The organism is Massilia sp. TSP1-1-2 (genome assembly GCF_049896185.1).
Lineage (GTDB): Bacteria > Pseudomonadota > Gammaproteobacteria > Burkholderiales > Burkholderiaceae_D > Telluria_A.
Map to the genome: position 1 here is coordinate 57,672 of NZ_JAFCTU010000009.1, position 57,671 is coordinate 115,342.

Sequence of the window (57,671 nt, forward strand, 5' to 3'; positions counted from 1 at the left end):
GTGATCTTGTTCGAGTCGACGCAGCAGAACATACAAAAGTAGGTCGCTGTTTTAGCATGGGTCTCGTTAGCCCCCTGTGTCAGACTACTTGTCGGGTGTGTTTTTTGAACAAATTATGTCCTGATCTTGGTTGTTGTGGTGGAATTTAGGGTTCGTTCTTGTGCTTTATTTCTAACATCATAATGCCATCAGATTATGAAATACTTTGCACCGACTGCCTTTGGACACTTTGCCTGCAATGGTTGCCAGCGATCTACTACATTGAAGGAAACTTGTCGTCGTCAGACGCGCCAACAGTTCTTGAAGTGTCGCGGATAAAGAAAAAGCCTGTTCTCCTCTCGGAAAACAGGCTTCAATCAACAAAAAACACACATTCCCGATTTAAAACGGAATGTCGTCATCCATATCCGAGAAATTCGGCGCCGGTTTCGGCGCCGGACGCGCCGCTGGCGCTGGCGGCGCCTGGCGTTGCGGTGCCTGACGCTGCGGCGGGGCATCGTAGCCGCCTTCATCCATATCGCCGTCGCCGCCCATGCCCTGGCGTCCGCCCAGCATTTGCATGGTTTCAGCGATGATGTCGGTTGCGTACTTCTCGACGCCGTCCTTGTCGGTATACTTGCGCGTCTGCAGGCGGCCTTCGACGTAGACCGAGGAACCTTTTTTCAGGTACTGGCCGACGATTTCAGCCAGGCGGCCAAAGAACGAGATACGGTGCCATTCGGTCAGCTCTTTTTGCTCGCCGGTGTTCTTGTCTTTCGACTTGTACGAGGTGGCCACAGCGATGTTGGCGATAGCGTCACCGCTTGGCATGTAGCGAATCTCAGGATCGCGCCCCAGGTTGCCGACGATGATGACTTTGTTGACTGATGCCATGTATAACTCCTGTAGGACCGCAGTTGTCACCGCGGCACAATAATTTTTTCCCAGACGATGATTATAAGCCAGCCATCCCCAATTGAGGGCGGGTAATGAACACTCCCGACGCCGTCGCCGGACAACTTTCCCCGTCCAGAGCGACACGAATGATAACATTGCAACAATAATAGGCATGGCCGTCCGTACTGGCGGCGCTGCTGCCACCAAGCAATTTTTTTACGAAGGCACCATGAATTCTGCTCAACCGGCGCGCTACGCTCCCCCCGTCTTTCTCGTCTTTCTCGGACTCAACATTGTCCTGTTCGCCATCCAGCTGTTGCAAGGCATCGACCCGATGTCGCCCGACACGGTCGGAATGATCCGCTGGGGCGCCAACCTTGCGCCGCTGACACTGACGGGCGAACCATGGCGCCTGCTCTCAAGCATGTTCCTGCACTTTGGCTTGATTCACCTGGCGCTGAACTGCTACATGCTGCTGATGCTTGGCGGTATCGTCGAGCGCGAATTCGGTTCCGCCCGCTTTGCGCTGATCTATCTGCTGTCCGGCTTGTTCGGCAGCCTGGCCAGCGCGCTGTGGTACACCAGCTTCAAGGTCTCGGCCGGTGCGTCCGGCGCGCTGATGGGTATTGCCGGCGCCTGCCTTGCTCACGCACTGATCGCCTGGCTGCGCAAGGAACAAAGCGAGGCGGTTCGCCTCACCGGCCCGCTCACCCAGACCATCGGCATCAACCTGGTGCTGGGCGCGCTCAACCCGGCCGTGGACAACGCTTGCCACGTTGGCGGCCTGCTCGCCGGCGCGCTGATCGGCGCTGTGTTCACCGTCACCCGTTTCGAGCACAGCGCAGCCAAGCGCGCCGCCGCGGCCGCCATTGTGTCCGTTGCCGCCCTTGCACTGCTGTACGTGACAGTCAGCCGGCCGCCATCGCCAGAGCTGGTGCAGTTGAAGCTGCAACTGCAAGCAGAGCTGGACGGGAAACCGCCTATGGCAGAAGCGCCCTGAGGAGAGCAAACGCGTGCGGCCGTTTGCCTGAAGCACGAATACTGGTATTATATACAGTACTCAACCTCACGTTTTCCTGACCAGGATCAGAACGCCTTTGCCGAACCCGCGAACATATCAATCGTGGCGGCCGGACGTCGCACCCGAATCACGGCTATAGTAGTAGCTGACCCGTTTAAGGCACATCACATGGAACAGATCCGCATCCGCGGCGCACGTACGCACAACCTCAAGAACATCAATCTCGACCTGCCGCGCAACAAGCTGATCGTGATCACCGGCCTGTCCGGCTCGGGCAAGTCATCGCTGGCGTTCGACACCTTGTATGCGGAAGGCCAGCGCCGCTATGTCGAGTCGCTGTCGGCCTATGCGCGCCAGTTCCTGCAGCTGATGGAAAAGCCCGACGTCGACCTGATCGAAGGCCTGTCGCCCGCCATTTCGATCGAGCAGAAAGCCACCTCGCACAACCCGCGCTCCACCGTCGGCACGGTTACGGAAATCCACGACTACCTGCGCCTGTTGTATGCGCGCGTGGGCACGCCCTACTGCATCAACCACCCCGAAAACGCGCTGGCCGCGCAAACCGTCTCGCAGATGGTCGACGCCGTGCTCGACATGCCGCTAGAGGCCAAGCTGATGATCCTCGCGCCCGTGGTGGCCAACCGCAAGGGCGAGCACGCCGACTTGTTCGAGGCGATGCAGGCGCACGGCTTTGTGCGCTTCCGGATCCAGAGCGGCACCAACGCGGCCAAGATCTACGAGATCGACGACCTGCCCAAGCTGAAAAAGACCGAAAAGCACACCATCGACGTGGTCATCGACCGCATCAAGGTCAACCCGGAAATCAAGCAGCGCGTGGCCGAGAGCTTCGAGACGGCGCTGCGCCTGGCCGACGGGCGCGCGGTGGTGCTGGACATGGAAAGCGCCGCCGAACATGTCTACTCGAACAAGTTCGCCTGCACCGCCTGCGGCTACTCGCTGCAGGAGCTTGAGCCGCGCCTGTTCTCGTTCAATAACCCGATGGGCGCCTGCCCCGACTGCGACGGCCTGGGCCACATCGAGTTTTTCGACCCGCGCCGCATCGTCGCCTTTCCCAACCTGTCGCTCGCTTCCGGCGCCGTCAAGGGCTGGGACCGGCGCAACCAGTTTTATTTCCAGATGCTGTCGAACCTGGCCGCATTCTATGAATTCGACATCGATACGCCATTCGACAAGCTCTCCGAAGACGCGCAAAAGGCGGTGCTGTACGGTTCCGGCAAAACCAGCATCCCGTTCACCTACGTCAACGAGCGTGGCCGCACCGTGATCCGCGAGCACACCTTCGAAGGCGTGATCACCAACCTGACGCGCCGCTACCGCGAGACCGACTCGATGGCGGTCAAGGAAGAACTATCGAAGTTCATCAACGAAAAGCAGTGTCCCGCGTGCGATGGCGCGCGCCTGCGCGTCGAGGCGCGCCATGTCAAGGTCGGCACCGGCAAGCAGCAGCGCGCCATTTATGAAGTGGCGCGCAAACCCTTGCGCGACTGCCTGGAGTTTTTTGAAAAGCTCACCCTCAAGGGCGCCAAAAAGGAGATCGCCGACCGCGTGGTCAAGGAGATCATCTCGCGCCTGAAGTTCCTCAACAACGTGGGCCTCGATTACCTCTCGCTTGACCGCAGCGCCGACACCTTGTCGGGCGGCGAAGCGCAGCGCATCCGCCTGGCTTCCCAGATCGGCTCGGGCCTGACGGGCGTGATGTACGTGCTTGACGAGCCGTCGATCGGCCTGCACCAGCGCGACAACGACCGCCTGATCGAAACGCTCAAGCACCTGCGCGACATCGGCAACAGCGTGCTGGTCGTCGAGCACGATGAAGACGCGATCCGCACCGCCGACTACATCGTCGACATGGGCATTGGCGCCGGCGTGCACGGCGGCGAAATCATCGCCGAAGGCACGCTGGCCCAGATTTTAAAGAACAAGAAGTCCTTGACCGCCAAGTACCTGAACGGCTCGCTCAAGATCGCGGTGCCCAAAAAGCGCCACGTGGCCGATCCGAACCGCCAGTTGCTGATCACTGGCGCCACCGGCAACAACCTGAAAAAAGTCACGCTCAAGCTGCCGGTAGGGCTGATGACGTGCGTGACGGGCGTGTCCGGTTCGGGCAAGTCGTCGCTGGTGAACGATACGCTGTACCCGGCCCTGTCGCGCCACCTGTACGGCTCGCAGACCGAACCGGCGCCGCATGATGCCATCAGCGGCCTGGAACACTTCGACAAGGTGATCTCGGTCGACCAGGCCCCGATCGGGCGCACGCCGCGCTCCAACCCGGCCACCTACACGGGCCTGTTCACGCCGATCCGCGATCTGTTTTCCGGCGTGCCATCGGCCAAGGAGCGCGGCTACAGCGCGGGGCGCTTCTCGTTCAACGTCAAGGGCGGGCGCTGCGAAGCGTGCCAGGGCGACGGCGTGATCAAGGTCGAGATGCACTTTTTGCCGGACGTGTACGTGCCGTGCGACGTCTGCCACGGCAAGCGCTACAACCGCGAAACGCTGGAAGTGCAGTACAAGGGCAAGAACATCACCGAAGTGCTGGGCATGACGGTGGAAGAGTCGCATGAATTCTTCAAGCCGGTGCCGGTCATCGCGCGCAAGCTGCAAACGCTGCTCGATGTGGGGCTCGGTTACATCAAGCTGGGGCAGAGCGCCACCACGCTGTCGGGCGGCGAGGCGCAGCGCGTCAAGCTGTCGCTCGAGCTGTCCAAGCGCGATACGGGGCGCACGCTGTACATCCTCGACGAGCCGACCACGGGCCTGCACTTTCACGACATCGATTTGCTGCTCAAGGTGATCCACCGCCTGCGCGACCAGGGCAATACGCTGGTCATCATCGAGCACAACCTCGATGTGATCAAGACGGCGGACTGGATTGTGGACCTGGGACCGGAAGGCGGCGCCGGCGGCGGGCAGATCATCGCCTTCGGCACGCCGGAAGACGTGGCGAACAATCCCGCCAGCGTGACCGGCAAGTATCTCGGCGCCCTGCTTTGAAATAGCATTCCCCTACATCGTCCTCGCGCACGAGGGTGTTGCAAAACACTTTAGGACCAACTGGCCACTAAAAAATCGCAACAATTGAGAACCAGAAACCCCAAACAACATCGTCCCCGCGTTCGCGAGGACGATGTAACTCTGCGGCACTGCTGCCCTTTCTGCTACAGCCTCGCACGCGAGGACGATGTAGTGGGTATTCTCGAGGTTAGCAACATCGAGCGGCCGCGCAATGTTCTGCAACACGCGCGTGTTGCAACACCCTCGCCCTCGGCAACCTTGCACGCACGACGATGCGGGCTTGATCTCCCCCCAACTTCAGCCACCCACGGTCCCCAGCGGCAACACCCGCTTGTCCGTCATCTTCCAGTTTCCCTTGTCGTCGAGCTTGACGGTAAAGCGCACCGGTATCGTCGGGTTGCCGATCTTGTCCTGCGGCCCGTATACATTGCCCTGCAAGGTTAAACTGTCCTCGTTGTAGCTGACCACCCGCTTGACATAGCGCACCGGACTGTCGAACTCGATGACCGGCGACGACAGGCGCGGGTCGACGATATATTTGCCGCTGCTGATGGTCGCAACGGCCAGATGCGTCGCTTCGATCCCGGGCCCGCCGAAGCAGCCCAGGTCGCCGCTCCACAACACGGCGTATTTGGACAAGCGGCGCTCATCATCCTCGCCGGGCACCAGCGCCAGCACATCTTCCGCGCGCACCTTCACACCGGGACACGAAATGGCGTTCGCATAGCGCCGCACGGCGTCAGCGACGCCACGCTTGATTTCTTCGGCAGACTTGTCGGGGGCGGCGTGCGCGCCGGATGACAGCACCAGGGCTACCAGGAGGGAAAGGCGGACTGCCGCGGGTAGTTTCATTGCTTGTTTGATGGTTCAGGTCCCTCATCTTGCCATGAACCGGCTGCCAACAGGTACACGCTTTGTCACCGGCGCACGCGCGCGGCGAAAAAAAACCGCCGGCAAACGCCGGCGGTTTTTATCAAGCCAGGCCGCAGCTTAGAACTTGATGTTGTACTCGGCCGTCAGGCGCACCGAGCGTGGATCGGCATAGCTCGATACACGGCCGTAGCCGGCATTGACCACGTCGGTGGCCGAGTTGTAGGTCTCGTTGTAAGCCTGCACGGTCTGACGGTTGAAGAAGTTAAACACGTCCACCTTCAGCGCCAGTCCCTTGACCGCTTCCGGCATGTACGCAACGTTCACGTCGAGCCGGCGATCGATCGGCAGGCGGCCGAGCGAACCGCGCGGCGCCGGCTTGCCCGCGCAGTAGAAGTAGTTCGACTGGTAGGCGGTATCGGTCGGGTGGTTGCCGATGCAGCTGAGCGGACGGCCGCTGGCCAGCAGGAAGTTGCCGCCAACGGTCAGTTGCGGCGTCAGCTGGTAGAAACCAAAACCCTTAACCTGGTGCGTACGGTCGTTCGGCAGCAAGCCGTTCGAGTACTCGGCCAATTCGGCGCGGTCCCAGGTGGTGGTGGCGCCCGGGTTGTTCTGGCCATTGTCCGAACGGCTCTGGCCTTCGGTGTTGCCCTTGCTGCGCGACCAGGTGTAGTTGATCTTGCCATACCAGCCATTGCGCATCGGGTGCTCGGCAAACAGGTCGACCGCCGTGTAGTTGCGCTCCGCCTTCGGCAGGCCGATCATTTCCTTGGTCAGGTGGACCGGGGTGTAGACCTTGCCGGCCAGCGCAGGGTCGGCATCCTGGAAGTCGATCAGGAAGTCGTTGGCCACGCCGGGATTGAGGAATTTGCAGCCCGGTGCGCGAAATTTCGACGCGTTGACTTCAGGATGGACCGCCAGCCAGCGCGTGAAGATGCGCGGATCGCAGTTGTCGTCCAGCGTCTGGCGCAGCGTGCGGTAAGTAGCCTTGGCGCCGTAGTTGAGCGACGGCGAGTATGCCGCTTCAAAGCCGACCGTCATCTCGTCCTGGTAGTTGGGCTTCAAGCCCACTGCCGCCAGCGAGGTTTTATCCTTGGGCAGGTTGTACTCGTTATTGGCCGAGAACGGTGCTGCCAGCGCCACCAGGCCGGTCGGAGCGCCATTCGCGTCCAGGCCGGTGTAGGTGAAGGCCTGGGTGGTGTTGATCGAGCGGCTAGGCGCGCGCACCGAAATGCTGGTCGGCACTTGCAAGTAGTAGCGCCCGGCGGTGCCGAATACTTTGAGCGACGCGTCGCCGTGCACATCCCACGCAGCGCCCAGGCGCGGCGCGTACTGCTTCTTCATGTCCAGGAAGGTATCGCCTTCGCTGTTGATGTTCTTGTACTGCTCGTCGCGCAGGCCCAGCGAGATCAGCAAGTTCTTGCTGAACTGCCAGCGGTCTTCGATGAACTGCGAGGTCTGCTCGGAAGCGATCTTGGTGCCGCTGTTGAAAATGGTCTGGCTGACCCAGTAGCCGGCCGCAGCAACCGGGCTGGTGCCCACGGTGCGGATATTGATCGGGGTCGGACCCGAGCCCACCAGTGGCGCCGCACCAGCTTTTTCCTGGAACTGGTAGGTATAGGTACTACCGCCTGCACGGAAAAAACCGGCGACCGAATCGAGCTTGTTCTGGTCGCCGCCAACACGGATGGTATGGTCACCCATCTTGTATTCCAGATCCAGGCGCAGCGACTTGACGGTGTCATACGATCCGGCCGGCAGGATATTGCCGGCGATTGGCTGGTTGGTAATATAGGAGGTAAGCAGCGGTATGTAACGGGTTTTGAGGACGGACGACACTTGCGGAATCGCCGACGTCGGATTGTAGACGTCGTAGCCGTCATAGGTGTTGGTGTGCGGCGACGTCAGCTTGCCGCCTACTGCGGTGACAGTCAGCTTTTCGGTGATGTTGCCGACGTACTTGATCAGGTTGGTGCGCGACCCGACGCCCGTATTGTTGGCCGGATCGTTGACGTAGTGTTCGCCCGAATTGACCGCCGAGCCATGCATGCGCGTGGCGTAGTTGTAGCCGTAGTAGTAAGCGTCGCGCTCGGCCTTGTCATAGATGTGGGTAAATTCAAGGCGGTGGCTGTCGCTGATGTTCCAGTCGATCTTGGCCAGGGCGCGCGTGGCCTTGTCCTGCACGTCGCCCCAGCCCCATTTGCTGATGGCGTTCGGGGTTTCCGAACTGAGGCGCGCAACGCGCTCCTGGTCGGTCGTGTTCTGCTCGATCGCCACGAACATGAACAGCTTGTCCTTGATGATCGGGCCGCCCACGTAGGCGCCTTCGCGGTGGTCCTGGCGCGTGTTGTTTTCGCGGCGCTGCAAGATGGTGCCGTCGGTGCCCTTGTTGGAAGCCGTACCGGTATAGCCGTAGTACATGTCTTCGTACTTGTTGCGCAGCGCTTTAGGGGTGATGCTGGCCATTACGCCCGCTTCCCAGGTGTTGGTGCCGCTCTTGGTGGTAATGTTGACCACGCCACCGATGGAGCGGCCGAATTCCGCGCCGAAACCGCCGGTCAGGATCTGCGCCTGGGCGATCGCGCCAAACGGCAGCTCCGACGAACCGAGACCAGTCAGTGCATTGGTGACAGGAAAGCCGTTGATGTAGTACGAGTTTTCCGACGGGCCGCTGCCGCCGAAGCTGGAACCGAGGTAGCGGTAATCCGGGCGCGTGGTGTTCGGCGCCAGCTGGATGATGGCGTCCAGGCTAGGAGCGATCGGCAGGCGGGCCAATTCCTTGGCCGTGAAGTTGGAACCGTTGTTGGTGTTCGAGACGTCGATCCGGGTACGCAGGCCGCTGATCTTGACGGACTGAATCTTGCTGCCGAAGGACGCTTCGGCGCCCTGGCCGGCGATCACATCGACTTCGCTGGTATTGACAACCTTGTCGCCCTGAATGACCTCGACCTTGTAGCGGCCGACGGGCAGCGCCGTCACCTGATAGCGGCCCGAGGCGTCCGCGGTCACGCGGCGCTGCAAGTTGGTGTCGAGGTTGCGCACCAGGACCGAAGCGCCGCCGACGGTAGCGTCGCCGAAGATGGTGCCCGATGCGTTCGACTGCGCCATGGCAGGGTTGAACACACCCGCGGTCAGGGCGGCGCCCATGAAGGCCACGGTCAGCGCGTGCGCCAGGATTGTTTTCTTGAACATGCAAACTCCGGAAAAAAGAAATGGTAGCCCTCGCCAGCGCCGGGTGGGCGCCTCGGCAGGGCCGCGATCATCGCACTGGGATGCATGCCGCCGGTCGCATCGACTTGAGGTGGCATCGCAGTGCCGTTATCTGAGCATTTCTCGCTTGCAACTGTCAATACGGATTTACTATTTCCGCCTGTTGTGACACATTCATGACATCTTTTTGTTCCAATAACAACAGTCTGGACATTTGAACAGTGTGGAAGCACGTAGATGGCGGCGCCGCCAGGCAAAAAAACGGCGCGTCAACGACGCGCCGTGTCAAAGAGCTGCCGGACGCTTATGACGCCAGCCGCTTTTCGAGTTCAGCCTTGGTAGCCACCAGTTCTTGTGGCAGGTGGTAGGCAAGCTTCTCAAACAACTCCGTGTGCAGCTTGAGTTCTTCGGTCCAGGCGTTCTTGTCGATCGAGGTGATCGTGTCAAACTGCTGCTGGGTGAAATCGAGACCGTCCCAGTTCAGGTCGGTAAAGTTGGGGGTGGTGCCGAACACGTTCTCGCTGCCGCCGGCGGTGCCTTCGATCCGCTCGAGCATCCACTTGAGCACGCGCATATTGTCGCCAAAGCCAGGCCAGACGAACTTGCCCGCTTCATCGGTGCGGAACCAGTTGACGCAGTAGATTTTCGGCAGCGCTGCAGGATTTTGCGCGCCGATTTTCTCGCCCATGTTCAGCCAGTGCTGGAAATAGTCGGCCATGTTGTAGCCGATAAAAGGCAGCATCGCGAACGGATCGCGGCGCACAATGCCCATCTGGCCGGCAGCGGCAGCGGTGGTCTCGGAGCCCATGGTCGCGGCCATGTAGACGCCTTCAACCCAGTTGCGCGCTTCGGTTACCAGTGGCACGGTCGTGGAACGGCGTCCGCCAAAGATAAAGGCGGAAATCGGCACGCCGGCCGGGTCGTCCCAGGCCGGATCGATGACCGGGTTCTGGGTGGCGGCCACGGTAAAGCGCGCGTTCGGGTGCGACGCCTTGGTGCCGCCCTGGGCCGTCCAGTCCTTGCCCTGCCAGTCGACCAGGTGCGCTGGCGCTTCCTTGGTCAAGCCTTCCCACCACACGTCGCCGTCGTCGGTCAGCGCGACGTTGGTGAAGATGGTGTTCTCGTTCATCGACGCCATGCAGTTCGAATTGGTCTTGGTGTTGGTGCCGGGGGCCACGCCAAAGTAGCCCGCTTCCGGGTTGATCGCATACAGGCGCCCGTCCGCGCCCGGCTTGATCCAGGCGATGTCGTCGCCGATCGTGGTCACTTTCCAGCCATTGAAACTGGCGGGGGGAATCAGCATGGCGAAATTGGTCTTGCCGCAGGCCGATGGGAAGGCCGCCGCCACGTAGTGCTTTTTGCCTTCCGGCGACTCGACACCGAGGATCAGCATGTGTTCGGCCAGCCAGCCGGTGCCGCCGGCCTGGGCTTCCTGGAAGCCCATGTTGGAGGCGATGCGCAGCGCAAAGCATTTTTTGCCCAGCAGCGCGTTGCCGCCATAGCCGGAACCGTAGGACCAGATCTCACGCGTTTCCGGGTAATGCACGATGTATTTGGTCGGGTTGCACGGCCAGGCCACGTCTTTTTGCCCGGCGGCAAGCGGCGCGCCAACGGTGTGGATGGCGGGAACGAAGTCGCCCTCGGCGCCCAGCACGTCATAGACGGCCTTGCCCATGCGCGTCATGATGCGCATATTGACAGCGACATAAGGCGAATCGGACAGCTCGACGCCGATGTGGGCGATCGGCGAACCGAGCGGGCCCATCGAAAACGGCACCACGTACATGACGCGCCCGGCCATGCAGCCGTCAAACAGCGCATTGAGCGTGTTGCGCATTTCCGCCGGCGCCATCCAGTTGTTGGTGGGACCGGCCTGTTCCTTGGTTTCGGAGCAGATGAACGTACGGTCTTCCACGCGCGCCACGTCGGTCGGGTCCGAGCATGCCAGGTAGGAACCGGGACGCTTGGCGGGATTGAGTTTTTTCATGGTGCCGGCGGCAACCATCTCGGCGCACAGGCGATCGTACTCTTGTTGCGAGCCGTCGCACCAGTAGATGCTGGCCGGCTTGGTCAGGGCGGCTGTTTCGCTGACCCAGTTAAGCAGTTGCTGATGCTTGATGTAAGCTGGTGCGTTCAATGCTGCAACGCCACCCATGACGGGCTGATTCATAATACCTCCAATGCCAATAAGAATTCTTTTCTGGTTCCGGCACGGCAGGATCGTCGTCAGCTTGTGGCTTGCGCTCGGAAATCCATTCCAGGAGGATGGCTCGGCGGTACGGCGGTCATGTCGACATCTTGCCTTTATCGCAAGATTGATGGAACATTGTTGCTGGACTTGACAGGTCAAATCCTGATTTTGGGGCCGATTGTACACCTGCCAACAGCCGATTTGCAGCGAAATGTAGTAATAATAGTCGAGTATTGTAGTAGGCTATTCCGAATCTCCGAGATCCCGTTATTTACCTACGCATTTTTACCTAACTTCTACTAACTTCCATGAAAATAGCCATTATCGACGACTATCAAGACGTTGCGCTGCAACTAGCGTGCAGCCACTTGCTGGCCGGCCACGAGGTCAAGGTATTCACCAGTTCGACCCGCGGCGCGGGCCAGCTGGCGATCCGCCTGGCCCCGTTCGACGCGCTGGTGCTGATCCGCGAACGCACCGCGCTGCCACGCGCGCTGCTGGCCAAATTGCCCCGGCTCAAGCTCATTTCGCAGACCGGCAAAGTGGCTGGCCATATTGATGTTAGCGCCGCAACGGAGCACGGCATTGCGATTGCAGAAGGTGTCGGTTCGCCCGTGGCGCCGGCCGAACTGACATGGGCCTTGATCATGGCGGCCAGCCGCAAGATCGTCCCCTATGCCACCAACCTGAAAGATGGCTTGTGGCAGACGGCATCGATCAATCCGGCATTGAACGGCCTGGGCCGCGTGCTGCGCGGGCGCACGCTGGCCATCTGGGGCTACGGCAAGATCGGCAAGCTGGTTGCGGGCTTCGGCAAGGCGTTCGGCATGCACGTGCTGGTGTGGGGCGGCGACGCAAGCCGCGCTGCCGCCGTGGCCGACGGCTTTGAAGCGGCCGATTCGCGCCAGGCATTCTTCGAGCGGGCCGACGTGCTCACGCTGCACCTGCGCCTGGTCGACGCCACGCGCGGCATCGTCAGCGGCGCCGACCTGACGCGCATGAAGCCGGACGCGCTGTTCGTCAATACCAGCCGGGCCGAACTGGTGGCCGAAGGCGCGCTGGAAGCAGCCTTGCACGCGGGGCGGCCCGGCACTGCCGCCGTCGACGTGTTTCAGCGCGAGCCGCCGGGGGCGGACGCCGCGCTGCTGCGCATTCCGACCGTGCTGGCCACGCCGCATTTGGGGTATGTGGAGCAGGATAGTTATGAACTGTATTTCCGGGCCGCGTTCGAGAACATCGTCAATTTCGCGGCGGGAAAGCCGAGCAATATCCTCAATCCGGCGGCGCTGTCGACGCCGCGCCAGGACTTGTAGTCCCGAGCGAAGCAGCATCCGCCACGCGCACACAGCTGTTGCAAGAAGGGTTGGCGCGCGCGTTCGGAAAGGGCTGTCGCATTCCAGTTCCTGCGCAGCCATCCAAGGTGGGGAACAAGGTAGGGCGGAAAAGCGTTAGGCCTCGGCGCCCTCCCCTTTTCCGCCAACGCATGCGTCACGTTGGCTCGTGCATGGCGCAAAGCGCTGACGCCTTTGCGCGGCCACGATGTAGTGACCTGTCAGCAGCCGCTAATCCGATGTGGCGCGCAGCTTCGGTTCGCCGGTGATGCTGATCGGCGGCGCCGGCAGTACGTGGGTGCGCGTCCACAGGCCCGCCCAGCCCGGCGGCCAGCCAATGTCGGGCCCCGCGTAGGGCGGCAAGCCGGCCCGCACGGCGATCACCGGCACCGGCGGCGTCTCGCGCAGCGGACCGCCGGTAGACTTTTCCATGTCCAGGCTGTACATATACCCGGGCAGCAAGGCATCGCACACCGCTGCGAACCAGGCCGTGTGATCTTCGTCGCGCCCCAGCGCCTGGGCCAGCCCCTGCGGATCGAATTTGGCCAGCGCATGGACCAGCTCGGCCGTGGTGGCGCCCGGCAAATCGCCCCAGCCCATCACCGGATTGACGTTGTAATCGGCGCCCGAGCCATACCAGCCTTCGCGCCAGGGCCGCTGCATCCAGTCGCGCTTGCCGGTAAACAAGTGCCAGCGCCAGTGCAGCCCGGACGGCTTGGGCCAGGAGTACAGGTACAGCTTTTGGTAGCCGGCCTGGTGCAGCGCGCGCACCATCTGCATCAGGCGCGCGTGCGGCATGCGCTCGGGCGGGGCGCGCCGGAAGCGGATCGCTTCGCCGTCGGCATGCTGCACGTCGTCGGTGGAGAGATTCAAATCGAGCGTGCGCGCTTCGCTGCCAAAGCGCGCCGAGATCCAGCCGGTCAGCAAGTTGACGTGCGTGATAACGCCGTAGCCGCGGTGGCGGTGAAAAATAACGGTTCCGGGAGCAAGGGCTTTCATGGGATCGGAGGGCAAAAAGTCAGTGTAGCGATGCGCAAGCCAAGGATTCTAGCGCAGTCGCAAAGGGCGGTGCGCACCTTGTGGTTTTCGACAGGGGCCAGGCGACACGGTATCATGAAGCTCTTTCCTCTTCACCATCGCACACCATGAGCTTGCGCATCATCGCCACCGGCGGCACCTTCGACAAACATTACAACGAACTGAACGGCACACTGGGTTTCGCCCACAGCCACCTGCCCGAGGTGCTGGCGCGCTGCCGCATGACCATTCCCGTCCAGCTGGAAGTGCTGCCGCTGCTCGACTCGCTGGACATGCAGGATGCCGATCGCGAGCGCGTGCTCGCCGCGTGCACCGCAGCGCTTGAGACCGCGATCGTCATCGTGCACGGCACCGACACCATGAAGGAGACCGCCGCCGTGCTCGGCGCGGCGGCGCCCGCAAAGACGATCGTGCTGACCGGCGCCATGATTCCGTATGCCATCGCCAATTCGGATGCCATGTTCAACCTTGGCTTTGCCAGCGCCGCCGCGCAAATCCTGCCGGCGGGCGTGTACATTGCCATGAACGGGCAAGTGTTCGCCTGGGACAACGTCACCAAGAACCGCAGCGCCGGCGTGTTCCAGCCGCTCTGACAAGGCAAAAAAAAAGCCGGCCACTTTTGAGGTGGCCGGCTTTACCTTTCCAGTTTGCAGCTGACGCTACCTTAGCGCGCGATCACGAAGTATTTTGCACTGACTGCGTTTTGCGCTCTGGAGCCGGTCTGCACCACCGCCACGTGGCCACCGCTGGCGCCGTGGAACACCTGCAAGCCGTAGCTTTGCTCGCTGTTAATCAGCGGCAGGGCCAGGTCGCTGTCGGGGAACAGCAAGGCGCCCGTAAAGCGCTTGTAGGATGGCTCGTAGCCGAGCGCGCTGCTGACGACCACCAGCGCCTCCTGCGCAGCAACCGAATGGCTCATCGAGACGATGCCGCCGGTCACGCTCAGCTTGCCGGCGTACAGCAGCGTGTCTGCGCGGAAATAGTTGCCGCCTGACGTGAACAGGATACTGCTGTCGTCGGACAGGAACAGCGGCGTCGACATCGCATACGTGCCGTGGTACGGCGAATCGCCCGCCTTGATCAGCTTGCCGCTCGCGCCATCGACGTCGAAATACGTGACCTTGGCCGACGACAAGCCTTGCGAGAGCAGATAGCCGCGCTGGCGCGTTTCGGAAAACGTTCCGTACTGGGTGCCGTAAAAGGTGCCATTGCCGTACGGCACATCAATATTCAGGTTGGCGCCGGTATAGCCGTTAAAGCCCCACAGTTCCGGATCGACCCACTGGCCGCCGGTCTGCCCGATCAGGTAGACCCGCCCGGCGTTGGTGACAAAGGCATCGGTCTGGGAACCGCTCGTGGCAAAGGTCTGGACAATGGCGGCCGTCTCCAGGTTGACCAGGCTCAGCGCGCCTTCGTACAGCACTGCCGCCAGCTTGCCGTCGGCGCTCACCTGCATCGCCTTGGCCATGGCGGGCAGCACCACGCTGGTTTTTACGCCCGTGTACGGATCAATGATGCGCAGCGACTTGCCGCCTTTTTCCGTCATGACCAGCTTGTCGAGCCCTTTGCTCTGGCGCACGATATCGGGCACGAAGTCCAGCGTGACGGCGCTGGCGATGCCGGCCAGGGCGCGCAACTGCACGTACGCAATGCTCGAACTCTTGCCATCGCTGACCGTGACCGAAGCGACGTACGTGCCCGGCAGGTCGGGCGTAAACGACAGGGCGGCAGCGGCTGGCGCGGCGATGGCGGCGGCCGAACCGGCGGGACGGGCGTCGATCGCCCAGGCGTAGCTCAGGCTGTCGCCGTTTTCATCGTAGCTCAGCGCGGCCGAGGCACGGGCGGGCGCGCCCGTCAAGACCGTCATGCGGCTCTTGTCGATCACGGCCACCGGCGCGTAATTGCCCACTTCCAGCGTGACCGTCTGCTCCGAAAATGCGCCGGACGGATCGGTCACGCGCAACAGGACCACGTAGTTGCCCGACACATCGGGCGTGATCTCGACCGTTGGCGTGCTGCCGGACGACAGGACCGCCGTGCTGGCGGACGGCTGGCTGGCCATGCTCCACGCGTAGCTCAGGGCGTCGCCGTCGGCGTCCACGCTGGCCGTGCCGCGCAGCGTGGTGAGCGTCTTGAGGGGCAGGCGCATGGTCGGCCCGGTCGGCAGTGCCAGCGGGGTGGCGGTGCCGGTGATGGCAGCGCTTGGACGCTGATTTTTTACAGAAATGGTGGTGGTATAGGTGCTGGCGGCCCCGGCCGTATCGGTGGCAATCAGCTTGACGACATACTCGCCCAGCACGTCGGGCGTGACCTGGCTGATGGCGCCGCTCGCTGCGCTGACCGTGGCCAGGCTGCCTGCGGGTTTACTGACCATGCTCCAGGCGTAGCTCAGGCTGGTGCCTTCGGGATCGGCGCTAGTGGCGCCGTCGAGCGAGACGGTGTAGCCGGTGGCGGCCGACAGGGTGCTCGCGCCGGACGCGCCCGGCTCGTTGCTGACCGAAGCCAGTACGACGGTTTGCGGGGCGCGGTTGCTGGCCTGGAATACGTAGATGGTGTCGCTGTAAGCGCCCTTGGGGTCGGCGCCGCGCGCGGCCACCTTGTACTGGCCGGGGGCATCGAGCACGAAGCGGCCCGTCGCGCCGGCCACAGTGAGCGCGGCGCTGCTGGCGGCCGGCTTTTCAAGCATGGTCCAGGTGGTGGTGACCACGTCGCCGTCGGCGTCGGTGCTGCCGCCGGCGTCGAGCACGACGGCCGCGCCAACATTGAGTACCTGGGCCGGCTTGGTGGTGCTCGCGCCGGTATAGCTTGCGGTGACGACGATGTTGGCAACCGGAGGCGCATTCGGCTTGATCTGGATGCGCGCGCTTTTGGTGGCGTAGGCGCCCCTGGCATCGGTCACGCGCAGGTCAAATACATAGCTGCCGGCAACATCGGGCTTGACGTTCCGGGCCCCGGCGCTGCTCGAGGCGAGCACCAGCGTGCTGCCGGCCGGCTTGGCGCTGATCGACCAGCGGAAGCTCAGGGCGTCGCCGTCAGGATCGGTGCTGGTAAGCCCGTTCAGGTTGATATTGCTGCCCGCGATCGCGCTGACATCGGCGCCGATTACCGCGCTCGACTCGAACACGCCCGACAGCAGCACGGTCGGCGCGGGCGCCGCGTTGGCGGCGGGCCGCGCGGCCGGTGCCGGCGCGCTGTCGCCGCCGCATCCCGACAGCACGGCCATGGCAAGAGCGGCGCCGCTCGCCAGTCGCCCGAAGGCGCTCATACGGAAATATTTCATATTTTTTAACGTAGAGAAATGGATAAGGCGTGGATCATACCTTGCCAATTGTTCAACAAAACTGCTTATTTATTGCTTTTGATCAAATAGATGCGCCATGCCTTGAAAGCCGACATTCTTCAGGCCGAAAAAAAGCCGGCCATCGCGAGATGGCCGGCTTTTAGCAATCCAGGACGATTTAGCGCGTCAAGACATAAAACTTCGCGCCAGCGCCAGTCGACAGGCTGGTGACCGTCTGGACCAGCGCTACCTGCTTGCCCGTCGAGCTATGGTAGATCTGGATGCCATAGCTTTGCTGGCCGGCGATCAGCGGCAGCGTCAAGTCGGTGTCCGGCTGGAACAAGGCGCCGACGTAGCGCTTGTAGCTGGACTGGTAGGTCTTGCTGTTGTAATCCGGGTAGCTGCCTGCCACATAGGACATGACCAGCGTTTCCTCATTGTGCGCCGAATGGCTCAGCGACTGCATCATGCCCGTGTACGATAGCCGGCCGGCGGCAACCAGGGTATCGGTACGGTAATAAGCGCCACTCGATGTGAACAGCAAGTCGTCGTTCTCGCTCAGGTAAATAGACGACACATAGTCATAGTTGTAGGCTGACGAGCCGGTGTTGCCAACCTTGCCGGTCAGCGCATCGATATCGGCGTAGTACATATAACCGGACGAGGAAGACGCATACAGGTAGGTGCGATTCTTCAGCCCCGAATACACGCCGCGGTAGTTACCGTACAGCGAAGAACTGGTCGAGCCCAGCGTGCTGGTCAGGTCCACGCCGGTACGGCCGTCGATCACGGCCACGCCCGTCCCGTACGAATTGTAGTTGGAGCGCCCCAACAGCTGGACGATGGCGCCATTGTTGACCAATGCTTCGCTATAGTTTTGGTCGGTGCTGGTCGAATGCAGCAAGGTGCCCGCTTCCAGGTCCACCAGCGACACGATGCCTTCTTGCATCACTACCGCCAGTTTGCCGTTCGGGCTCAGGCTGACTGACTTGCCGGGAAACGGCAGCAGGACGGTTTTGATCAGGCCAGTGAACGAATCGACGATCTTGACCGTATTCGGATTGGTCGCCAGGATGACCAGCTTGTCGAGGCCCTTGCTATAGCGCGACTCCAGCGGCGCGAACGCCAATTCAACATTGGCCGCAAAAGCGCTCAGCGCGCGCACGGTGACATACGCAATATTGCTGTGCACGCCATCACTGACGGTCAGCGACAACACGTAATTGCCGGCCAGATCCGGGGTGAACGACAGCGCCGGCGACGACGGCGCGGCAATGGCGGCGCCCGAGCCGGCCGGGGCCGAATCGACTGCCCAGGCGTAGGTCAGCGCCGTGCTGTCGTCGTCAAAGCTCATCGCGCCCGACACCGTTGCCGTGCCGCCCACCAGGACGGTGGCAAAACTCTTGTCGGTCACCGCGACCGGGGAAAACGTGCCGGCCTGGAAGGTCATCGATTTTTCCGAGAACGCGCCCGACGGGTCCGTCACGCGCAGCAGCACAACATAACTGCCGGCCAGGTCGGTCGTCATCTGGACCGTGGCGCCGGTCGTGGCCGACAAGGCTGCCGCGCTGGCGGCAGGTTTGCCCGTCAGGCTCCAGGCGTAGGTCAGCGTGTCGCCATCGGCGTCGACGCTGCCCGCGCCGCGCAGCGTGACGGCGGTGTTGAGCGGCAGGCGCACTGCCGGGCCGGTCTGGATCGCGGCCGGGGCGGCGTTGGTCGAAATGGTGGCGAACGGGCTGCGGTTATTCACGGTAATCGTGGTCAGGTAAGAGCTCAGCGCACCGGCACTATTGGTGGCGCTCATCTTGACCACATACTCGCCCAGCAGGTCCGGGATGATCTGGCTGGTGTAGCCGGTGGCGCTGCTCAGCACGGCATTGCTGCCGGTCGGCTTGCTCACTACGCTCCAGGCCATGCTCAAGGCACCGCCGTTCATATCGTAGCTGCCGTAGCCGTCGAGCGAGACGATATAACCGGAGTTGACATTGAGCTTGCCATTGCCGGCGGCGCCCGGGGCGACGGCCGACGACACCACCACCGTTTGCGGGGCGGTATTGTCGACATTGAAAACGTAAATGGTGTCGCTGTAGGCGCCGCGCTCGTCCACGCCATGGGCGCGCACCTTGTACAGGCCGGGCAAGTCAGTCACGAAGCGGCTGACAGCGCCATCCACGGTCAAGCCGGCCAGGCTGTTGGACGGCTTTTCCAGCAGCGTCCAGCTGGTCGTGACGACGTCGCCGTCGGCATCTTTGCTGCCGCGCGCGTCGAGCACCACGATCGCGCCGGCGTTGAGCGACTGGGTGGGGCTGGTCGTGGTCACGCCCGTATAGGCGGCGGTGATGACGACATTGGTCACCGGCGCGGCATTGTCGCGCACCAGGATCGTCACTTTTTTCTCTGAATAAGCGCCCTTGCTGTCGGTCACGCGCAAGGTGATGACGTAGATGCCGGCCACATCGGGCACGAGCGTCTGCTTGACCGCGGTGTCCGCGGCCAGCACCAGCGCGCTGGTGGCAGGTTTGCTGGTGATCGACCATTTGTAGGTCAGCGCGTCGCCGTTGGCGTCGGCGCTGCTGCTGCCGCTCAGGATCAGTTCACCGCCCGTATTGGCGCTGACGTCCGCGCCCGAACCACCGGCCTCGACCATCCCGGACAGCAGCATGGTCGTCACCGGCGGCGTATTGACGGCCGCCGGCGCGTCATTGCCGCCGCCGCCGCCGCAACCGGATACCAGGGCGGCCACCAACGCCGCACCCATGGCCCAACGGCCGCTACGGCCCAGGAAAGTCGAAATGAACATGTGTATTTAACTATAAGAAATAAATGGAAGGCGGATCATACCTTAACCATTGTTTAACAAATAACTTTTTTAAACCCAACGGTTAAAAAAAAGCCCGGAAGCTTGCGCGTCCGGGCCGATCATGGTTTTTTCGTTACTTTTATTACATCACGCCTTGGCTTCGCCGCCCAGCGCTTCGACCAGGTCGGTCATCAGCTTGGACAATTCGCCCGTCATCAGCATCATGTCATTGTCAAAACGCTCTTCATCGTTGCGCGTGCTGGCGTCGCTTTCCTTGATCACGTCCAGCGGCTTGATGCCCTTGATCGCCAGCGATTCGGTCAGCACGAACGAGATCTTGTCGTTCCACGTCATGGCAAGGCGCGTGCATTGCTTGCCGGCGGCGATGTGGCGGCGGATATCGTCCACTTCCAGCGCGTGCTTCACATAGCGCACGGCCGCCTTGCTCTCGCCGGTGGCGCGCAATTCGGTATCCTGGTCGACCGTAAAGCCGACCGGCGCCTCGTCCGTTTCCAGCCAGGCCGTCATCACGGCCACCGGCGAGCGCTGCACGCGCAAGCTTTCCAGCGGCATACGGTCGACCGCTTTCAACAGCAGCTTGATGACTTCATCGGCCTTGCCCGGGCTGGCCGCGTCTATCACCAGCCAGCCGTTGACCGGATCGATCCAGGTCCAGACATTGCTGCGGATGCTGAACGCGCGCGGCAGCAATTCGTCGGCCACGCGCTCCTTGAGTTCCTTCATGGCCTTTTTGCCCGGCGCGAAACCCTGGGCTTCTTCCATCTCGGCAGCCTTGGCCTTGGCGACCTGGTTGATCACCGAGCTTGGCAGCAGCTTTTTCTCGGTGCCCAGCAAGATCAGCATTTGTTTGTTGACCACGTGAACCAGGATGCCGTTGCCGCGCGGCGAATCCCAGCCTTGACGCAGCAATTCGTTGCTGTTGGCCGGCACGAAGCTCTGTGGCGCCAGCGCCGCTTCGAGTTGTTCAGGGGTAAATGCCCATGGTGCGGGCAGGCGATAAATCTGAAGATTCTTGAACCACATGTGCGTTTGCCTTGTTTCAGTCGATATTTCCAGCGGAACGACATTTTACACGGTCGGGTAGGCGAACCGGCAGGTGCGCTTGTCCAACTGTGGTGCCGTCGAATAACTTTTTAACGCATTCGTTGTTGACTTCACTCACACCGATGGGAACAGTTCCGCCTGCGCATTGCCGCCGGCATCAAGGCCGGACAAGTCGGTCAGCGTCGACATCCGCACGCCCAGCAGCCGGATCTTTTTTTCAAACGGGACGCGCCTCAGGCAGTCGCGCGCGGCCTTGAGGATGGTCAGCGGGTCAGCGGTGTTGCGCGGCAGCGTGATGTCGCGCGTGACGGTGGTGAAGTCCTCGAACTTGAGCTTGATGCCGACCGTCTTGCCGGCCAGCGCATGTTTTTTCAGGTCGTCGGCCACGCGCTCGCACAGCGCCTCGAATTTGGCCGACAGCACCTGCCGGTCCGTTACCACTTGCAAGTCGCGCTCGAACGTCACCTCGCGGCTGACCGACTTGGTTTCCGAGGTGGTGCGCACTGGGCGCTCGTCCACACCGTGCGCCACGCGCACCAGCCACGCGGTATAGACTTCGCCGAAGTGGGCGCGCAGCAGGTGCACGTCGGCGCCGGCCAGGTCGCCAATGGTGGCGATGCCCAGGTTGTTGAGCTTTTCGCGCGCCTTTGGTCCAATGCCGTTGATCTTGTGGGCTGGCAGCGGCCACACGCGCGTCTGGACGTCTTCGGGCGACAGGATGGTCAGGCCGTTCGGCTTTTCCAGGTCGGAGCAAATCTTGGCCAGCAGCTTGTTGGGCGCCAGGCCAATCGAGCATGACAGGCCCGTGGTGTGCGACACCAGTTCCTTGATTTGTTGGGCGACGGCGGGGGCGCGCGCGCCGAACTCGGTCAGGTCGATGTAGATTTCATCGATGCCGACGTTTTCGATGATGGGCGCCACGTCCGCAACGGCTTGCTTGAACATGCTGGAAAACTTGCGGTAGGCGTCAAAATCGGTTGGCAGCAAGATGCTGTCCGGGGCCAGCTTGGCCGCCTTCATGATGCCCATCGCCGAAAACACGCCGAGCGCGCGCGCCTCGTAGGTGGACGTGGTGACGACGCCGCGCCCGACATAGTCGCGCATCAGGGCGAACTGGCGCCGGCCGTCGGCCTGCACCACTGGATGCTGGTCGCGCCCGCCGCCGATGACAACCGCCTGGCCGCGCAGCTCCGGATACTTGAGCAATTCGACGGACGCGTAGAAGGCATCCATGTCGAGATGGGCGATGTAGCGTTGCGGCTCGCAGGCGGGGACGGGAGTGGGAAGGTTCACGATGGAGGCGAAGTACTGTGATTACATACAGTATCGCTTACCGCGCGCAATGTTGCAAGAGCTTGCCGTTTGCACCATCGTAGGGCGGAAAAGCGGCAGGCCTTATGCCCTACCTCAGGTGGCTGCGCAGGAACAGCAACACGCTGTCGGCAAACTCATCCACGCTGACCTTGGCCGCCTTGTACTTCCAGCGCTTGAGGTACCAGTCCTGGAACAGGGCCAGGATATGGGCGGCGATCAGCGTCGTATTTCCCTCGGGCAGCGGGCGCAGCTCGTCGAGCAACTGCGCGATCAGCGTCTGGATCGACAGCTCCGAGTTTTTCGCCATGTTGCGCTGGTCGAAATGGAGCACGCGCGAATCCATGTAGACGAAATAAAACCACGGCTGCAATATCTCGGACAAATAAATCGTCCCGCGCACGAGCGACTCGAGCCGCTCGCGCGGATCCTCGATGTGGGCAAACATGCGCGGCAGCTCGTAGGTTGTCTGGCGCACCACATCCTCGATCATCTCGGCCAGTTGGTCCTTGCCTTCGATATAGCCGTATAGCCCGCCCATCGACAAACCCGTCTCGCGGCACAGGTCGCGCAGGCTCATGGCGCGAAAACCCACCTCGTTGGCGAGCCGGAACGTCGCGACGAAGATTTTTTCCATGTTTTCAAGCGCCGGCTTGCGCCGCTTGACGCCAATGCGCTCGGCATGGCGGTCGACCAGATAGGCCCAGATCGTCTCACCGTTGAGCGGCGTCATGGTCTGGAATTGATCGAAGTCGAAACGTCTGGACTGGATACTTGCCATATTGCGCTCGCCGTGGCCTTAAGTTGGTTCCCAGAACGATTATATCGCTTTAAAACCACAGATAAGTTCTGGTCAGAAAAGAACGAGCGCACTTATTGCGCTGCGTCATGCTTTTTACGGAATAGGGTGCTAAATTCAAAAAACCGAGCGCTCGCTCTAATTTGAAACATAATTTCCAGGCTTGCATGAGCGGAAAGATCTGGTGAGCTCGGTAACACGAAGGAATGTGCGGCTTGAACCGCACAACTTCAGTTCCAGTAGTCGACTTCAATTCTAAAAAACCATCAGGAGACAAAATGAAGAATCGCTTTTGGAAGTGCGCATCCGTAGTCCTCGCAGCAGCGCTCGCCGTGCCTGCCCCATCCTGGGCACTGGGTTACACCCAGACCAAGTACCCCATCGTCCTCGTTCACGGCCTGTTAGGCTTCGACAACATTGGCCCCGTCGAGTATTTCTACGGCATTCCCTCATCGCTGCGCAGCGGCGGCGCGACGGTCTACACCACCAGCGTGTCGGCCGCCAACAGTACCGAAGTGCGCGGCGAACAGCTGCTGTTCCAGGTCAAGCAAATCATTGCCGCCACCCGCCTGGAAAAGGTCAACCTGATCGGCCACAGCCACGGCGGGCCGACCAGCCGCTATGTCGCCTCGGTGCGTCCCGACCTGATCGCCTCGGTCAGCTCGGTGGCCGGCGTGAACAAGGGCTCCAAAGTGGCCGACATCGCGCTTGGCCTGGTGCCGGGCGTGACCAGCACGCTGGCCAACGCCGTGGCATCCCTGCTCAGCTTTTTGTCGGGCAGCGGCGGCCTGCCGCAAAACGGCCGCGCCGCATTGACCTCGCTGTCCACCGCCGGCACCGCCGCCTTCAATGCGCGTCATCCGGCCGGCCTGCCGACCACGGCCTGCGGCGAAGGCGCGTATGTCGTCAACGGCGTGCATTATTTCTCCTGGAGCGGCGGCAAGAGCTGGACCAACGCACTCGACGCGCTGGACCCGATCTTCCTGCTCACCGGCGCGGCCATCGGCGAAAAGAACGACGGCCTGGTCGCCAGCTGCAAGAGCCACCTCGGCCGCACCATCCGCGACGACTACGGCATGAACCACGCCGATGAAGTCAACCAGCTGATCGGCATCGTCAACCTGTTTGAAACGAGTCCTGTCACGGTGTTCCGCCAGCAGGCCAACCGCTTGCAGGCACTGGGCCTGTAGGGGCTTGCCATGGCCGCCTTGAGCAGATTGACCAAGCTGGGGGCGCTCTTGCTCGCCGCCGGCCTGCTGTATGGCATGTTCGCGCGGCCGGACCTTCCCGCGCCCGCGGACAAGGTGCGGCAGGAAGCCGATCCGTTTGCGTTCGTGCGCTCGATGGAGGGCACGCGGCCCGACGGCGACATCAAGCAAAGCGCCGACGGCGACCTGGTGGTGGACGCCGAACTGGGACACCTGTTCGACTACTACCTGGCCGGGCTGGGCGAGAAAGACCTCGGTGCGATTCGCGCCGAGATCGAACGTGAGCTGGACCGGCGCCTCAAGCCTGGTCCGGCTGCGCAGGCCAAGCGCCTGCTCGCCAGCTATCTCGAGTACAAGCGCGCGCTGGTCGACGTCGAGCAGCAGATGGTCGCCACCAGCGACATGGCCAAGTTGGCGCGCGCGCGCCTGGAGGCGACGCAAAAGCTGCGCGCGCGCTTCTTTACGCCGGCCGAGAGCGCGGGCCTGTTCGGCTTTAGCGACGCCTACGACCTCGATGCGCTGGCCCGCGTCGACATCAGCGTCGACCCGAAGCTGACGGCCGAACAAAGGGCCGAAAAGCTGGCCGCGCTCGACAAGAAGCTCTCGCCTGCGATGCGCGCGGAACGCGAGGCGCCCACCCGGGTCCTGCGGACCGAGGAAAGCGTGCAGAAAATGCGCGAACAGGGCGCCAGCGACGATGAAGTGTATCGGGTGCGGGCGGCCGCGTTCTCGCCCGAAGGGGCCAGCCGCCTGGCGCAGCTAGACCGCGAGGAAGCGGACTGGAAGCTGCGCATTGCGGCCTACAAGACCGACCGCGCCGCGCTGCAACCAGGCGCGGAAGCGATGCTGCAGCAGTTACGCAGCAAATACTTCAGCGAAGAGGAACAGCGGCGCTTGGGGGCATACGAGTAGCCGCGTTGTGGGTAGGCGCGTTGCAGGTAGCCGCATGTAAAGGCGCCAAGCGGCGCCGCGCAGGAAAAAAAGGGACGTGTGGCTAGCCACCCGTCCCTTTTCACATGCTTTTGTTACCATGTCAGCCGCAGCGTGTACTTGCCGCTCGCGGTGCCCGTACCGCCGCTGGCGGCGGGGTGCTGCCACCACTTAGTGCCGCGGTGGCGTCGACAATGCCCGCGCCGCAGCCGCCGCACGCCGCCGGAAAGGCGCGCGCGGTCGACTTGAAGGTGCTCTCGATCTGGTCGGCGTCAGACCCGGGGTTTTCGAGAGCATCAGCGCCGCGACGCCGGCCACATGGGGCGCGGCCATCGAGGTGCCCTGGAAAAAACCATAGCTGTCGGCGCCCGGCGTCGTGGTGCCGGCATTCAGGGTCGACAGGATGCCGCCGCCAGCCGTGCGCGCGTCGCCGCCGGGAGCGGCCACGTCGACCACGGCGCCATAGTTCGAGTAGTACGCCCGTCCCCCGGAGCGGTTGGTGGCGGCCACCGCAACCACGCCGGGGCAGTTTGCCGGGTTGGCGCCGCTGGCGTCGGCGTTCGAGTTACCGGCCGCGACCAACACCACCGTGCCGCGCGAACGGGCGCTGTTGATCGCGTTTTGCGAGGTGTTGGCGCAGGCGCCGCCGCCGCCTAGCGACATGTTGATCACGCGCGCCGGATTGGCGTTGGCGGGCACGCCGCTGACGGCGCCGCCGGAAGCCCAGATGATGGCGTCGGCAATGTCGGACGGGTAGCCGCCGCACTTGCCCAGCACCCGAACTGGGACGATTTTTGCGTTGAAGGCTACGCCCACGCCATTGTTGGTTTTGGCGGCGATCGAACCGGCGACGTGGGTGCCGTGCCAGCTGGAGTTTGATGCGCCCGAACCGGCGCCGCACTGGCCGGCGACGGTGGCGTCGCCCGGGTCGCTCGGGTCGGCGTCGCGCCCGTTGCCGTCGGCGGCCAGGGGCAATGCGGCGATCAGGGCCGCTACGCAGAGCTGCAACAACGATGGGCGATGCGAATGCTGTTCATGAAAAAGCAAAGGCGGCGCGCCATTCCCCACCATCCCCGGAGTGGACGGGGCATCAATGAAATTGAACAATTTTGGGTTTTTTTCGCAAAGCACTTGCGCACTTTGAAAAAAATAGTATATGATTCGGCCTCTTCAGACGAGGTGACAATCGTCAGATGCAGTCTTTGAATAGAAGTGTGCGGGCGCTTAGCTCAGTTGGTAGAGCGGAGCCCTTACAAGGCTTAGGTCGGGAGTTCGAGCCTCTCAGCGCCCACCAGATCAGAGACGGGGCATCATGATCAGCAGTACCGATCAGATTAATACGGAGTGGTAGTTCAGTTGGTTAGAATACCGGCCTGTCACGTCGGGGGTCGCGGGTTCGAGTCCCGTCCGCTCCGCCAGCATCAAGAAAAGGGCCCGATTCGTCGGGCCCTTTTTGCATTTGTCCATCCTCCTGCATGCCCGGCTCTCGCCTCGGCCCTACGCTCCTTGCCCGTGTGACGTTTTTAGCACCACGCGGCGCGAATCTGCTGCGCCGGCCATCCCCGTGGCGCATAATCGGACCTATCTACGTTCTTGCCGGAGCTCCCTTGATTTTTGGATTGTTCAAGCCGCAACCCCTGTCCCCGCGCCAGGCCAGCCTCAAGCTTTGTCCGCTGTTTGATTCGCTCACGCCGCTGGAACTCAAGATTGTCGACGGTCTCATGCACGAGCGCCGCTTCCTGGGCGATGAAATCGTTTTCGACGAAGGCGAGGAAGGCCAGGCGCTGTATCTGATCACGGCCGGACGCGTGGTCATCAGCCAGGCGCACGACAGCGCCTTTCGCATGGTCGCCGAACTCGGTCCCGGCGCCGTATTCGGCGACCTGGCGCTGCTCGACGATACGGCCCGCAACGCCCAGGCGCGCGCCGTCGGCCAGCTCGAAGTGGCAGTCTTCTTCCGCGCCGACTTTCTCGGGCTGATGGAAACGGACGCCAAGATCGGCTACAAGATCGCGCTCGCGCTGGCGCGCCTGATCGGGCAGCGCCTGCGCGAGTCGATGGGCGGCGCGGCGCTGGAGGAGGCGCTGTGATGTACGCGCGGCGCGCCGGGCCGGTGGTATGGGCCGGCATCATCGCGGCCACCATCGTGCTGCTGATGCTGCTCGAGCACATGATGTGGCTGGCGATCCCTTTCCTGTTCGGCACCATCCTGTACTACATCCTGCTCGGCCCGATGCAGCGCTTGATCCGCCTCGGCGTGGGCCAGGACCTGGCCGCGCTGACCGTGGGCGGCGGCTTTTTTGCGCTACTTTCACTGGTCGTGGTGGCCGCGTTTTCATGGAGCGATTCGGCCGCCGACTCGTGGCAGGCACTGATCGGGCACTATCTGGAGGGCGGCGTGGCCTTCGTGCGCAACTCGATGCACCTGCTAGAGGCGAAGTTCCCGGTGCTCGAACAGATCCACCTGACCTCGGTCGTCAACAAGCGCTTCAAGCTATTTACCGACAACTTCGCGCAGCAGCACCTGGCCGGCATCGTCGTCGCCACCGCGGGCTGGCTGCCGTCGCTGCTGCTGGCGCCCTTCCTGACGTATTTTTTCCTGCGCGACGGCGCCAAGTTTGAAAAATTCCTGGCGCGCGCGGTGCCCAATGCGTTCTTCGAGCGTACGCTGTTCCTGCTGCATGAAGTGGACCAGACCGCGCGCCGCTATTTCGTCGGGCTGATCAAGCTGACCATCATCGACACCATCATGCTGGCGCTCGGACTGTGGGCAATCGGCGTGACATCGCCCCTGGCGTTGGGGCTGATGTCGGCGCTGCTGGCCTGGGTGCCGTTTGTCGGCTCGATCCTCGGCTGCGTGATGGTGGTGGTGGTGGCCTCGACCGACGCGCCGGCCGACCCGCTGATCGCCTATAGCGCGATCGGGGTGTTCATCGCGGTGCGCCTGCTTGACGACTTTATCTTCATGCCCATGACGCTGGGGCGCAGCCTGCAGATCCATCCCCTGATGACGGTGGTGATGATTTTTGCGGGGGGCACCGTGGCCGGCGTGGCCGGCCTGATGCTGGTGCTGCCGATCCTGGGCGTGGTGATGGTGATCGGCGAGACGCTCGGGATGCTGATCACCGACCCGCGCCTGCGCGCCCGGCATCGCAACGCAATGGCGCTCAGGCGCAAGCAGGCCAGTGCCGATCTGGTCGATTAGCCCGTATACATCGTCCCCGGTGACTCACAGCGTCACTTTTTGCGCGCGCAGCAAGGCGTCGAACTCCTCGCCCGGCATCGGCCTGGCGAATAAATATCCCTGCCCGTAGTCGCAGCCCGCCGCGAGCAGCAAATCGCACTGCTGCTGCGTTTCCACCCCTTCGGCGATCACGCGCAGGCCCAGCTTGTGGGCCATGACGATGATCGCTTCCGACAAGGCCATGTCGCTGGTGTTGGGCGCCAGGTTGCGGGTGAACGAACGGTCGATCTTCAGGTAGTCGATATCGAATTTCTTCAGGTACGACAGCGACGAATAGCCGGTGCCGAAATCGTCCAACGCTACCTGGATGCCGGCGTCGCGCAGCGCCAGCAGCTTGTCGGTCACGCCGGTGCTGGCGTCAAGCAGCAAGCCCTCGGTGATCTCGACCACGACCGCGTCGCCGTCGAGCCCGAGCGCGTCCAGATGCGCGAACCAGCCTTCGTAACCCTTGCCCTCGCGCTGAAATTCGAGCGGCGACTGGTTGACGCTGACTTGAAAGCGCGCGTTGTGCTCGGCCCGCCAGCGCTGGACCCAGCGTGCCGACTCCTTGAACACCCACTCGCCAATGTCCAGAATCAGCCCGCTCGCCTCGGCCAGCGGGATGAATTCCATCGGGCTGACCAGCCCGCGCTGCGGATGCTGCCAGCGGATCAGCGCCTCGGCCTTGTGGATGCTCCCGGTCTTCAGGTGCACGATGGGCTGGAAGAACACGCGGAACTGGTCGCCCTTGAGGGCGCTCCTCAAGTCATTGGTCAGCCGCATGCGGTTGAGTGCCGCGACCTGCAAGGCCGGCGTGAAGTAGCTGAAGCGGTTGCGCCCGGCACCCTTGGCCGCGTACATGGCCTGGTCGGCGTGCTTGAGCAGGTCGTCGATGTCGCGCGCGTCGTCCGGATACAGCGTGATGCCGATGCTGGCCGAGACGAACGCCTGCTCTTCGCCAAGCTGGAACGGCGCCTGCAGGACGTCGAGGATTTTCTGGGCAATCACGTCCACCGGCGAAACCGCCGACAGGTCCGACAAAATCACCGTGAACTCGTCGCCGCCCAGGCGCGCCACGGTGTCGGTCTCGCGCACGCAGGAGCGGATCCGGCGCGCGGCGTCGATCAGCAGGATGTCGCCCTGGTGGTGGCCGAGCGTGTCGTTGATTTCCTTGAAATGATCGAGGTCGATGAACAAAATCGCAATGCGCTGTCCATCGCGCCGGCTTTTCATGATGTCGTGCTCAAGGCGGTCGTGGAACATGCGCCGGTTGGGCAGTTCGGTCAGCGGATCGAAGTTGGCCTGCTGCCAGATCATCGCTTCCGACTTTTTTTGCTCCGTCACGTCTTCGATCATGCACAGGTGGTGCGGCTGGGCGTCGCTGGCCGTTTCGATTTTCGCGATCGACATGTCGACCCACACCACCGAGCCGTCCGGGCGCAGCAGGCGTTTGCTGGTCTTGAAGCCGACGGCGGCGCCTTCGCTCAGCTGCGCCATCAGCATGACGTCGTCGGCCATGTCGTCCGGGTGCGAGATGTCGGTCCAGTGGCCGCTCTTGATCTGCTCGAAGCTGCGGCCGGTGATCTCGGCGTAGCGCGGATTGACGTCCTTGAATTCGCCGGTGCGCGAGTCGATCAGCGCAATGCCCATCGGCGCCTCTTCGAACATGGTGCGAAAGCGCTGCTCGCCCTTGCGGATGGCGTACTGCGCGCGGCGCCGTTCGCGCGCCAGCAGCCATACGTGCACGCCGGCGCCGGCAAACAGCAGCACGGTGGCGCCGATCAGCACCCGGTACAGCCACGCCATCGTGTTCGCCATCGGCGAACTTTGGTACAGGAAGCCGTCGTACGCGATCCCGCGCGGCAGCATGCCCAGGTCGGCATAGGTATCGGCGATGTGGCGCCAGCGGTCCGGATTCATGTAGCCGATTTCGACCAACACCGGTTGCACCAGCGCGACCATCTGGCGCGCCTCGAACAGCAGGTGCTGGCGGTCATGGCGCGCGGTGTATTTGGCGATGATCAGGTCGGCCATTTCCTCCTGGTGCGCCATGGCATAGGCCCAGCCCTTCATGCTGGCGGCGCGAAACGCTTTCACGCGCGCCGGATGGGCGGCGATTTCGCGCTCGCTGGTAAACAGGTTGTCGCCGTAATAATCGATGCCCGCCGCGCGCGGGCTGTAGACGTCGTAGGCGAAGCCGAGCCGGTCCAGGTAGTCGGGCTCGTTGGTGACGTAGGCCGACATCGCCTCGACCTTGCCGCTCATCAGGTCGCTGATATTGTAAGTATGCTCGACCCGTACCAGGCTCTTGACGGGCACGCCCTCCTTGGTCAGGAAGGCAATCAGTTCATCGGCCTGGGTGAGCTCGTCGACGAGCGAGCCGATCATGACGCGCTTGCCCTTGATGTCGCCGATCCCCGCCTGGTCGCGGTGGCGCACCAGCAGCACGTAGGGCGAATGCTGGAGGATCACGCCCAGCACGACCAGCGGCTTGCCGGCGGCGCGCGCCAGCAGCAGGCTGCTGCTGCCCACGCCATAGTCGGCGCTGCCGTCGATCACGCGCCGCTCCGGTTCGCCGCCATCGCGGCCTTCGGCGATGGTCACGTCGAGCCCGGCGTCGCGGTAAAATCCTTTTTCGACGGCGGCGTAATAGCCGGCGAACTGGAACTGGTGGGTATGCTTGAGCTGGAGCGTGACTTTGTCCTGCGCGTGCGCCGGCAGGCATGCGCACAGGGCGAACGCGGCAGCGATGGACGCGCTCGGCCACAAGGACAGGCAGCGCCGCAACAGGAACAAAGATGTCATCAAACGGTACGCATTCTCGGATGGTGCACTATGGCAACCTAACATCCGATTGTACGATTGTTCGTTACAGAACAGGCGAAAAACCCGATCCGCCGTGCATGACAACAACGGCTTGCCAAAAAATCAAACCGGGGTCAGACCACTTTTGCAGTTTTGCAAAAGTGGTCTGACCCCGGTTTGATGGCAACGCTATTTGCGGCCGGGGCGCGCTTTGGCGGCGGGGGCTGCAGCGACCTTGTGACGCGTTTTGATGGTCGACAGGATCGAGGCGCGCACCTTCGATTCGGGCGCGATGAACGGCGTGGGCGCACTTGCGCGCTCGGTCTTGCGCTTGGGCGCGGCGGCGAACTTGTCGAGCGTGCCGGCGCCGGAGGTCTGGCGCTTGCGCTCGCCCGCAGCCAGGCCGCCGTCTTCGGACGCCTGCCAGCTCGGCACCAGGTGCCGGTCGCCATTGCCGATCAGGTCGCCACGGCCCATCTTGACCAGCGTCTCGCGCAGGATCGGCCAGTTGGCCGGGTCCTGGTAGCGCAAAAAGGCTTTGTGCGCGCGCCGCACCTTGCCGCTTTTGGCGGTCTCGACGACCTCGGAATCGGCCGTCACCTTGTGCAGCGGATTCTTGCGCGAATGGTACATGGTCGTTGCCATGGCCATCGGCGTGGGCATGAAGGTTTGCACCTGGTCGAGCTTGAAGTTGTTTTTCTTTAGCCACAGCGCCAGATTGAGCATGTCTTCATCGGTTGTGCCCGGGTGGGCGGCGATGAAATAGGGAATCAGGTACTGCTTCTTGCCGGCTTCCAGCGAGAAACGGTCGAACATTTCCTTGAACTCGTCATAGGCACCGATGCCCGGCTTCATCATCTTGGACAGCGTGCCTTCCTCGGTGTGCTCGGGCGCAATCTTAAGCAAGCCGCCCACGTGGTGGGTAACCAGTTCCTTGACGTATTCGGGCGAACGCACGGCCAGGTCATAACGTAAGCCCGAGCTGATCAGCACTTTCTTGATGCCCGGAATGGCGCGCGCCTTGCGGTACAGCGAGATCAGTTTGCTGTGGTCGGTACCCAGATTGACGCAAATGGTCGGATACACGCACGACAGGCGGCGGCACGATACCTCGATCGCCTTGTCTTTGCAGGCGAGCCGGTACATGTTGGCGGTTGGCCCGCCCATGTCGGAAATGGTACCCGTAAAACCCTTGGTCTTGTCGCGGATATGCTCGATTTCGCGCAGGATCGACGGCTCCGAGCGGCTCTGGATGATCCGCCCTTCATGCTCCGTGATCGAGCAAAAGGTGCAGCCGCCAAAGCAGCCGCGCATGATGTTGACCGAAAAGCGGATCATGTCCCAGGCCGGAATCTTGGCCTTGCCGTAGCTTGGATGCGGGGCGCGCGCGTAATTCATGTCGTACACGCCGTCCATTTCATCCATCGCCAGCGGCAGCGGCGGCGGGTTGATCCAGACGTCGCGCTCGCCGTGCGCCTGCACGATGGCGCGCGCATTGCCGGGGTTCGATTCCAGGTGGAACACGCGCGAGGCGTGCGCGTACATGACCGGGTCGTCCTTGACCACGTCGTACGACGGCAGGCGCACCACGGTCTTGTTGTGCTGCTCGCGCAGCATGGCCTGGCGCTCTTCGCGCGTCATGATGCGGATCGGCTTGATGACCTCAAGCGGCGGGGTCGAGGCGATGCCTGATGCATTTTCAGTGGCGCAGGCGGCCTTGTCTTCCTGGGCCATGGCGTACGGATCGGGAAGGGGGTCAACCTTGCCGGGCACGTCGACCCGGCTCGAATTGTGCACGCCCCAGTCCGGGCCCGGCAGCCAGCCGCCCGGGGCCATGAAGGCGGTGCCGCGCAGGTCGCGGATATCCTTGATGCTTTCGCCGGCCGCCATGCGGTGGGTCAGGTCGACCAGCGCCCGCTCGGCATTGCCGAACAGTAGCAGGTCAGCCTTGGAATCGGGCAGCACCGAGCGGCGCACCTTGTCGGACCAGTAATCGTAGTGGGCAATGCGGCGCAGCGATGCTTCGATCGAGCCGATGATGACGGGCACGTCGGGAAAGGCTTCGCGCGCGCGCTGGGCGTAGACGGTGACGGTGCGGTCGGGACGCTTGTTCGGCTCGCCGTTGGGCGTGTAGGCGTCGTCGGAACGGATCTTGCGGTCGGCCGTGTAGCGGTTGACCATGGAGTCCATGTTGCCGGCGGTGATGCCGAAATACAGGCGCGGCTTGCCCAGCGCGCGGAACGGTTCGGCCGACAGCCAATCGGGCTGGCTGATGATGCCGACCCGGTAACCCTGCGCCTCGAGCAGGCGGCCGACCAGCGCCATGCCGAAACTCGGATGGTCGATATAGGCGTCGCCGGTGACCAGGATGACGTCGCACTGGTCCCAGCCCAGGTCGGCCATTTCGGCGCGGGACATGGGAAGGAAAGGCGCGGCGGAAGCGCGGCTAGACCGCTTGGGGACGGTCGCAAACAGGTTGATTGGGGAGTTCATTGGCCGGTATTGTACCGGAAAACGCGCGCTGCCGACTCGCCCTGCCGGAAAATTCCAGACGGGGATCATGCAAAAACGTCTTGATTATCAATAACTTGTGACGTTTGCGCCACAAAAACAGGCAGCGCGGTGCAATCTGCTGCGCGATCGACTGTGCAGGCAAGCTGCACAGTTAAGGCGCGATCAGATTCCCATATTGGCGAGCATGCGCCCCAGTTCGCGCAGCGCAGGCTCAAGCCGCGGATGGTCGACCGCGAAGCGGGCGGTAAGTTCCTGGGTGCGCTCGGCCAGGCCGAAGGTCTGCGATTCGGCGTCGTCAACGGCGGCGGCGGGGGCGTCAATCGCCGTGCGCCGTTCGAGCAGGGTGCGGATGTCGCCGTCGAGCTGGCGCAGCAGCGACTGCAATTCTTCATCGATGTCGCCGGTCTGGGCCAGATTGGCGTGCAAGTCCTGCAAATGGGCTTTGAGGTTTGCTGTGTCTTGATTCAACATGTCATCCTCGATTTATGGTGTGAACTGCGTCTGCAGGTACAACTCTTCCACTTTGCTGCGCGCCCAGGGGGTCTTGCGCAAAAAAGTCAGGCTGCTCTTGACGCTCGGGTCGCTGTTGAAGCATTTGATGTCGATCTGCTTGCCCAGCGCTTCCCACCCGTAATGCTCCACCAGGCGCGTCAGGATCGATTCTAATGTAATACCGTGTAATTCCTGAACACTCATTGTTGTTGCAGTCTCCAATGTTAAGTAAAGCCATACCAGTAACTTTACACCGAAACGCCCCCGGCGGCCATGCCGGGCGCGCAGGCTTATTGGGAAACATGCAGGTCGTACCGCGCGCCGTTGGCAAACAGGCACGAGCCGGAACCGAGCGTGGCACTGCTCATCGCATAGTCGCAGCGCGCAAAGCCGCCGCGGTTGCCGCTGGCATTGGCCAGGCCCTTGGACGAGTGGGGCGCGCGCGTCGCTTCCCCCTGGTAAGACTCGCCGCCCACATTGAACGAAAACTGGCCGTGCCCGTCTTCCGGATTGCTGATGATGCCCGACGTGGCCCCCATGCGCGAGGCTGCTTGGTTGCCCGGATACAGGCGGGCCGTGTAAGGCGCGCGGATCGCGGCCATCGGGATGATCGCGGTGCCCGAGGCGCTGTAGCCGCCCCCGCCGGGCATGGTCTGGTTCAGCGGCATCACGTAGCAGGCCGACAGTGCGCCACCGGTGAGGCAGACAGCAAGAACACTTTTCAAATTAAACATCATTTTCACTCCTTCAGGTTATCCATCAAGGTGCAGCTCAATGGAACCAAGTATAAGGAGGCGAAACTATTTTTCCATTTTATTCGACAAGGAATCGCGGCACGATACCTTGCAGATCTTGCCGTGCTACGCGGGACGCGCGACATTCATGGCTGGGGCGCCGGTGCCACGCCCGCACTGCTGCGGGCATACACCAGCGCCCAGCCCAGGCTGCCCAAGGTCGCCATCAGCATGTCCTTGTGCGCGTCCCACATATCGCCCTGCTGGCCGTTGTAGGCTTCGGCGTCCTTGCCGGAAAGCGTCATGGCGACGGCCAGCTCGAACCACTCATACCAGAGGCTGGCGATCATGATGGCCGAAATGGCGATCACAAAGGCGCGCAGTGGCGTGACGACATAGCGCCGGATCACGTACGAGGCAATGCACGGCGTAAAACAGGCACCGAACATGAAATGCACCAGCCGGTCGAAGTGATTGCGCGTCCAGCCCATCGTGGCATTGATGGAAAACCCGAACAGGCTCTGGCCCCATGCATCGTAGGGCACATACGAATACAGCCAGCGCGCCGCGATCGAATGCACGGACAGGAACAAGGCCATGAAGAAAAAATCCCGGTCGCCAACCTGCAGGCGCGCGCTATAGCGCCACATCAAAAACAGGGCAAGCACGGTCAGGGAGCCATGCATTGCCTGTTCCATCGGGTCGGGCGGCTTGATCCAGGTCGCTGCGATGACGAGCAGCATGAGCGCGGTGCTGATGCGTTTGGAAGGAAACATGACGTTACGGGACAATGCCAGGCACGGTCAAGGCGGGCGCGCTCACGGAAGCAACTCGACGCCGAACTGGCGCATCACGACAGCAAACGCCACGAAACAACAGGCCGTAATGCCGACACTGGCAATGAGCGTGAGCCAGAATCCCAAACGCGGCAACAGCACGGGAAAAGCGAGGAACATCGGCAGCGTCGGTACCACGTACCAGAATGTGTACCAGGCGTGATTGGCGATCTTTTCCGGCGGCTGCTTTTCAAGATACAACCAGATCAGCGCAAGGAACGTTACCAATGGCAACGCAGCGAACAGGCCGCCGAGCCGGTCGCTGCGTTTTGCCGCTTCCGATATCAGCACGACCAAGCCTGCCGTAATCAGGTATTTTGTGACCAGCCAAGCCATATTGCCTCCTTGAGCAAAAGGCAACAGTCTACCCTTTCTCCAGACGCAAAGTGTTCCTGTTCCCGCCGCGGGGCCGGCGGGTGGCCCCGCCGCCCAACCTGCTTAGTCTTCAGGCACCTCGCCGAGCTGCACCGCATCCGGCAATTTGATGCCGTTGTTGACCACTTTCAGATTCAACCTGGCCAGGCTGCGCTTGCCGTTGCCATTGAAGCGATAGCCGAAGGACGCCGGCTCATCGCCTTGTTGCAGCACTTCGTCGCGGTTGCCGCCGGCAAGTTTGACAGAAGTAGCGGACAGCGCACTGGTGATGGCATCCTTGATTGCGCCGTCTTGCGCCGTGATCGCCAGCGTGCCGTCCACCAGTTTGGTGAAGTCGTAGTTGGTCGCAACCAGCCCCGTTGCGTTGGCGCTAATGACCGCGTACCCCACTGGCGTGATGCCATTTGCGGTACTCGTTGCGTTGGCCGAACCGCTGACCACGGCGCGCGTATCCCCATTGACGAAGCCGGTGACAGTTTGCGTAAAGACCGGATTGACCGCGCCATACAGCCGGGCCTGGTCATCGGCAGTGACGGTCAGCTGTGCCTTGCTGATGCTCAAGGCGCCATTAGTGGCTGAAATCACGTAGTTGCCATTGGCAAGCGCATTGGCATTGATCGTATAGCTGCCGACATTGTCGCCGGCGGCGCGGGTCAGCGCGCCGGTGAAGGTGTCGCCGGCCACCAGGCCACGGCTGGCGCCGGCCGCTTCCGCAGTGAAGGTCAGCGCCGGGTCGGCGCTGCCGTAGACCTTGGTCTTGGCGTCGGCGGCAAGCGTGATCGGCCGCGCGCTGATGGTCAAGGCGCCGTTGCTTGCCGTGATCAGGTAGTTGCCGTTCCTCAGTGCATTGGCGTTGATCGTGTAGCTGCCGACATTTTCGCCGGCGCTGCGGGTGAGCGCGCCGGTGAAGCTGTCGCCCGCCACCAGGCCACGGCTGGCGCCTGCCGCTTCGACCGTGTAGGTCAGGCTCGGGTCGGCGTTGGCGTAGACCTTGGTGTTGGCGTCGGCCGTCAAGGTGATCGGACGGCCGCTGATGCTCAAGACACCGTCGAGCGCCGTGATCAGGTAGTTGCCACTGGCCAGCGCGTTGCCGTTGATGCTGTAGCTGCCGACGTTCTCGCCAGCAGCGCGCACCAGTGCACCGGCAAAGGTGTCGCCGGCGACTGCGCGAGGACAATGTAACTCTGCGGCACTGCGGTCCCATCTGCTACAGCCGCCTTCGCGAGGACGATATAGTGCTGCTGCACCGTTGCCCCTTTTGCTACGGCCTCCTTGAGAGGGCACAAGTTACGCCTTCGCCGTCCTGACCGAAAAAAACCGCTCCAGGTACAGAGCGGTTTTTTTACGACTGACGATCGATCAGTTGCCCACCAGCCCGCGCCGTTCCAGCAAAGGCTCGATCTTCGCATCGCGGCCGCGGAACGTGCGGAACAAATCCATCGCTTCGGCCGTGCCGCCGCGCGAAAGCAGCGTTTTGCGGAAATGGTCGCCATTCTTGCGCTGCAGGCCGCCGCTTTCGCGGAACCATTCGACGGTGTCGGCATCGAGCTTTTCGCTCCACAGGTAGGCGTAATAGCCCGCGGAATAGTCGCCGCCCATGCTGTGCGAAAAATACGTGCTGCGGTAGCGCGGCGGCACCGGCGCAAAATCGACGCCCGCCTCCTTCAGCGCGGCCGCTTCAAAAGCGAGCACGTCGCCGGGAACCTTGTCCGCGCTCAGCTGGTGCCAGCGCTGGTCGAGAATCGATGCCGCCAAGTACTCGGTGGTGGTAAAGCCCTGGTTGAATTTTTTCGATGCGGCGACCTTGTCGAGCAACTCCTTCGGCATCAAGGCGCCGGTCTTATAGTGCTTGGCATAGTTGGCCAGCACTTCGGGCGCCGTCATCCACATTTCGTTTACTTGCGATGGATACTCGACGAAATCGCGCGGCACGTTGGTGCCCGAAAAACGGGGATATTTCACATTTGACAGCATGCCGTGCAAGGCATGGCCAAACTCGTGGAAGGCCGTCTTGACTTCATCGCTGGTGAGCAAGGTCGGCTCGCCTTTTGGCGGCTTGGGAATGTTCAAGTGGTTGGCCACGACCGGCATGTTGCCAAGCAGGCTGTTCTGGGACACGTAAGCATTCATCCAGGCGCCGCCGCGCTTGTTGCTGCGCGCGTACATGTCGGCCAGGAAGATCGCCAACTGCTTGCCGTCGGCGTCATACACGTCGAACACGCGCACGTCGTCGTTGTACACGGGCAAGTCCTTGCGTTCCTTGAAGGTCAGGCCGTACAGCTTTTCAGCGGCAAAGAACACGCCCTTGACCAGCACGCTGTCGAGCTCAAAATATGGCTTGAGCTGGTTTTCGTCAAAGCTGTAGCGCGCCGCGCGCACCTTGTCGGTATAAAACGCCCAGTCGTGCGCGGCGACCTTGAAACCGCCCTTCTCGGCGTCGATGATGTTCTGGATTTCAGCTGCTTCCTTGCGCGCGTTGGCAACGGCCGGCTTGGCCAGTTCGGACAGCAGCTTGTTGACGTTGGCCGTGTTTTGCGCCGTCTGGTCCAGCAGCGAATAGGTGGCGTAGTCCGGGTAGCCGAGCAGGGCGGCGCGTTCGGCGCGCAGCTTGGCCAGCTTGAGCACGACGGCGCGGTTGTCGAACTTGCCGCCGTGGCTGCCGCGGTTCATCGACGCGGCCAGCAGGCGCTCGCGCACGGCGCGGTTGGTCAGCACCGCCAGCGCGGGCTGGCCGGTGGTGTTCATCAGCGGCACGACGAATTTTCCTTTGAGGCCGCGCTTGTCCGCTTCGGCGGCGGCGGCGGTGATCTCGGCGTCACTCATGCCGGCAAGTTCCGTGCGCACATTGACCACCAGCGCCGAGGCGTTGGTTTCCTTGAGTACGTTCTGGCCAAAGGTGCTTTGCAGCGTGGCGATCTGGCCGTTATAGGCTTTCAGGCGCTTCTTGTCTTCCGGCTTGAGGTCGGCGCCGGCCAGCACAAAGTCCTTGTTGTAGCGCTCCAGCAAAAATGCCGATTCCGGGTCGAGCCCGAGCGTGGCGCGCCGCTGGTACAGGGTCTTGACGCGCTGGTACAGCTTGTCATTGAGGAAGACGGCGTCGCTGTGCGCCGCCAGCTTGGGCGCCATCTCGCGGTCGATCGCGTCGAGCTTGTCGTTGGTATTGGCCCCTTGCAGCGACGAGAAAATGGTGCGTACGCGGTTGAGCAACTGGCCCGATTTTTCCATTGCCACGATGGTGTTGTCGAAGGTGGGCGCTTGCGCATTGTTCGCAATCGCGTCCATTTCCTTGAGGTTTTCGCGCATGCCGGCAATAAAAGCTGGCTGGTAATGGCTGTCCTTGATCTTGTCGAAGGGCGGGTACTCGTAAGGCAGCGTGCTCGCCGAGGCCAGGGGATTGGTGGCCGGCAGCGCGGCGGCGGCCGGTGCGGCCAGTGCCGCGCAATTGACCAGCGCGAGGCTGGCGGCGATGATAAGCATCTGAGGACGGTTCATGGCATCTTTCACGATCGCTAATGGTGGACTGCCGGCGGGTAGCCAGCAGCGGTCAGTCGAAGATGATATCAGGATGTTATGGAAGCGTCATGCGCAAGCGTGTATGCATGTGCCGGTGCAGGTGCAACACGGACCGGCTTCAATAATGGGGCGGACGGTCGTTGATCAGGCCGGGGGCCGACTGCGCATTGTTGCGAATGTGCTCGGCGAGTTGGTGCACCATCGCCTCGAGCTGGTCGATGCGGCGGCTTTGCTGGTACACCATCTGGTTGAGGGACTCGACCAGGTCTTCGGTGTGCACGAGTTTGAGTTCAATATCGACGAAACGTTCTTCCTGGCTCACTGCACTGGCTCCTGAATGTTCTTGATCATGTTTTGGCGGTCGCCAGCAGCGCTTTCAGGCTCGCGAGGCGGTCCTTGGGCGAGAGCGTTTCTGCCTCGGTCGGCACGGCATCGCCCACATCGAGTTCCATTTCCTTGATGAAGCGCGAGACGTCGCAATGGACTTGCTCGCCGGCCCGCTTGCGCTTTTTACACCAGGTGATGTGCAAGGTGCGCTGGGCGCGCGTGATGCCAACGTACATCAGGCGCCGTTCTTCCTGGATGCGCGCCGCGACGATCTCGACCGGCGCGTCCGGGTCGCCCTTGTGCGGCAGGATACCTTCTTCCACGCCGACCAGGAATACGTGCGGAAACTCCAGCCCTTTCGACGCGTGCAGGGTGGACATGCGCACCGCATCCTGCTCTTCGTCCTGGCCTTCGAGCATGCTCATCAGGGCGACCATCTGCGTCAGTTCCAGCAAGTTTTTTTCTTCGCCGGATTTGTCCTTGCCGCCATTGCCCCGCTCCTTGAGCCAGTTGACAAATTCCAGCACGTTTTGCCACTTGCTTTGCGCCGCGCGGTCTTCGAAAGTATCGTACAGATAACTTTCGTAGGCGATTTCTTTCATCATGTCGTCCAGCACGGCGGCGGCATTTTCGCCGCTGCCCGACGGGCCCGGCCGGCTGGCGCGCGATTCGAGCTGGTTGATGAAGTTGGCAAACGCGCGCAGCGGCAACAGCTGGCGGTCGGGCAGCTTGGCTTCGATGCCGCCCTTGAAAGTCGCCTCGAACAGCGAGCAATTCCATTGCTTGGAAAACTCGCCCAGCACTTCCAGCGTGGCCATGCCGACGCCGCGCTTGGGCGTGGTCACGGCGCGGATAAAGGCCGGGTCGTCGCCTTCATTGGCGATCAGGCGCAAGTAGCTGATGATGTCCTTGATTTCCGCCTTGTCGAAAAAACTTTGGCCCCCGGAAATTGTGTAGGGAATACGTTCCTTGCGCATCGATTGCTCGATCACACGCGCCTGGTGGTTGCCGCGGTACAGGATGGCGTAATCGGACCACTTGTTCTTGCGCTGGAAGCGGTCGCCCGAGATCATGATCGCCACCTGCTCGGCTTCCTGCTCGTCGGTCTGCATGCCCAGCACCTTGATCGGCTCGCCCAGGCCGTGTTCGGACCACAGCGACTTTTCAAACAGCTTGGGGTTGTTGCCGATGACCGCGTTGGCTGCGGCCAGGATGCGGGTGGTGGAACGGTAATTTTGCTCGAGCTTGATGACCCGCAGGTCGGGGAAATCGTCGCCCAGCGTTTTCAGGTTTTCGACCGAGGCGCCGCGCCAGGCGTAGATGGCCTGGTCGTCGTCGCCGACGGCGGTAAACATCGGCTTTTTGCCGATACCCGTCACCAGGAGCTTGACCAGTTCGTACTGGCAGGTGTTGGTGTCCTGGTACTCGTCCATGAGCAGGTAGCGCAGGCGGCGCTGCCACTTGTCGCGGATCGGGTCGTTGTTGCGGAACAGTTCCACCGGCAGGCGGATCAGGTCATCGAAGTCGACCGCCTGGTAGGCCGCCAGCGTGGCCACGTAGCTGCGAAACACGCGCGCGGCGGTTGCTTCATCTTCGTCCTTGGCCTGCTTGATCGCGTCTTCCGGGTCGACCAGGCCGTTTTTCCACAGCGAGATCGCGTTCTGGATGCTGCGGATCAGCTGCTTGTCGGTGGTGATCGCCAAGTCCTGGACCAGGCCGTAGCAGTCGTCGCTGTCCATGATTGAAAAGCGGTCCTTCAAGCCTACGCCGGCCGCTTCCTGGCGCAGGATTTTCACGCCCAGCGAGTGGAAGGTCGACACCGTCAGCTGCTTGGCCTGGCGCGGCTGCTTGAGCAGCTTGGCAATCCGCTCCTGCATTTCAAGCGCGGCCTTGTTGGTGAAAGTCAGCGCGGCGATGGTGCGCGGATCGTAGCCGCGGTCTTCGATCAGGTGCGCGATTTTCTGGGTGATCACGCGCGTCTTGCCCGAACCGGCGCCGGCCAGCACCAGGCAAGGGCCGTCCAGATACATCACAGCTTCGCTCTGGGGAGCGTTCAGGCCGAACTTGGGGGTGGTGGACATCGGGAAGGGCAGCTTTCTGGAAACAACCAGGCATTGTAGCGTATCGCTGGCGCGATGCGCCGTGCTTAGCGTTAACCGTTGGGCGGAAAAGGGCAAGGCCGGCATTGCGCCAACACTTCAAAAGCCCGACAGCGCGATCTCGCCGATCGCCCTGCGCACCTTGTAGCGAATGGCTGGCGGAATGCGCTGCGCTTTTCCGCCCTACGGTCCGTGGTAAACGTCAGGCGGAAAAGGGCAAAGCCGGCATGCCGTGACAAACGTAGGGCGGAAAAGGGCAACGCCCGCATTCCGCCAACGCCTCAAAAGCCCGACAACACGATCTTGCCAATAGCCCTGCGCCCTTCCAGCGTTGCATGCCCCCGAGCGATATTGGCCGCGTTGATCGCGCCATAACTCTCGCCCAGGGTGGTCACCAGCACGCCTTCATCAACCAGCCTCGCTACTTTATCGAGTAGCTGGTGCTGTTTGACCATGTCGGCCGTGCCGAACATCGAACGCGTAAACATCAGTTCATACACCAGCGTCGCGCTCTTGGTAAACAGCTCCTCCACGGCCAGCGGCCCGACGTTCTGCACAATGCTGCAAATTTTCCCTTGCGGCGCAATCGCCGCCGCCATCGCGGCAAAGTGCTTGTCGGTCTCGTTCAGGCACAAGATAAAATCCACCGTTGGCAGCCCCAGCGCGGCCAACTGCGCCAGCATGTCGCCGTTGTGATCGATGACATGGTCCGCCCCCAGCGTCTTGCACCACGCCGCTGACTGCGCCCGCGACGCCGTGGCCACCACCGTCAGGCGAGCCAGCTTTTTGGCCAGCTGGATCGCTATCGAACCCACCCCGCCCGCCCCGCCAATGATCAATACGCTCTTTCCTTGATCAGCGCCCTCGCTGGAGACGCCGAGCCGCTCGAACAGCGCTTCCCAGGCGGTGATGCTGGTTAGCGGCAGCGCGGCGGCCTGCTCGAACCCCAGCGTGGCCGGCATGCGCCCCACGATGCGCTCGTCGACGACGTGGTATTCGCTGTTGGCGCCCTGGCGCGTGAGGCTGCCCGCGTAGAACACCTGGTCGCCCACCTTGAACAGCTTGGTCTCGGCGCCCACCGCCGCAACCACGCCCGCCACATCCCAGCCCAGCACGCGCGGCCCGTCGCCATCGGGCGCGGCGCCGCGCATCTTGTGATCGATCGGATTGACCGAAACCGCCTCCACCTTGACAACCAGGTCGCGCGCGCCAGCCTGGGGGGACGGCAGGTCAATGTCCTGCAAAATACCGTTGATGACGCCGATGGCTTTCATGCTGTTTTCCTTAAGTTGTGAACATGCAGCCAGTCTAAAGCACATTGATTCGATTGATAAGCTGCATAATGCTGAAATTACTATTCACCAAAACAATCAAATGAGCTTGGATCTGCTGGACGTCGCCCTGTTCGTGCGCGTGTGCGCCACGCACAATCTGTCGGCCGCCGGGCGCGAGTTCGGCCTGTCGCCGGCCGCGTCGAGCGCGCGCATGGCGCAGCTCGAACGTGCACTTGGCGCGCGCCTGCTGCACCGGACCACGCGCCAGATCACGCTCACGCAGGACGGCGAAGCCTTCCTGGAGCGCGCGGTGCCGCTGCTGGACGCGGCCGAACAGGCCGCATCATCGGTGGGCGGGGCCGACCGCCAGCCGCAAGGCTTGCTGCGGGTGGCGGCCTCGGTCTCGTTCGGGCGCTTGCACCTGATGCCGGCGCTGGCCGACTTTTTGGCCCGGTATCCCGGCATCCGGCTCGATTTGCGCCTGTCGGACCGCGTGATCGACATGGCGGTGCACGGGATCGACGTAGCGGTGCGGATTGGCGCGCTGCGCGACTCGGCGCTGGTGGCGCGTACGCTGGCGCCTAGCCGCATGTGGCTGTGCGCCTCGCCCGCCTACCTGGAACAATTCGGCACACCCGCGCGCCCCGAGGACCTGGCCGATCACGCGTGCCTGGTGCTGGAAGGGACCAATCCGTGGCGCTTCATGGAGGGGGACAAGGTGCTGTCGGTGCGCGTGGGCGGGCGCCTGCAAAGCGACAATGGCGAAGCCAATCGCGATGCGGCCATCGCCGGCCTTGGCATCGCGCTGCAGGCCACGTGGGCGATGTACCAGCAGATCAAGAGCGGGCAACTGGTGCGGGTGCTGGCCGGCTTTCCGCTGGCGGGGGAATCGGTGGTGTCGGCCCAGTACCTGAACCGCAATTTTTTGCCGCCCAAGACACAGGTGTTCATCGACTATTTTGCGGCGCGTTTCGGGCCGGCGCCGTATTGGGACGAAGGCCTGCCGCTCATACCTTGACGTTCATACCTTCACGCTCGGCTCCACGTCGTGCTTGATGCACAGCTTGTTGAGCACGCGCAGCTGCTCGTGCTGCAGCTCGATTAACTGCAGCTTGAAAGCGTCCATTTTTTCGTGCAGCGCCATGATCTCAAGTTCCGCCTTCAGATTGACCTGGTAGTCATTTTGGGCCCTCAGGCGGTCTTTTTCGCCCTCGCGGTTCTGCGACATCAGAATCACCGGCGCCTGGATCGAGGCCAGCATCGACAGGAACAGATTGAGCAGGATGTAGGGGAAGGGGTCGAACGGCTGGTGGCCGCCGCGCACCAGCAGGTAAGAATTGAGCACTACCCAGCTCACCAGCACCAGCGCGAACAGGCCGATGAAGGTCCATGAACCGCCGAAGCGCGCCACCGCATCGGCCGCAGCTTGGCCGAAGGTGGCGTCGTCGTCGAGCTCCATCTGGCTGAGCGTGACCGGGCGCCGTTCGGCGATGTGCTTGGCCACCAGATCCTTGCTGCGCTTGGTCATGGCTTCGGCGTGGGCCAGGTAGTCTCGGTGTTTGGTCCGCATGGGCTTTTCTTTGGCTGTCGATTTTCAGGCGCTAGTGTAGCGCAAGGCAAGTTTTCGGTGCACACAAAGTGGCGGCGACCAAGCCCTTGCGTTACCATGCGGCTATCGGCGCAGCATGCGCCATTTGACCCGAGAGCACCATGAAATTTGAACACCTGATTGAAATTAACGACCCGCTCAATCCGCTGATCGAGACCATCACGCGCGACCAATTGTGGCGCGGACTGGTGCTGCGCGCCGACTCGCCCAAGCTGTTCGTGCCGCACCTGGACGAATGCACGATAGACGAGCGGGAAAGCGGCAGTTTCAGGCGCGTGCTGCGCTACGGCGAATTGCGCATCACCGACCGCGTGATCCTCACGCCGCTCGAACAGGTGCGCTATGAAATCGACGAGCAGGGCGACATCAGCGCCTCAAGCCTGACCATGACGATCGAGGCGCCCGGCGAGCACACGCTGTACGTGCGCTTCAAGTACGACGACGGGCATGATGCGGCTCTGGATGCAGCCAATGCGATGTATGACGAATTTCGCAAGTCGGCGTACCAGGAGGCTGACATCGATACGATCCGCGTGCTGCGCGAACTGACCGCCGAGGGGCGGCTGGATGCGGCGTACTTGAACTAGGCGGCGCTGGCGGAATGCGCTTGCGCTTTTCCGCCCTACGGTCCGTGGCAAACGTCGGTGGAACCCGACGGTGCCGGCATGCCGTGGCAAACGTTCGGTGGAAAACGACAACGCCGGCATGCCGTGGCAAACGTTCGGTGGAAAACGACAGAGCCGGAATGCCGTGGCAAACGTCGGGTGGAAAACGACATGCCGGCATGCCGTGGCAAACGTCGGGTGGAAAACGACACGCCGGCATGCCGTGGCAAACGTCGGGTGGAAAACGACACGCCGGCATGCCGTGGAAAACGTAGGGCGGAAAAGGGCAAAGCCCGCATTCCGCCAACGCCTCAAGAGCCCGACAGCACGATCTTGACGATCGCCCTGCGCGCGTTGTCGCAATTGGCTGGCGGAATGCGCTACGCTTTTCCGCCCTATGGTTCGATCTGACCGGCCAGTAGCCACCCCCGTACATTAATCTCCCGGCAGCATCTCGGCATCCTCGCAATGCGCAGGCGCGCCCTTCTCCAGCTCCGCCGCCAGGTCGCGCAGCGCGGTGCGCACGCCCTCCTCGATCACCGGATGGTAGAACGGCATCTCCAGCATCTGCGCCACCGTCATCCGTGCCTGGCAAGCCCATGACAGCAAGTGCCCCAGGTTTTCCGCGCGCGGCGCGATCATCTCGGCGCCCAAAAACCGACCCGTCGCATACTCCCCGTACACGCGCAGCATGCCGTGATTTTGCAGCATCACGCGGCTGCGGCCCTGGTTGGTGAACGATACCGAACCCACCGCAAACTTGGGGCGGCCCGGCGCGCACAGCTCATGGTACGACTCGCCCAGGGTGGCGATCTGCGGCTCGGTAAACGCGATCGCCAGCGGCGTGCGGCGCAGGCCCGGGCGCACGTCGGGATACCGGCCCGCATTGTCGCCCGCGATCTTGCCATGGTCGGCCGCCTCGGGCAGCACGGGGCGCTCGTTGTTGGCGTCGCCGGCGATGAAAATATGGCTGGTCCCGCACTGCATGGTGGACGGATCGAACAGCGGAATACCCTTTGCGTCCAGCTCCAGGCCGGTGGTCTCGATGCCGATATTGTTCACGTTCGGCGTGCGCCCGACCGTCACCAGCACGTACTGAAAGCGCTCGCTGCGCTCGGCGCCGGCCGCGTCGCGCGTGGTGAGGACGACTTCGTCGCCATCCTGCTGCGCCTTGACGATGGTCTGCTGAAAGCGCAAGTCCAGTTCGGCCTCCAGTGTCTTGGCCGCCACGTGCAGCACCTCGGGGTCGCTCAGCTGGGCCACGCTGCCGCCGCGCGCAAAAAAGCTCACCCGCACACCTAACCGGCTCAAAGCCTGGCCCAGTTCCAGGCCAATCACCCCGGTGCCGATGACGGCGACCGACGCCGGCAAGTCGGTCCAGGCGAACACATCGTCGCTGACGATGACGCCGGTGCCGACATCCTTGAGGATCGGCAGCATGACCGGGGTCGAACCGCTGGCGATGACGATGCGCGCCGCTTCAATGGCGGTGTGATCGTCCACCTGCAGCGCATGCGGTCCCGTAAAGCGCGCGTGGCCGCGCAGCTTGTCGGCATCCGGAATATGGTCGACGCCTTCGAGGACGAAGCCCACGAAGCGGTCGCGCTCCGTGCGCACGCGCGCCATGACGGCGCGGCCATCGATGCGCGTTTCACCTGCATGAACGCCAAAGCCGCTCGCCAGCGCCAGCATGTGGGCCGCCTCGCCGGCTGCGATCAGCAGCTTGCTCGGCATGCAGCCGACGCGCGCGCAGGTGGTGCCGTAGGGGCCGCTCTCGATGACGACCGCGGTTTTCCCCTGCGCGCGCGCGGCGCGGTACGCGGCCAGGCCGGCGGTGCCGGTCCCGATTACCGCGACATCGACTGTAAGCTTGTTCATTAAATAATTCCCGTTGGTTGTTCCGTGCGTCGATTCTATATGGGTATCCAGATAGCCGCTGGCAAGCCGACCCAGGGTCAAAATACTTCAGATGTCGAGGGGGTCGACTTCGAGGGACCACTTGACGCGGCTTTTGATGTCGCGCAGCGTGCTCAGCCATTCTTTGAGGAAGGCTTGCAGCGCGGGCCGCGATGCGCTCTCGACCAGCAACTGCGCGCGGTCGACATTGTGCACGCGCGTCATCGTCATCGGAATCGGGTCGTTGATGGTGATGACGTCGTTGGCGATGCAGTCGCGCGCCGCTTCCAGAAAGGCGATTGCGGTGGCAAGCTCGGGGGCTTCGGCGCGCAGCAATGCCTGGTACATATACGGCGGCAGCGCGGCCTGGCGCCGCTCTTCGAGCAAGCTGCTGGCGAAACGGTCGTAGTCGTGGTTGACCACCGCCGAATATAAGGGGTGCGCCACGTAGCGGCTCTGGATCAGCACTTCGCTCACGCTGCCGCCTTCGGCCCGCGCGGCCCGCCCGGCGCGCCCGGCCACCTGCATCAGCTGCGCGAACAGCCGCTCGCTGGCGCGGTAGTCCTGCGAGAACAGCGCGGTGTCGGGATTTAAAATCCCCACCAGCGTGAGCTTTTTAAAGTCGTGCCCCTTGGCGACCATCTGGGTGCCGATCAGGATATCGACTTCGCCCCGGTGCACGGTGTCGAACGCGGCCTGCGCACTACCTTTCTTGCGCGTGGAGTCGGCATCGATGCGCAGGATGCGCGCCTCGGGGAACATGGCCTGCAACCCTTCTTCCACGCGCTGGGTGCCGCGCCCGAGCGGCTGCAAGTCGACATTGCCGCAGGTGGGGCAGTGGCGCGGGATGCGCAGCTCCAGGCTGCAGTGGTGGCAGCGCAGCCGGTGCTCAGGCTTGTGCAGCACCATGAATGAGGTGCAGCGCGTGCAGTTGCTAATCCAGCCGCACGATTCGCACGTGATCACGGGCGCATACCCGCGCCGGTTCAAAAACAGCAGCGACTGTTCGCCGCGCTCAAGCCTCTGGCGCAGCGCGGCCACCAGGTGCGAGGTCAGCCCGTCCTTGGGCTTGTCGCGCTCCATGTCGAGCAGTTTCACGCGCGGCAGCACGGCGTCCTTGACGGCGCGCTCGCGCAGCTCGAGCTTGCGGTAGCGCCCCGATCCCGCGTGGTGCCAGCTCTCGAGCGAGGGCGTGGCCGAACCCAATACGATGGGAATGGCCAGCTGGCGCGCGCGCCACACCGCCAGGTCGCGCGCCGAGTAGCGCAGCCCCTCCTGCTGCTTGTATGAGGGGTCGTGCTCCTCGTCGATGACGATCAGCTTCAGGTGCGGCAGCGAAGCGAGGATCGCCAGGCGCGTGCCGAGCACGATGCGCGCCTGGCCTTGGTGCGCCGCCAGCCAGTGCAGCATGCGCTCGCCCTCGGACAGGCTGCTGTGCAGCGTGGCCAGCATCACGCCGGGAAAGCGCGCGCGGATATTCCCTTCAAGCTGCGGCGTGAGGTTGATCTCGGGGACCAGGATCAGGATCTGGCCTTGGGCTTCGCGCGCGAGCACCTGCGCGCAAGCCTGCAAATAGACTTCGGTCTTGCCGCTGCCGGTTACGCCGTACAGCAAAATCGGCGTGAACCCCTGCGCACCCCCGATCGCGTCGGCCGCTTCCTGCTGCGGGCCGTTCAAAACGGGCATGTCGAACGGAGTATGGTCGTGCGCGTCCGTATGCTTGGCCAGTTTTTTCAGGGCGCGGTCGAGGTTGACGGTGGTCAGCACGCGCAGGTTCTTGGGCACGCCGGGTAGCGCTACCTCGCCCAGCGGACGCTGGTAATAGTCGGCGGCAAAGGCGGCCAGCGCCAGCCAGGCCGCAGACAGGGGCGCGAGCTGGCTGCGCACGGCCAGGGCATCCTTGAGCTTGTCGGCAGGGACCTCGGTGTCGTGCTTGACCTCGACAATGAGTCCGACTACCTCGCGGCGCCCGAAACTGACCATTGCCAGCTGCCCGGCCTGCGGCTCCTCGCCCGGCGCGCATGGCCAGCGGTAGTCGAAGCAGCTGTTAAGCGGCGTATCGAGCGCAAGACTGAGGATGCAATACGACATCAGGGGCCGGTTCGCTTCAAGATTAGTGGCGCAAGGGGCGCCGTCGGGTGCCATTTTGTTGCCTGGCGTTTAGGGCAGGCCAGGGTGTGGACAACTTTGTGGACAAACAAATTCTTTCGGATCAAAACGTTTGTCACAAAACAATACGGGTCGCGGAATACCGAAAACGCGAAAAAAATAATCGTTTAAAATCATGTACTTGAAAATTTCATGCCCGTGGGAAGTCAAAAATTGTTTGACTTGCTCGGCTGTGCATAAGTGCCGCTTCGCTTGTGCAGTTTGTAGTCGATTTAGCCTGCCCGATGACGGGTTTTCCAGCCCGCCAGTGCGCTCCAGGGATGCCGCCGAGATATTTGCGGCCAAGGCTGACAAAACAATGCTGCCGTGATATCAAAATATCATGCAATGCAGCATAAACTTAAAGTGAAACCTTCGCTAATCGCCTAACTCACGGTAAACGAAGCACTTTTCGATTTTATCCACAGAGGCTGTTGATAACTTTGTGGACAAGCTGGGAAAAACCTGCTTTTCCCTCTGTCAACCGGCACTATGGACATCGTCAAAACAGCTGAGCGAAAAATATTTACTCTATTAGAATCAATAACTTACAAAAGTTCAATTTTGTTTTTCAAAATTTTGGAAACCCGGCAAGCAGTTTCCAAAAATTGTGAATAAGTGTGATTTTGAAGCATCGCGCGCAAGGTGGAAAGCGGCCCTGAAGCCGCGTGAAGGATCACGCGGCTGTACCCAGACTACACGGATGCGCGCTGCTTGCGGCTGAAGCTATGCACAGCCTCGACCATGGCAGTGACGGACTCGGGCGGCGTGAATTGTGAAATCCCGTGACCCAGATTGAATACATGCCCGGAACCGGCGGCCGGCTTGCCGTAGGCGGTAAGCGTGCGCTCGACTTCGGCGCGGATCTGTTCCGGGCTGGCGAACAGGATCGCCGGGTCCAGGTTGCCCTGCAGCGCAACCTTGTGGCCGACCAGGGCGCGCGCGCGCGCCAGGTCCACGGTCCAGTCCAGGCCCACCGCGTCGGCACCGATGTCGGCGATCTGGTCCAGCCACTGCCCGCCGCCCTTGGTAAACACCACGGCCGGAATGCGCACGCCGTCCTTCTCGCGCTTGAGCTGGCCGAGCACCTGCTGCATGTACTGCAGCGAGAACGTCTGGTAGGCGCCGTCGGCCAGCGCGCCGCCCCAGGAGTCGAAGATCATGACGGCCTGGGCGCCAGCGTCGATCTGGGCGTTCAGGTAATGGGCAACGGCGCTGGCATTGGTGGCCAGGATGTGGTGCATCAGGTCCGGGCGGCTGTACAGCATCTTTTTGATGGTGTGGAACTCCTTGGAGCCGCCGCCTTCGACCATGTAGCAGGCCAGCGTCCACGGACTGCCCGAAAAACCGATCAGCGGCACGCGGCCATTCAACTCGGTGCGGATCTGGGTCACGGCATTGAATACGTAGTCGAGCGATCCCAGGTCGGGCGCGCGCAGGGCCATGACGTCAGCTTCGGTGCGCAGCGGACGCTCGAACTTGGGACCTTCGCCGTCGACGAAATACAGGCCCAGGCCCATCGCGTCGGGTACGGTCAGGATGTCCGAGAACAGGATGGCGGCGTCAAGCGGAAAACGCTCCAGCGGCTGCAGCGTGACTTCGGTGGCGTAGTCCGGATTTTTGGCCAGGCCCAGGAACGAGCCCGCGCGTTCGCGCGTGGCGCGGTATTCAGGCAGGTAGCGGCCAGCCTGGCGCATCAGCCACACGGGGGTGTAATCGGTACTCTCGCGCAGCAGGGCGCGCAGGAAGGTGTCGTTCTGAAGGGGGGCGAATTGTGGCATGGTCGACAATCGAGGGCTAAAATAGAGGCACTATTATCGCATCCCCGGCCGGGCCGGCGCGCATGGTGCGCACGCGGCCCGATTGCACGGGCGGGCGCTATTAACTATCATGCACTACCTCCCTCGTTCTGATCGGCGTTTCCCATGACAGCTATAAGCACTGAAACAGCTTCAAGCAGCGCAGCTTCAAGCAGCGCAGCTTCGTACGGCATCTGGCCTTCCCCGATCAGTGCATCCGTGGTCGCCGCCGGCGCCTCGCCCCTGTCCCAGCCGCAGGTCGATGGCGATGATATCTACTGGCTGGCCGGGCGCGCCAGCGAAGGTGGACGCAATACGCTGCTGCGCCAGCGCGCCGGCCACATCACCGAAATGACGCCGGCGCCCTTCAACGTGCGCACCCGCGTGCATGAATACGGGGGCGGGGCCTGCCTGGTGGCAGGCGGCACGGTATGGTTTTCCAACTTCGCCGACAACCGCATCTATGTCTTGCAAGGCGGCGCCGCCCCGGCAGCCCTCACCGGCGAGGGCGCGCAGCGGCATGCCGACTTTGTTCTCGACAGCTCCCGCCGGCGCCTGGTCTCGGTGCGCGAAGACCATGCGGCGGGCAGCGCGCAGCCTGTCAATACGATTTGCGCCATTGACGCTGACGGCACCGAAACGGTGCTGGTCTCGGGCAGCGACTTTTACGCCGCCCCGCGCGTTTCGCCGGACGGGCGCGCGCTGGCCTGGCTGTGCTGGGACCACCCGCGCATGCCGTGGCAGGGCACCGAACTGTGGCTGGCCGAACTGCGCGCCGACGGCACCCTGGGCGAAGCGCGCCTGGTCGCAGGCGGAGTCGACGAAGCCATCTGCCAGCCCGAATGGTCGCCCGCAAGCGTGCTGCACTTCGTCTCCGACCGCAGCGGCTGGTGGAACCTGTACCGGCTGAACGGCGACAAGGTCGATAAGCTGTGCCCGCGCGCGGCAGAATTTGGCGCGCCGCACTGGTCGTTCGGCGGGTCGATGTACGGCTTTCGCGCCGATGAGGAAATCGTCTGCACCTATATCGAGAATGGCGTGAGCCGTCTGGCCCAGCTGTCCACCGCCAGCGGCGAGATGCGCGCGATTCCCAACGATTACGAAGAAATCCGCGAACTGCGCGTGACCGAAGGCAGCGTGGTGCTGCTGGGCGGCGCCCCGACCGTCGCGCTGGAACTGGCGCGCATCGACCTGGCCACGGGTGCGCGCGCGGCGCTGGCGCATTCGATTGCCGAGCTGCCCGCCAAGGGCTACCTGTCGGTCCCCGAGAGCATCAGCTACCCCACCACGGGCAACCGCATCGCCCACGCTTTCCACTACCCGCCCGTCAACGCCGACATGGCGCCGAAAGCCGGCAGCAAGCCGCCGCTAATGGTGATCAGCCATGGCGGGCCGACCGGCATGGCCACCAATACGCTCAAGCTGGCCACCCAGTTCTGGACCAGCCGCGGTTTTGCGGTGCTGGACGTGAACTACGGCGGCAGCAGCGGCTTTGGGCGCGCCTACCGCGACGCCCTCAAGGGCCAGTGGGGCGTGATCGACGTTGACGACTGCGTGGCCGGCGCGCGCTACCTGGCCAAGATGGGCGCGGTCGACCCGGAACGGCTGTTGATCCGGGGCGGCAGCGCGGGCGGGCTGACCACGCTGTGCGCGCTGACCTTCCATGATGTGTTTAAGGCGGGCGCGAGCTACTACGGCGTGTCCGACCTGGCCGGCCTGGACGCCGACTCGCACAAGTTCGAGTCGCACTACAATGAATATCTGATCGCGCCCAAGAGCGAATCGGCCCCGCTGTACCTGGAACGCTCGCCGATCAACCACGCCGATAAACTCAAGCGCCCGATGATCTTTTTCCAGGGGCTGGACGACAAGGTGGTGCCGCCACCCCAGTCCGAAGTGATGGTCGAAGCGCTGCGCAAGAGCGGCGTGCCGGTCGCCTACATGACGCTCGAAGGTGAAGGTCACGGCTTCCGCAAGGCCGACAGCATCGTGCGCACGCTCGAAGCAGAGCTGTATTTTTACCTGCGCATCTTCGGCCTGACCGCGCCCGATGCGGTGGCGCCGGTGGCCATCGACAATTTACCTGGAACCGCATGACCGCAATCGATTTGGCAACCCAGTTCGAGTCCCTGAATTTTCATGAAAAGATGACCGTCGCGCTGCTCGCGATCGCGGGCGAGCCGATGGGACGCACCCGCATCAACGAGCACCTGGCGGCAGCCGACATTCGCGACGACGACGACCTGCTGGCGCACGACCTGGCCAAGCTGCAGACCATCGGCATGGTCGGGCAAACCGTCGGGCGCGGCTGGAACGTCACGCCGGACCTCAGCTGGCCGGCGCTCAAGGCGGCGCTGGACGCCGGTGCCTTCGACGATCTGGCGGCGGCCTACGTCAACCTGACGCCAATGCGCCGCAACTGGGAAGGCCACGCCATTTTGCGCAGCTACCGCCAGGGCATTGCGCTGTTGCGCATCGCGCTGATCGGCGGGGGTGGCCCGACCGACGCCAGTCCGCTGCTGGCGGCCTGCATGAACTGCCACGAGGCCGCTTACCTGCACCCGCTGGTGGACATTTGCGCGCGCCCGTTCGAGCCGCAGCTGTTTGCCCGCATCCACCCGCAGATGCGCGACGAAGTGCTCACGGTGCTGATCGAGAACGTGCAGCGCGAGCCGGCCAGCGCCCCGCTGCTGCGCACCTACGCCGAGAAGCACCTGGCGCAGGCTGCGTCGTCGATGGCGCTGCGCACCGTCATGACCGAGCACATGATCCTGTGCGGCCGGCTGGACGACGCCGCCACCTTGACGACCGCGCTGGACGACTCGCTGGCACTGTTCTACAGCAGCGTCATCAAGCTGCTGCGCGACGACTTGGGCGAAGCACTGGCAGGCTTCGAGCTGGCGCTCAAAACGCTGCGCCGCGAGACCGGCAAGCGCAAAATGTGCTTTCCCGGCATTGGCGGCCACCTGTACGTGCTGGCGCTGTTGCGTAGCACCGACCCCAAACACCACAAGGCGGCCGAGGCTTACCTGGACATTGCCACGCGCGCGGTGCAAAACCACGATACCGCCGTCTACCAGCAATTGTCGATGCTGCGCCAGATCCGCGGCGGCACCGTGGACGCGGCCGTGCTGCCGACGCGTAACTGGGAAACCGCCACGCAGCCATTCATGTTCCGCGCGCTGTTGCACTACTGGCTCGCGCAGCCGCAGCTGGGCGACAAGCGCAAGGCGCTCGAAGAGATGCTGGCGCTGTCCGAGCAAGCCGGCTTTGATTTGATCAGCGCACAGCTGGCGTCATTGCTGGGACGCCTGAACTATGTCAGCTTCGACCAGCGCGCCATCGCGCTGCGCCAACAGCACCGCTTCACCGACTTTTCCGGCTGGTTCGAGCGCGAGGAACCTTGGCAGCGCCAGCTCAATGCGCTGATCAACCTGCAGCCGGCCGTGAACGTGGAAACAGTGCGCGAAACGCGGCTGGTGTGGGGCATCCGGTTCGATCCGAATTACGGCGTGCAGGAACTGGAACCGCGCGAACAAAAGCGCGACGCGCAGGGCGGCTGGAGCCGCGGGCGCGCCGTTGGCCTCAAGCGCTTGTCGGACGAGGCGGCCGGCCTGGACTACCTGACGGCGCAAGACCTGAACGTGATCGCCACCATGAAGGCCTTCAAGTACTACAGCAGCAGCGGCGCGCGCTATGAGTTCGATGTTGAAAAATCGGTCGCGGCGCTGATCGGCCACCCTTTGCTGTTCTGGATCGATTCGCCCGGCACCCGGGTGGAGCTGCTGCCGGGCGAGCCGGAGCTATCGATCAAGGCCGACGCGATAAACGTCACCATTACCATGCGCCCGCCGGTGCTGGACGACACCGACGACGTGTGCGTGGCGCGCGAAACGCCAACCCGCCTGCGCGTGGTGCGCATCAGCGACGAGCATCGGCGCATCGGCGCCATCATCGGGACCGGCCTGGTGGTGCCGCTGCACGCTGAAAAGCAGGTACTCAAAGCGATCGGCGCGATTTCATCGATCGTCACGGTGCAGTCGGACATTGGCGGCAGCGCCGCCGACATCGCCCAGGTGGCGGCTGACAGCCGCCTGCACGTGCACCTGCTGCCCTACCAGCAGGGCTTGAAGATGCAGATCCTGGTGCGCCCGCTGCCGGATGCGGGCGCCTATTACGCACCCGGTTCGGGCCACGAAAGCGTGATCGCCGACGTCAACGGCGCGCGGGTGGAAGCGCGGCGCGACCTGAACGCGGAACGTGAGGCCGAGCGCCAGCTGATCGCCGCCTGCCACGCGCTGGAAGAAGCCGAGCCCGATCATGGCGAATGGCTGCTCGGCCAGCCGATCGCCTGCCTTGAACTACTGGCCGAACTGCAGGAACTGGACCCGGCCAAGGTGCTGATGGCGTGGCCCGAGGGCGAGTCCTTCCGCGTAACCAAAAAGGCGGACTCCAAGTCCGTGCGCCTGACCATCAAGCGCGACAAGGACTGGTTTGCCGCGAATGGCGAAGTGCAGATCGACGAGACTCGCGTGATGGACCTGCGCACGCTGTTAGAGTCGCTGCGCGAGGGCAAAGGGCGCTTCGTGGCGCTGGGCGACAACCAGTTTTTGGCATTGACGTCCGAACTGCACCGGCGCTTGATGGAGTTGTCTGCCTTTGGCACCGACCATGGCGACGGCGTGCGCGTGCACCCGCTGGCCAGCTTTGCGCTGGAAGAACTGGCCGGCAGCGCCGGCAGCGTCACGGCCGACAAGGCCTGGGGCGAGCATCTGGCGCGCATGGCAAGCAGCGCAGCCTTTACGCCGCAGCTGCCCAGCACCTTGCAGGCGGAGCTGCGCGACTACCAGGTTGACGGTTTTGAATGGCTGGCGCGCCTGGCCCACTGGGGCGTGGGCGCCTGCCTGGCCGACGACATGGGCCTTGGCAAAACGCTGCAGGCGCTGGCGCTGCTGCTCTCGCGCGCCTCGCAGGGCCCGGCGCTGGTGGTCGCGCCCACGTCGGTGTGCATGAACTGGATCAGCGAGACGGCGCGCTTTGCGCCTACGCTGAACATCAAGCTGTTTGGCCCGGGCGACCGGGCCGCCATGCTGCTTGACGCCGGCCCGTTCGACCTGGTTGTGGCCAGCTACGGGCTGCTGCAACTGGAGGCGCCGCTGTTTGCCAAACCGCGCTGGAGCAGCATCGTGCTCGACGAAGCGCAGGCAATCAAGAACACGGCGACCAAGCGTTCGCAGGCAGTGATGGCGTTGCAGGGCGACTTTCGCATGGTGGCCACCGGCACGCCGCTGGAAAACCACTTGGGCGAACTGTGGAATCTGTTCCGCTTTATAAATCCCGGCCTGCTGGGCACCAGCGACCAGTTCAACCTGCGCTTTGCGGGGCCGATTGAAAAAGCCCAGGACAAGCGCGCCGAGGCGGGAGCGCGGATACGCCTGCGGCGCCTGATCCAGCCGTTCATTTTGCGCCGCACCAAGGCGCAGGTGCTGTCCGAACTGCCGCCGCGCACCGAGATCTTGCTGCCGGTCGAACTGACGCAGGAAGAAACGGCGCTCTACGAATCGCTGCGCCGCGATGCGCTCGACAAGCTGGCCGCGCTGGAGGCGCCGGAGAGCCAGAAGTCGATCCAGATCCTGGCCGAGATGATGCGCTTGCGGCGCGCCTGCTGCAATCCGAACCTGGTGGCGCCGGAGCTCAAGCTACAAAGCAGCAAGCTGACCGTGTTCGCGCGGCTGCTTGACGACCTGCTTGAGAACAAGCACAAGGTGCTGGTGTTCAGCCAGTTTGTCGACCACCTGACTTTGATTCGCGAGCACCTTGATGCGCGTGGGATCGGGTACCAGTACCTGGATGGCTCGACGCCGATGCAGGAGCGCAAAAAACGGGTGGATGCGTTCCAGGGCGGGACCGGCGACGTGTTTCTGATCAGCCTCAAGGCAGGCGGCGTGGGCATCAACCTGACGGCGGCCGATTATGTGATTCATATGGATCCGTGGTGGAATCCGGCGGTTGAGGACCAGGCCTCGGACCGCGCGCACCGCATGGGGCAGCTGCGGCCGGTGACCATTTACCGGCTGGTGGCGCGGCATACCATTGAAGAAGGCATCGTCGACCTGCACAAGCACAAGCGCGACCTGGCGGACAGCTTGCTGGAGGGGAGCGACATGTCGGCGCGGATGTCGCCGGGGGATATGCTCAGGATGCTGCAGGAGGGGTTTGATACGACGGCGCTGCCGCTGGTGTGAACGTGCTGCAGAGCGTAGGCCTGACGCTTATCCGACCTACCGTGTACGCCGTCCCGACGGCATCCCGCAACCGCCCCCACGCCCGCAACCCCGGTTACAATCTCGAACACCTAACCACCCAAGGCAGATCCGATGGACGAAGATAACGCATCAAGCAGCGGCCCCAACGCCCACGTCGTCGGCGTCAAGTCCTGGATCGCCTACCTCGGCGTGT

42 protein-coding genes and 2 tRNA genes (2 of these 44 cut by a window edge) are annotated in these 57,671 nt (G+C 62.9%); 16 read left to right on the forward strand and 28 right to left on the reverse strand.

The features are described 5' to 3' along the window. On the reverse strand, positions 1-32 hold the 5' end (the start) of the coding sequence (locus ACP7BV_RS09895) for a hypothetical protein (protein ID WP_426103642.1). The gene continues 736 nt to the left of window position 1, outside the view; only the first 32 of its 768 coding nucleotides appear in the window; it begins with the start codon at positions 30-32; the stop codon falls past the left edge of the window. Between the two features lie 349 nt (positions 33-381). After that, positions 382-873, reverse strand: coding sequence for a single-stranded DNA-binding protein (gene ssb, locus ACP7BV_RS09900; protein WP_426103643.1), 492 nt, complete (start codon positions 871-873; stop codon positions 382-384). Between the two features lie 232 nt (positions 874-1,105). On the opposite strand from ssb, the gene ACP7BV_RS09905 reads away from it, so the two are divergent. Together ACP7BV_RS09905 and uvrA are read left to right on the forward strand one after the other, a co-directional pair. Next, positions 1,106-1,876: a rhomboid family intramembrane serine protease gene (locus ACP7BV_RS09905; RefSeq protein ID WP_426103644.1), complete on the forward strand. Its 771-nt coding sequence runs from the start codon at positions 1,106-1,108 to the stop codon at positions 1,874-1,876. A gap of 189 nt (positions 1,877-2,065) precedes the next feature. After that, positions 2,066-4,909, forward strand: coding sequence for an excinuclease ABC subunit UvrA (uvrA, locus tag ACP7BV_RS09910; protein ID WP_426103645.1), 2,844 nt, complete (start codon positions 2,066-2,068; stop codon positions 4,907-4,909). Between the two features lie 318 nt (positions 4,910-5,227). On the opposite strand, the gene ACP7BV_RS09915 is transcribed toward uvrA, so the two are convergent. The 3 genes from ACP7BV_RS09915 to ACP7BV_RS09925 all read right to left on the reverse strand — a co-directional run bounded on the left by ACP7BV_RS09915 (position 5,228) and on the right by ACP7BV_RS09925 (position 11,180). Further along, positions 5,228-5,782 (reverse strand): hypothetical protein, encoded by a 555-nt coding sequence (locus ACP7BV_RS09915; protein WP_426103646.1) that lies wholly within the window; start codon positions 5,780-5,782, stop codon positions 5,228-5,230. A 138-nt stretch (positions 5,783-5,920) separates the two neighbouring features. Continuing rightward, positions 5,921-8,992, reverse strand: coding sequence for a TonB-dependent receptor (locus ACP7BV_RS09920; RefSeq protein ID WP_426103647.1), 3,072 nt, complete (start codon positions 8,990-8,992; stop codon positions 5,921-5,923). Positions 8,993-9,314: 322 nt separating this feature from the next. Next, positions 9,315-11,180, reverse strand: a complete 1,866-nt coding sequence (locus ACP7BV_RS09925; protein ID WP_426103648.1) for a phosphoenolpyruvate carboxykinase (GTP) — start codon at positions 11,178-11,180, stop codon at positions 9,315-9,317. Positions 11,181-11,509: 329 nt separating this feature from the next. Here ACP7BV_RS09925 and ACP7BV_RS09930 point away from each other — a divergent pair, with 329 nt between their 5' ends. Beyond that, positions 11,510-12,514, forward strand: coding sequence for a D-2-hydroxyacid dehydrogenase family protein (locus ACP7BV_RS09930; RefSeq protein WP_426103649.1), 1,005 nt, complete (start codon positions 11,510-11,512; stop codon positions 12,512-12,514). A gap of 249 nt (positions 12,515-12,763) precedes the next feature. On the opposite strand, the gene ACP7BV_RS09935 is transcribed toward ACP7BV_RS09930, so the two are convergent. Then, positions 12,764-13,531 (reverse strand): L-asparaginase, encoded by a 768-nt coding sequence (locus tag ACP7BV_RS09935; RefSeq protein WP_426103650.1) that lies wholly within the window; start codon positions 13,529-13,531, stop codon positions 12,764-12,766. A gap of 146 nt (positions 13,532-13,677) precedes the next feature. Between ACP7BV_RS09935 and ACP7BV_RS09940 the strand changes: the two genes are divergently transcribed. After that, the gene (locus ACP7BV_RS09940; RefSeq protein ID WP_426103651.1) at positions 13,678-14,163 is read left to right on the forward strand and encodes an asparaginase domain-containing protein; all 486 of its coding nucleotides are present in this window, start codon (positions 13,678-13,680) and stop codon (positions 14,161-14,163) included. Between the two features lie 71 nt (positions 14,164-14,234). Here ACP7BV_RS09940 and ACP7BV_RS09945 read toward each other — a convergent pair whose 3' ends face one another. The 5 genes from ACP7BV_RS09945 to ACP7BV_RS09965 all read right to left on the reverse strand — a co-directional run bounded on the left by ACP7BV_RS09945 (position 14,235) and on the right by ACP7BV_RS09965 (position 22,807). Then, on the reverse strand, positions 14,235-16,850 hold the full coding sequence (locus tag ACP7BV_RS09945) for a PKD domain-containing protein (protein WP_426103652.1): 2,616 nt from the start codon (positions 16,848-16,850) through the stop codon (positions 14,235-14,237). Positions 16,851-17,028: 178 nt separating this feature from the next. After that, on the reverse strand, positions 17,029-19,650 hold the full coding sequence (locus tag ACP7BV_RS09950; RefSeq protein ID WP_426103653.1) for a PKD domain-containing protein: 2,622 nt from the start codon (positions 19,648-19,650) through the stop codon (positions 17,029-17,031). A gap of 147 nt (positions 19,651-19,797) precedes the next feature. After that, positions 19,798-20,694 carry a recombination-associated protein RdgC gene (locus ACP7BV_RS09955; RefSeq protein ID WP_426103654.1) on the reverse strand — a complete coding sequence of 299 codons (897 nt, stop codon included), beginning with the start codon at positions 20,692-20,694 and terminating at the stop codon, positions 19,798-19,800. A gap of 135 nt (positions 20,695-20,829) precedes the next feature. Then, positions 20,830-22,008 (reverse strand): DNA polymerase IV, encoded by a 1,179-nt coding sequence (dinB, locus tag ACP7BV_RS09960; RefSeq protein WP_426103655.1) that lies wholly within the window; start codon positions 22,006-22,008, stop codon positions 20,830-20,832. Between the two features lie 109 nt (positions 22,009-22,117). Beyond that, the gene (locus ACP7BV_RS09965; RefSeq protein ID WP_426103656.1) at positions 22,118-22,807 is read right to left on the reverse strand and encodes a TetR/AcrR family transcriptional regulator; all 690 of its coding nucleotides are present in this window, start codon (positions 22,805-22,807) and stop codon (positions 22,118-22,120) included. Between the two features lie 296 nt (positions 22,808-23,103). Here ACP7BV_RS09965 and ACP7BV_RS09970 point away from each other — a divergent pair, with 296 nt between their 5' ends. Both ACP7BV_RS09970 and ACP7BV_RS09975 read left to right on the forward strand, forming a co-directional pair. Next, positions 23,104-24,015 (forward strand): lipase family alpha/beta hydrolase, encoded by a 912-nt coding sequence (locus tag ACP7BV_RS09970; protein WP_426103657.1) that lies wholly within the window; start codon positions 23,104-23,106, stop codon positions 24,013-24,015. A gap of 9 nt (positions 24,016-24,024) precedes the next feature. Next, positions 24,025-24,945, forward strand: coding sequence for a lipase secretion chaperone (locus ACP7BV_RS09975; RefSeq protein WP_426103658.1), 921 nt, complete (start codon positions 24,025-24,027; stop codon positions 24,943-24,945). A gap of 189 nt (positions 24,946-25,134) precedes the next feature. On the opposite strand, the gene ACP7BV_RS09980 is transcribed toward ACP7BV_RS09975, so the two are convergent. Further along, the gene (locus ACP7BV_RS09980) at positions 25,135-25,971 is read right to left on the reverse strand and encodes a S8 family serine peptidase (protein WP_426103659.1); all 837 of its coding nucleotides are present in this window, start codon (positions 25,969-25,971) and stop codon (positions 25,135-25,137) included. Positions 25,972-26,181: 210 nt separating this feature from the next. On the opposite strand from ACP7BV_RS09980, the gene ACP7BV_RS09985 reads away from it, so the two are divergent. From ACP7BV_RS09985 to ACP7BV_RS10000, 4 genes are all read left to right on the forward strand, one after another. After that, positions 26,182-26,257 (forward strand) — tRNA-Val (locus tag ACP7BV_RS09985). A 47-nt stretch (positions 26,258-26,304) separates the two neighbouring features. Further along, positions 26,305-26,381 (forward strand) — tRNA-Asp (locus tag ACP7BV_RS09990). A gap of 189 nt (positions 26,382-26,570) precedes the next feature. Continuing rightward, positions 26,571-27,053, forward strand: coding sequence for a cyclic nucleotide-binding domain-containing protein (locus ACP7BV_RS09995; protein ID WP_426103660.1), 483 nt, complete (start codon positions 26,571-26,573; stop codon positions 27,051-27,053). Then, complete coding sequence (locus tag ACP7BV_RS10000; RefSeq protein WP_426103661.1) at positions 27,053-28,168, forward strand: AI-2E family transporter; 1,116 nt, start codon at positions 27,053-27,055, stop codon at positions 28,166-28,168. Before ACP7BV_RS09995 ends, ACP7BV_RS10000 begins: the two co-directional genes overlap by 1 nt. Positions 28,169-28,192: 24 nt before the next feature. Here the strand turns inward: ACP7BV_RS10000 and ACP7BV_RS10005 are convergent, their stop codons facing one another. The 12 genes from ACP7BV_RS10005 to ACP7BV_RS10060 all read right to left on the reverse strand — a co-directional run bounded on the left by ACP7BV_RS10005 (position 28,193) and on the right by ACP7BV_RS10060 (position 43,155). Beyond that, positions 28,193-30,991, reverse strand: a complete 2,799-nt coding sequence (locus ACP7BV_RS10005) for an EAL domain-containing protein (RefSeq protein WP_426103662.1) — start codon at positions 30,989-30,991, stop codon at positions 28,193-28,195. Between the two features lie 189 nt (positions 30,992-31,180). Beyond that, a complete protein-coding gene (locus ACP7BV_RS10010) occupies positions 31,181-33,484 on the reverse strand; it encodes a YgiQ family radical SAM protein (protein ID WP_426103663.1) in 2,304 nt (767 codons plus the stop codon). Between the two features lie 183 nt (positions 33,485-33,667). Continuing rightward, positions 33,668-33,976, reverse strand: a complete 309-nt coding sequence (locus tag ACP7BV_RS10015) for a DUF4404 family protein (protein ID WP_426103664.1) — start codon at positions 33,974-33,976, stop codon at positions 33,668-33,670. 12 nt (positions 33,977-33,988) lie between these two features. Continuing rightward, positions 33,989-34,201: a VF530 family DNA-binding protein gene (locus tag ACP7BV_RS10020; protein ID WP_426103665.1), complete on the reverse strand. Its 213-nt coding sequence runs from the start codon at positions 34,199-34,201 to the stop codon at positions 33,989-33,991. A gap of 86 nt (positions 34,202-34,287) precedes the next feature. After that, entirely contained in the window at positions 34,288-34,734 is a 447-nt protein-coding gene (locus ACP7BV_RS10025; protein ID WP_426103666.1) for a hypothetical protein, read from the reverse strand. A gap of 143 nt (positions 34,735-34,877) precedes the next feature. Continuing rightward, positions 34,878-35,507: a DUF2238 domain-containing protein gene (locus tag ACP7BV_RS10030; protein ID WP_426103667.1), complete on the reverse strand. Its 630-nt coding sequence runs from the start codon at positions 35,505-35,507 to the stop codon at positions 34,878-34,880. Between the two features lie 42 nt (positions 35,508-35,549). Further along, entirely contained in the window at positions 35,550-35,903 is a 354-nt protein-coding gene (locus ACP7BV_RS10035) for a DUF3147 family protein (protein ID WP_426103668.1), read from the reverse strand. Between the two features lie 102 nt (positions 35,904-36,005). After that, the gene (locus ACP7BV_RS10040) at positions 36,006-37,226 is read right to left on the reverse strand and encodes an MBG domain-containing protein (RefSeq protein WP_426103669.1); all 1,221 of its coding nucleotides are present in this window, start codon (positions 37,224-37,226) and stop codon (positions 36,006-36,008) included. 75 nt (positions 37,227-37,301) lie between these two features. Next, positions 37,302-39,434, reverse strand: coding sequence for a M3 family metallopeptidase (locus tag ACP7BV_RS10045; protein ID WP_426103670.1), 2,133 nt, complete (start codon positions 39,432-39,434; stop codon positions 37,302-37,304). Between the two features lie 139 nt (positions 39,435-39,573). Then, positions 39,574-39,777 carry a SlyX family protein gene (locus ACP7BV_RS10050; RefSeq protein WP_426103671.1) on the reverse strand — a complete coding sequence of 68 codons (204 nt, stop codon included), beginning with the start codon at positions 39,775-39,777 and terminating at the stop codon, positions 39,574-39,576. A gap of 25 nt (positions 39,778-39,802) precedes the next feature. Further along, positions 39,803-41,863 (reverse strand): UvrD-helicase domain-containing protein, encoded by a 2,061-nt coding sequence (locus ACP7BV_RS10055; protein ID WP_426103672.1) that lies wholly within the window; start codon positions 41,861-41,863, stop codon positions 39,803-39,805. A 299-nt stretch (positions 41,864-42,162) separates the two neighbouring features. Further along, the gene (locus ACP7BV_RS10060; protein WP_426103673.1) at positions 42,163-43,155 is read right to left on the reverse strand and encodes a zinc-binding alcohol dehydrogenase family protein; all 993 of its coding nucleotides are present in this window, start codon (positions 43,153-43,155) and stop codon (positions 42,163-42,165) included. Between the two features lie 100 nt (positions 43,156-43,255). On the opposite strand from ACP7BV_RS10060, the gene ACP7BV_RS10065 reads away from it, so the two are divergent. Next, a complete protein-coding gene (locus ACP7BV_RS10065; protein WP_426103674.1) occupies positions 43,256-44,173 on the forward strand; it encodes a LysR family transcriptional regulator in 918 nt (305 codons plus the stop codon). Between the two features lie 3 nt (positions 44,174-44,176). Here ACP7BV_RS10065 and ACP7BV_RS10070 read toward each other — a convergent pair whose 3' ends face one another. Further along, the gene (locus tag ACP7BV_RS10070) at positions 44,177-44,725 is read right to left on the reverse strand and encodes a DUF1003 domain-containing protein (protein WP_426103675.1); all 549 of its coding nucleotides are present in this window, start codon (positions 44,723-44,725) and stop codon (positions 44,177-44,179) included. 140 nt (positions 44,726-44,865) lie between these two features. Between ACP7BV_RS10070 and ACP7BV_RS10075 the strand changes: the two genes are divergently transcribed. Then, positions 44,866-45,351 (forward strand): SRPBCC family protein, encoded by a 486-nt coding sequence (locus ACP7BV_RS10075; RefSeq protein WP_426103676.1) that lies wholly within the window; start codon positions 44,866-44,868, stop codon positions 45,349-45,351. Positions 45,352-45,408: 57 nt separating this feature from the next. Further along, positions 45,409-45,780 carry a hypothetical protein gene (locus tag ACP7BV_RS10080; RefSeq protein WP_426103677.1) on the forward strand — a complete coding sequence of 124 codons (372 nt, stop codon included), beginning with the start codon at positions 45,409-45,411 and terminating at the stop codon, positions 45,778-45,780. A 24-nt stretch (positions 45,781-45,804) separates the two neighbouring features. Here ACP7BV_RS10080 and ACP7BV_RS10085 read toward each other — a convergent pair whose 3' ends face one another. From ACP7BV_RS10085 to hemE, 3 genes are all read right to left on the reverse strand, one after another. After that, complete coding sequence (locus ACP7BV_RS10085; protein ID WP_426103678.1) at positions 45,805-47,247, reverse strand: dihydrolipoyl dehydrogenase; 1,443 nt, start codon at positions 47,245-47,247, stop codon at positions 45,805-45,807. A gap of 87 nt (positions 47,248-47,334) precedes the next feature. Continuing rightward, positions 47,335-49,356, reverse strand: coding sequence for a primosomal protein N' (locus ACP7BV_RS10090; protein WP_426103763.1), 2,022 nt, complete (start codon positions 49,354-49,356; stop codon positions 47,335-47,337). A 752-nt stretch (positions 49,357-50,108) separates the two neighbouring features. Then, on the reverse strand, positions 50,109-51,194 hold the full coding sequence (gene hemE, locus ACP7BV_RS10095; protein ID WP_426103679.1) for a uroporphyrinogen decarboxylase: 1,086 nt from the start codon (positions 51,192-51,194) through the stop codon (positions 50,109-50,111). 144 nt (positions 51,195-51,338) lie between these two features. Between hemE and ACP7BV_RS10100 the strand changes: the two genes are divergently transcribed. From ACP7BV_RS10100 to ACP7BV_RS10110, 3 genes are all read left to right on the forward strand, one after another. Then, positions 51,339-53,309 (forward strand): prolyl oligopeptidase family serine peptidase, encoded by a 1,971-nt coding sequence (locus tag ACP7BV_RS10100; RefSeq protein ID WP_426103680.1) that lies wholly within the window; start codon positions 51,339-51,341, stop codon positions 53,307-53,309. Next, the gene (locus ACP7BV_RS10105) at positions 53,306-57,457 is read left to right on the forward strand and encodes a DEAD/DEAH box helicase (protein ID WP_426103681.1); all 4,152 of its coding nucleotides are present in this window, start codon (positions 53,306-53,308) and stop codon (positions 57,455-57,457) included. Before ACP7BV_RS10100 ends, ACP7BV_RS10105 begins: the two co-directional genes overlap by 4 nt. A 132-nt stretch (positions 57,458-57,589) precedes the next feature. Continuing rightward, positions 57,590-57,671, forward strand: partial view of a hypothetical protein gene (locus ACP7BV_RS10110; RefSeq protein WP_426103682.1) — the beginning only. It continues 407 nt past the right edge of the window; the window shows 82 of its 489 coding nt (coding positions 1-82); its start codon is at positions 57,590-57,592; its stop codon lies off the right edge, out of view.

Excerpts from the sequence above, each read along its gene's own strand:
- ACP7BV_RS09975 (WP_426103658.1), top strand. The coding sequence starts at position 24,025 with ATGGCCGCCTTGAGCAGATTGACCAAGCTGGGGGCGCTCTTGCTCGCC.
- ACP7BV_RS10105 (WP_426103681.1), top strand. The coding sequence starts at position 53,306 with ATGACCGCAATCGATTTGGCAACCCAGTTCGAGTCCCTGAATTTTCAT.
- ACP7BV_RS10025 (WP_426103666.1), bottom strand. The coding sequence starts at position 34,734 with ATGATGTTTAATTTGAAAAGTGTTCTTGCTGTCTGCCTCACCGGTGGC.
- ACP7BV_RS09915 (WP_426103646.1), bottom strand. The coding sequence starts at position 5,782 with ATGAAACTACCCGCGGCAGTCCGCCTTTCCCTCCTGGTAGCCCTGGTG.
- ACP7BV_RS09950 (WP_426103653.1), bottom strand. The coding sequence starts at position 19,650 with ATGTTCATTTCGACTTTCCTGGGCCGTAGCGGCCGTTGGGCCATGGGT.
- ACP7BV_RS10010 (WP_426103663.1), bottom strand. The coding sequence starts at position 33,484 with ATGAACTCCCCAATCAACCTGTTTGCGACCGTCCCCAAGCGGTCTAGC.
- ACP7BV_RS09940 (WP_426103651.1), top strand. The coding sequence starts at position 13,678 with ATGAGCTTGCGCATCATCGCCACCGGCGGCACCTTCGACAAACATTAC.
- ACP7BV_RS10100 (WP_426103680.1), top strand. The coding sequence starts at position 51,339 with ATGACAGCTATAAGCACTGAAACAGCTTCAAGCAGCGCAGCTTCAAGC.
- hemE (WP_426103679.1), bottom strand. The coding sequence starts at position 51,194 with ATGCCACAATTCGCCCCCCTTCAGAACGACACCTTCCTGCGCGCCCTG.
- ACP7BV_RS10055 (WP_426103672.1), bottom strand. The coding sequence starts at position 41,863 with ATGTCCACCACCCCCAAGTTCGGCCTGAACGCTCCCCAGAGCGAAGCT.
- ACP7BV_RS10035 (WP_426103668.1), bottom strand. The coding sequence starts at position 35,903 with ATGGCTTGGCTGGTCACAAAATACCTGATTACGGCAGGCTTGGTCGTG.
- ACP7BV_RS10030 (WP_426103667.1), bottom strand. The coding sequence starts at position 35,507 with ATGTTTCCTTCCAAACGCATCAGCACCGCGCTCATGCTGCTCGTCATC.
- ssb (WP_426103643.1), bottom strand. The coding sequence starts at position 873 with ATGGCATCAGTCAACAAAGTCATCATCGTCGGCAACCTGGGGCGCGAT.
- ACP7BV_RS10045 (WP_426103670.1), bottom strand. The coding sequence starts at position 39,434 with ATGAACCGTCCTCAGATGCTTATCATCGCCGCCAGCCTCGCGCTGGTC.
- ACP7BV_RS09925 (WP_426103648.1), bottom strand. The coding sequence starts at position 11,180 with ATGAATCAGCCCGTCATGGGTGGCGTTGCAGCATTGAACGCACCAGCT.
- ACP7BV_RS10090 (WP_426103763.1), bottom strand. The coding sequence starts at position 49,356 with ATGTCGTATTGCATCCTCAGTCTTGCGCTCGATACGCCGCTTAACAGC.
- ACP7BV_RS09920 (WP_426103647.1), bottom strand. The coding sequence starts at position 8,992 with ATGTTCAAGAAAACAATCCTGGCGCACGCGCTGACCGTGGCCTTCATG.
- uvrA (WP_426103645.1), top strand. The coding sequence starts at position 2,066 with ATGGAACAGATCCGCATCCGCGGCGCACGTACGCACAACCTCAAGAAC.
- ACP7BV_RS09970 (WP_426103657.1), top strand. The coding sequence starts at position 23,104 with ATGAAGAATCGCTTTTGGAAGTGCGCATCCGTAGTCCTCGCAGCAGCG.
- ACP7BV_RS09905 (WP_426103644.1), top strand. The coding sequence starts at position 1,106 with ATGAATTCTGCTCAACCGGCGCGCTACGCTCCCCCCGTCTTTCTCGTC.
- ACP7BV_RS10000 (WP_426103661.1), top strand. The coding sequence starts at position 27,053 with ATGTACGCGCGGCGCGCCGGGCCGGTGGTATGGGCCGGCATCATCGCG.
- ACP7BV_RS10015 (WP_426103664.1), bottom strand. The coding sequence starts at position 33,976 with ATGTTGAATCAAGACACAGCAAACCTCAAAGCCCATTTGCAGGACTTG.
- ACP7BV_RS10060 (WP_426103673.1), bottom strand. The coding sequence starts at position 43,155 with ATGAAAGCCATCGGCGTCATCAACGGTATTTTGCAGGACATTGACCTG.
- ACP7BV_RS10070 (WP_426103675.1), bottom strand. The coding sequence starts at position 44,725 with ATGCGGACCAAACACCGAGACTACCTGGCCCACGCCGAAGCCATGACC.
- ACP7BV_RS09935 (WP_426103650.1), bottom strand. The coding sequence starts at position 13,531 with ATGAAAGCCCTTGCTCCCGGAACCGTTATTTTTCACCGCCACCGCGGC.
- ACP7BV_RS10075 (WP_426103676.1), top strand. The coding sequence starts at position 44,866 with ATGAAATTTGAACACCTGATTGAAATTAACGACCCGCTCAATCCGCTG.
- ACP7BV_RS10065 (WP_426103674.1), top strand. The coding sequence starts at position 43,256 with ATGAGCTTGGATCTGCTGGACGTCGCCCTGTTCGTGCGCGTGTGCGCC.
- ACP7BV_RS09965 (WP_426103656.1), bottom strand. The coding sequence starts at position 22,807 with ATGGCAAGTATCCAGTCCAGACGTTTCGACTTCGATCAATTCCAGACC.
- ACP7BV_RS09930 (WP_426103649.1), top strand. The coding sequence starts at position 11,510 with ATGAAAATAGCCATTATCGACGACTATCAAGACGTTGCGCTGCAACTA.
- ACP7BV_RS10020 (WP_426103665.1), bottom strand. The coding sequence starts at position 34,201 with ATGAGTGTTCAGGAATTACACGGTATTACATTAGAATCGATCCTGACG.
- ACP7BV_RS09945 (WP_426103652.1), bottom strand. The coding sequence starts at position 16,850 with ATGAAATATTTCCGTATGAGCGCCTTCGGGCGACTGGCGAGCGGCGCC.
- ACP7BV_RS09955 (WP_426103654.1), bottom strand. The coding sequence starts at position 20,694 with ATGTGGTTCAAGAATCTTCAGATTTATCGCCTGCCCGCACCATGGGCA.
- ACP7BV_RS10005 (WP_426103662.1), bottom strand. The coding sequence starts at position 30,991 with ATGACATCTTTGTTCCTGTTGCGGCGCTGCCTGTCCTTGTGGCCGAGC.
- ACP7BV_RS10085 (WP_426103678.1), bottom strand. The coding sequence starts at position 47,247 with ATGAACAAGCTTACAGTCGATGTCGCGGTAATCGGGACCGGCACCGCC.